The sequence below is a fragment of the Chryseobacterium mucoviscidosis genome (assembly GCF_002177115.1).
In the GTDB taxonomy this organism is placed as follows: Bacteria; Bacteroidota; Bacteroidia; order Flavobacteriales; family Weeksellaceae; genus Chryseobacterium; species Chryseobacterium mucoviscidosis.
This window is the reverse complement of record NZ_MVAG01000108.1, coordinates 115343-173013: the sequence shown is the minus strand read 5'-3', so window position 1 is coordinate 173013 and position 57671 is coordinate 115343. Positions and strand designations below refer to the sequence as shown.

Here is a 57671-nt window from a genome sequence, read left to right as displayed (position 1 = left end):
CAACATTCATAATTTCACCCGAAGCAGGGATTCTTACAAGATATACACTTCCTTTATCTTTTAGAAATGTAATCATATCTTCCAGTGCCTGAATTCTTTTTGCAGATATTTTCTGTGTTTTAGCAAGATCTTCTTTGTAAAATTTCAGCTTGGCTTCTGCTCTTTTTTGTACAGAATCTTTTTCCATGCTTACATTTACTTCAAGCCATCCATTTTTATGTAAAAAAGTATTGGATCTTCCCGATTCTTCTCTTTCGCTAAAAATTTTAAACCAGCTTCTTGGATAATTCTTTAAAAGATATTCGTAATTAGGCGACATATCATAACTGTACATATTTCCTAATGGAGAATTTTCTTTTTCCGGAAAATCTTTAGACTCATCAAATGATTTATTGACAGATAAATTCCAGGGATCAACAGTCAGTATAAAAACACCATTTTTTGTATTCGGTTTAATTTTTCTTTTTAGAGCTTCCAGATAAACTTTTCCGTAAGGTGACTGAACGACATTGATGGCGAAATTATCAAACTTTTTATGAAGCTTACCTTCTAAAATATCCGGCTGAACAGCCTGAGAACCTCTGGAATCTCCCAAAATAATATTTTCAGGCTTTTCTACTGCGAAATGCATATAATTATCGTCTGTATTTCCATCTGCGAAAGATCCGAGAACAGCCAAAACGACAGCACAACCTACCAGATAAAATGATAATTTGAATAAAAATTTTTTCATACTAAAACTGAAAATAAATAAATTCATTATTCCCGAAATTAGCATACCGGAAAATGATAAAAATAATCACTGCGTACATAGCTCTTCTCAGCCACGGATGAAATCTTTCAATTTCCAAACCGTGAAAGCGGCTTCTGTTGAGCCATTCAACAATAAGCATTATTCCAATAAGAGCCATTACTTTATATGGAAAATGAGTAGGAACTGAAAAAATCGTCTTATTAAAAATTTTCCCAATATAAGAAACAGCCTCAGAAACAGATGCCGCGCGGAAAAAAATCCATGCAAAACAGGTAAGAGAAAAGGTAATTAAAATCTGAAAAATCTCCCTGATAGAAGGTAAAAATTTATCCATGGCAACAACTTCAAGATTTTGCCTGTTTTTATCCATCAGTAAAAGAGGCATAAAATACAAAGCATTCAATCCGCCCCAGATGATAAATGTCCAGTTAGCTCCATGCCAGAAACCCGAGACTAAAAAAATGATAAAAGTATTGCGGATCTTCATTATCAGTCCGCCCTTGCTCCCTCCTAAAGGAATATAAAGATAATCTCTGAACCATGAAGAAAGAGAAATATGCCACCTTCTCCAGAATTCTGCAATATCTCTTGAAAAGTAAGGGAAAGCAAAATTCTTCAGAAGCTCTATTCCAAAAAGTCTTGAAACTCCAAGAGCAATATCAGAATACCCCGAAAAATCACCATAAATCTGAAAAGCAAAAAGTATGGCTCCCAAAACCAGATTACTGGCACTTTCGGTGTGATAATGTGCGAAAATTTCATTTACCAGAGGCGCACAATTGTCTGCAATAACCATTTTCTTAAAAAAGCCCCAGAGAATTTGCCGCATTCCGTCTGCAGCCTGTTCATAATTAAATGTCCTTTTTCTCTGAATCTGTGGCAAAAGGTGGGTTGCTCTTTCAATAGGTCCCGCTACCAATAAAGGGAAATAACTTACAAAAACAGCATAATCTATAAAATTCCGCTCCGCAGAAATCCTCTTTTTATAAATATCAATCACATAAGAAAGACCATGAAACGTATAAAAAGAAATTCCAACAGGAAGGACTATTTTTAACAGCCAGATATTGATGTGGAAACCAAAACTTCCAAAAAGTTCTGAAAAACTTTCTATAAAAAAATTATAATATTTGAAAAAACCTAAAAAGCCCAGATTTATAATAATACTGAGTGCTAACCAAAATGTGGATTCTTTTTTGCTTTTGCTTTTTTCGATCATAATACCGGAAACAAAATCCAGCCCGATAGAAAACATCAGCAGAAAAAGAAATCTCCAGTCCCAACAGGCATAGAAATAGAAGCTTGCTACCAGAACAAGTACATTCTGATGTTGGTACTTTTTATTAAAAACAAACCAATAAAGTATAAAAACGATTGGCAGAAAAATTAGAAAACCAATAGAATTAAATAGCATAGTATTCTTTTAAATTGAAGATTTTAAGAAAAACTTATGCAGAATATATTGATAAACAGCTATTATCAGGAACGAAAATAGGAAAAGGGAACAGCATTTCTGTCATAATTTATTCATTTATGTTTAACAAAAGTAAATATTTTTATCCGAATTTTATCTTCTTTAAATAATCTCTGCAGGGTTTTTCTATCAATTGATAAAAAATGCCTGAAATAATTATTAAAACAGGAATATAGATCCAAAAGATGATACTTCTATCATAGATTCTGAAATAATCCCACAAAAACGACCTTAAAATAAACAGAACAGGAATGTGAACAATATAGATGGCATAGCTGATTTCTCCCATATATTCCAAAGGCTTTATAGACATTATTCTGGTTAAAAAACCATTATTCAGAGAGATTAAAACAATCAGCGGAACAAAAAACACAGCCATTAATCCATCATGATAATATAGAGGAACGAAAAGAAGTGCCAATAATATTAAACTGAAAACCAGTATTATTGCCCAGTCATAGTTTCTTTGTCTAAAGTTTTTAACAAAAAATATTCCTGCGAGATTTCCGATTAGAAACTCATTAATATGCAGCAGCGGAAAGTATGAAATAAAATCATGACTTTTGGAATACCTTCCTTCATACAATCCGGAGAACATAAAATAGTTGCAAAAAACCTGAGTGACAATCCAGATTATAATGGCAATGATCCAAATCGATTTATTCTTTTTGGCATAAATATAATTGTATAGAAAAGGAAAGATCAGATAAAAGAAAAATTCTACTGAAATCGACCATCCCGGAAAATTCAAAATTAAAGCTTTACCGGGAAGCCAGCTCTGAACACCAGACAAATATGCAATAATCGGGAAAAAAGCAGTTTCCTGAGACCGAATCAACAAATAGAGAAGCAATCCAACTACATAAAGTGGATAAATTCTTGCGACCCTGTTGCGGTAAAAATCAATATAATTTATTTTTTCTTTGCTATGATAAGCAACGATCATTATAAATCCCGAAAGAATAAAAAAATAACTTACGCCGATATTCGCCTTAGCAAAAATCTCCGATATATATTTTATTTTATAAACGAAAGCGCCTTCACCATAATGAAAAATTACAATTGCTATTGCGGCTAAAAATCTTGTAAATGTAATCTGACTAATTTTCACGAATCAAAAATACATTTAAAAGTTTTTATTTAACAAAAACACCAATGTATTTTCCTTCGTATTCTACTACCGTAGTTTCAATACTATTTTTTTCGCAGAAATCCTGATAAGCAGAATTGTCTCCAATATCATCGCTAATAAAAACTCCGCCTTTTCTCAAATGCTTGTACAATTCGTTGTATGCCCAGAATCTCCCGTTATAACTCTTATCAGAATCATAATGTACAACGTCAAAAGATGCGTTGTCTGCAAAGATTTTCGGTAACGATTCTTTGTCTGCAAAACGGAATAATTTCCAGTGAGATTTCAGATTTTCAGGAACAATACATCCCACATACTGATCGCCGTCCTGCGCAAGATACGGCATATCTGAACTGTACAAAGTCCCGTTTATCTTCGTTAATGAAAGTAAAGCAGCCAGAGAAGACCAACCATAAGCAACACCTGTTTCAACGGTATTTTTAGCGTTGGTAAATTCGCATGAATAATAAATCAGTTCCAAAGCTCCTGCTCCACCCATTTTAATAGGGCAATCGTCCTGTCTTTTCTGAGAATCTTTTAAAACTTCAGCGAATTCAGCCTGAAAAGGCTCAATATCAATTCCGAAAAGTTGAAAAACCGCCTGTTTTTGAGAAATTGCTCGGGAAGCTGCCCAAGAATTGGTTTTTTCCTTTCCTTTGAATGCATTTCCCCGGTTTACGGTATTTTTTACAATCTTCCGTCCCAATTCAGGGTAAAGATCCGGTCTTTTAAGATAGGCTATAAACGTTTTGAGAACTCTGGATATTTCGCTCACTGTGTTAAATTTAAGCCACAAAAATAAAGATTTTTCTGTTATCTTTAGGATATAATTATCTTTGTAAAAATTTATTAACACAATAAGATGAAGTTTTCTGTTCTGATTGCCAATTACAACAATGGAAAATTCTTTAAAGAATGCTATGATTCTATTATAGCACAAGATTACAAAAACTGGGAAGCGATTATTCTGGATGACGCTTCTACAGACGATTCCGTGGAGGTAATTAAAAAATTAACCGGCAGTGATGAACGTTTTAAAATTTACAGAAATGAAGAAAACAGCGGTGTAGGAATCACAAAAAGCAAACTGATTGAACTGGCAGAAGGTGATATTTGCGGCTTTGTAGATCCTGATGACGCTATTACACCGAATGCGCTCTCTTCAAGCATAAAAATTTTTCAAAAGCAACGAAATGTTGTTCTTACTTACAGCAAATTTGCAAAATGTGATGAAAATCTGAAAATTCTGGAGGTTCCAAAAATCGCTCAGCAGGTTATTAATAACAGTCCGTTTTTTTTCAACTGCCCTGTAAATATTGTGCATTTCGTGTGTTTCAGAAAGGGCATTTATAATCAGACGGAAAAAATGAACACGGAAATGAAGATTGCTGAAGATCAGGATTTATATTTAAAAATGTATGAAAAAGGTAAGGTAAAATTTATTAACGAGGTAAATTATCTTTACAGGCTTCATTCCGGAGGTATTTCTCAAAATGACAACCGCCCCAAATCGAGGGAATATTTTGCCAAAGTCATTTTCAATACCATGAAACGCAGAAAATTATCTTCCATAAACGGAAAGACAATCCCGAAAGAGTACAACAGTTCTCAGGAAATCTACAGACTTTTAGAATATCAGAATTCCATTGCATTTAAAATTAAAAAGAAACTGATCATATTTGCCCAACAAATCTTTAGTTAATGACGAAAAATAATAAAATAAAAGTGCTTTTCAGGCATCGTTCTATGGAAATGGGCGGTGTGGAAAAAGTAGTTTTAAGTATGTTGAATCATCTTAACAAAGATACATTCGACATGACGATCTGTTTAAATATGAATCAGGGAGAGCTGAGAAACGAAATTCCCACTCATGTAAGAAAAATTTATCTCACAGAGGGGAGAGAAGATCTTTCAAAAAATCCGCTTATCCAAAAACTACAGTTAGCAAAAAGAAAATTAAGACTTCAGAATGCTTTGAGAAATCCTTCCATCGCTCAGAAAATTCTTAATGATGAATATGATGTAGAAATAGCTCCTACTTACGCTGCTTTTTCTGCGGTTCTCCATTCTGTTAATAAAAAATCAAAGAAAATAGGCTGGTTTCACTCCGATATTACTCTGCCGAAACTTCAGCCTTTGGTTCCTGAAATTTTAAAGCAGATTCCCCAATTTGACTATTTTATTTTCGGTTCCCAACAAACGAAAGATATTTTAATAGAAACGTATCCTGATCTTAAAATTCCCGAAAATCAGGTTATCTTAAATGCGATTCCTATTGATGAATTAAAACAGAAAGCTTTAGCTTTTAAACCTGAATTGCCAAACAAACCTGTTTTCGTTTCTGTTGCGAGACTTCACAGCCGAAAAGGTTTTCATAAACTCATGGAAGCGCACGCAAGATTACTGAAAGATGGTTTTGATCATCACATTATCATAATCGGCGACGGCGAGGAAATGAATAACCTGAAAAAACAATCGGAAGAACTTGGAGTAACGGAAAACTTCAAATTATTAGGATCTTCCATGAACCCTTATCCTTATGTAAAAAATGCAGATTTTTTCATTCTTCCTTCAGAATCTGAAAGCTGGCCTCTGATTATTGCCGACAGTCTTATTCTTCAAAAACCAATTATTTCAACCAACGTAGGAGGAATTCCTGAAATGATAGAACACGAAAAGACAGGCTACCTCATCAATTATGAAACGGATGAGATGTATGAAGCAATGAAGAAATTTCTTACAGAACCGGAATTAATTGCCGAAATCAAAAAAAACCTTATCAACATTGAAGAACAGTTTGATAATCAGAAGATTTTTAATGCTGTAGAAAATATCATTATTAATTTAGCAAAAAAAGAAAAATGATTTTCCTTTACCGTCTTATTCTGAAAATTCATACCACCTATCAAAAGATCATTCAGAAGATTTATATTAAAATTTCTGTTGCGAGAGGACTGAAGGTGGGGAAAGATGTAATTTTTGTTGAAGCTCCTGATTTTGGTTCAGAACCTTTTTTAATTGAAATCGGCGACAGAACAAAAATTACGGCGGGCTGCAAATTTATTAATCATGACGGCGCAATGTATGTCATCCGAAGTATGGAAAAATATCAGGATGCAAGAAATTTTGGAAGGATAAAGCTGGGGAAAAACTGTTTTGTAGGAAACAACTGTATTTTTCTTCCCGGATCTCAGATGGGAGACAATTGTATTTTGGGAGCCGGTTCCGTACTGAATTCAAGTATGCCCGACAATTCTGTTTATGCCGGAACTCCGGCAAAATTTATTTGTACGGTGGAACAATATGGAGATAAAGCACTGGAAAACAATGTAATGTACCCGAGAGAACTGGAGCCTGAAAGAGCAAAACTTGAAGCTTACATTAAAGAAAACATTCCTCATGTTTACAAACCCGTAAAGAAATAAATGTCTGAAAAAAAGAAAATTCTCATCCGTATAGGCTCTCTGCGCCATGGCGGAGCAGAAAAAGTTTTGGTGACTTTTTTGAAAAATCTGCCTTCCGATAAGTATGAGATTGATTTGCTGCTGAATCTGAATTCAGGAAAATATCTGCCTGAAGTTCCCGGCTGGATCAATATTCTGCATCTTCATCAAGGCGAAATGATTACGACCAACCGTCCTCATGAAATCCCCAGAAAAGCAGCGCGGGTAATCCATGAAAAGATCCTTAAAAAATTTCCGAATCTTCTTTATAAGGGAAAATTAAAGAATAAGCAGTACGACATAGAGTTTGCGGCCATTCATGGAATGCGGGATGAAATTTTAGGATCTCCTTTAAAAAGTTCAAAAAAAATCGTCTGGATTCACAATGATCTTTCACAGGTGAAAGGCTATACAAATGATGAGATCCGTAAGTTTTTTGGGTTTGACAAAATCATGGTGATTTCTGAAAAGATAGAGCAGCTTTTTCAAAGTCTGGCAAAAAATGAAACTGAAAAACAAAAAATTGTAAAGATCTACAATCCTTTAGACACCGAAGAGTTTCTTGCCAAAGCTGACCTTCCAGTTATAAACTATCAGTTTGATCAGAATGTTCCTATCTTTATTTCAGTCGGAACTGTTTTTCCACAAAAAGGGTTCGACAGGTTATTAAAAGTTCATCAAAAACTTTTGGATGAAGGTTTTCAGCACAAAGTTTTAATTGTTGGCGACGGGTATGATTTCGAAAACATTAAAAAACTAAAATCCGAGCTTGGCATTGATGAAACAGCAATAATGTTAGGATTTACAGACAATCCTTATCCTTATTTTAAAAATGCTGATTTTTATATTTTAAGTTCGAGGTATGAAGGTTTTCCAACTGTTCTTTTTGAAGCAATTACCCTGAAAAAGAAAATTATCTGTACAAAAGTTTCCGGAGCAAACGAAATGCTAAACAATGGAGAATTGGGTCTTCTCATTGAAAATTCCGAAGAAGGAATTTATGATGGAATGAAAAAAGCCTTAACCCAGCCTGAATTTTTCGACCAATACTCCGAAAAACTGAAGAACTATGAAATGCCTTTCAATCTTGAGAATTCGGTAAGCAAAATTGTTTCTATTCTGGATGAATTGTGACTGATTAAAAATTTAAACCTGTAGAATTATTACATTTGTGGTATGGCAGAAAACTATTCCATTCTTCAGAAAGACTTTTATAGAGAAAGCGGAAAATGGCTTTCTCCATTTCAGATCTGGATAAAATGCATCAATCCGAACCTTCATTTTATTTATGTTTTAAGAAAGTCTCAGCAATATCTAAAAACACCGTTGCTGAATATTTTCTGGAAACTGGTTTTAAGGCATTATCAGATTAAGTACGGCTTCCAAATCTATCCCGAAACAGAAATCGGAGAAGGATTTTATCTGGGACACTGGGGAGGTCTTGTGATTAATCCCAATGCTAAAATCGGAAAAAACTGTAATATTGCACAAGGCGTAACCATCGGACAGCAGAATCGCGGAAAAAATCAGGGATTTCCAGCCATTGGAGATGAAGTATGGATCGGAACCAATGCCGTTATCGTGGGAGGAATTACCATCGGAAACAATGTTCTTATTGCACCAAATGCTTATGTAAATTTTGATGTCCCTGAAAATTCTGTCGTGATGGGCAATCCGGCAAAAATTTATGAATCTGAAAACGCAACGGAAGGGTATATTAATAATAAGATCTGATAAATAAAAATATTTTAGCTATCGTCATCAAATTGTTTGTAATTTTAGCATAGAATTATTACAACCATATAAAAAACATAAAATAATGATCTCTTTTATGATTTTAAGCATATTTTAATATTAAACTTTGTTAAAAGTAATTGGAATGTGACCAAAAATTATATTTTTGCATCATTATCGATTTGGTCTATTGATTTTGAAATTAATTTAAACCAAATAAATAATTAATCCTTTAAAAAGCTCTTATGTCACAGTCGTACAAAGCTATTTTTGAAAACAACAGAAAATGGGTAGAGTCTAAAATCGCGGAAAACCCTGAGTTTTTTCATGATCTTGCCAAAACCCAGCATCCGGATTATCTTTACATCGGATGTTCAGACAGCCGCGCGACTGCAGAAGAACTGATGGGAGCCAAACCGGGAGAAGTTTTTGTCCACAGAAATATAGCCAATGTGGTGAATACTCTGGATATGAGTTCTACAGCCGTTATTCAGTATGCCGTGGAACACCTTAAAGTAAAAGACATCATTGTTTGCGGACATTATAACTGCGGAGGCGTAAAAGCAGCGATGACTTCTCAGGATTTAGGATTGCTGAATCCGTGGTTAAGAACCATCCGTGATGTATACAGATTGCATCAGGCTGAACTGGATTCTATTACAGACGAAGACAAACGCTACGACAGACTGGTAGAACTTAACGTACAGGAACAGTGCATTAACGTTATCAAAATGGCGTGTGTACAGGAAAGATATATTTTAGAGGAATATCCCGTAGTTCACGGTTGGGTTTTCGATCTGAGAACCGGAAAAATCATCGATCTGGAGATCGATTTTGAAAAAATATTAAAAGATATCCAGAAAATTTATAACCTTACCAGCTCAGACTGGGTAATGAGCAGAAAGACCAAATAATTTTTATATAAAGAATGTAAAATGAAACTCTGGAGTATTATTACATTACTGTTTTTTCTCAACTTTACGGCTTTACCGAGTATTGCCGCAGTTTTCGGTTGGGATCTTACAAGAACCAATGTAGTAATTAATGAAGAAGAGCCACATTCCCACCCCTCGACTTTTATCGTTTATGAAAAAACACTTCCTAAAACTCTGGATGTTTTCGATTATCTGAAGTTTTATGAACCCTCACTGGAAGACAGATCGTTTGTACTGATAGACGATTCTTTTCATCTGTCTCCATTGCTTACCATATTTTCTCCGCCTCCGGAAGCGTAATTTTTACCGTTAGATTTTTTTGATAGCTATTCTTTGTCATACCATTGATATTGAATAAACACGTGCTTTAAAAATTACATTTTCCAAACTTTACAACGGTCTGTTCATAAAAACAGATCACTATTCACAGCATTTTCATCATGAAAAAAACATCATTAATCGGAGGAATTAAGGAGAATTTCCCTTCAGGACTCGTGGTATTTTTAGTAGCGCTTCCTTTATGTTTAGGGATCGCATTGGCTTCTGGAGCTCCGCCTTTGTCCGGAATCATCGCCGGAATCGTCGGAGGTCTTGTTGTAGGATCCATCAGTAATTCGAATATTTCCGTTTCAGGTCCTGCAGCGGGATTAACGGCCATTGTTTTAACTGCCATTACAGATCTTGGCGCATTCGAACTTTTCCTTTGTGCCGGAATTATTGCAGGATTGCTACAATTGATTTTAGGATTTATAAGAGCGGGAAGTATTTCCAATTATTTTCCTAATAACGTTATCGAAGGAATGCTTGCTGCAATCGGGATCATCATTATCCTGAAACAGATTCCTCACGCTTTGGGATTTGATAAGGATTATGAAGGACATGAATCTATATTCGACAATGGTCTTAATTTCGGATATTTTACAGAATTATTCGGAGCGATTCAGCCGGGTGCGATCATTATTACCTTAATTTCGGTAGCAATCCTAATTACCTGGGACAAAGTTCCAGCTCTTAAAAGAATTAAAATGCTTCCGGGAGCTTTGGTTGCCGTTGTAACTGGAATCATCCTGAACCAGATCTTTAAAATGACAGGAAGTTCATTGGAAATCCAGACCCAGCATTTGGTTTCCTTACCGGTCCCCCAGTCTTTTGATGATTTTAAAAACCTTGTGACGATGCCGGATTTTAACGGATTCACCAATCCGAAAGTGTTGATTGCAGGAGCAACAATCGCTATTGTAGCCTCTATTGAAACCCTGCTTTGTATTGAAGCTTCCGACAGACTGGATGTACAGAGAAGAATTACCGATACCAATCTGGAATTGAAAGCTCAGGGAATCGGAAACTTAATCAGTTCATTCATCGGCGGACTTCCGATGACTTCTGTGGTGGTAAGAAGTTCGGCAAATGCCAATTCGGGAGCGACTTCAAAATTATCAACCATTATTCATGGAATTTTATTGCTGATCTGTGTATTATCGATTCCGGTAGTTTTAAATTTAATTCCATTGGCAACTTTGGCAGCAGTATTAATTATGGTGGGGTATAAACTGGCGAAACCTGCAACATTTAAACATTTCTGGCATTTAGGGAAGTTCCAGTTCATTCCTTTTATTGCAACGGTAGTGGCTGTTGTGGCAACCGATTTGTTAAAAGGTGTTGGAATAGGTCTTGCTATTTCAGTATTCTATATTCTTCAGGGAAATATGAAGAGAGCTTATTATTTAAGCCGTGAGAAGCTGGATGATGCAGATGAAATAAAAATGAAACTGGCGGAAGAAGTTTCTTTCCTGAATAAAGCGGCTATCAAAAAAACATTAAAAAACATTCAGCCAAATTCTAAAGTAATTATTGATGCGAGAGAAACATCTTATATTGCAACCGATGTTCTGGAAATGATTCAGGATTTTGCCAATATCCGTGCAAAAGAAGAAGACATTACGGTTGAATTGTTAGGATTTAAAACGTCTTACAGAGATTATGAAAGAGATGAAGAATCTCACATTTTAGTTACGCATAAAAGAGCAATGTAAGCTCAAAACAATAAATTTTATACCTTTAAAAATTCAATTTAATAAAAATTATATGAAAGCACATACATCCGAAACACAATCGACGATTACTCCTGAAAAAGCATTAAACTTTTTAAAGGAAGGAAACCAGAGATTTGTAAATAACTTAAAGGCTAACAGAGATCTTTTGGAGCAGGTAAACGCGACCCGTGAAGGACAATGGCCTTTTGCGGTAGTATTAAGCTGTATCGACAGCCGTACTTCTGCAGAGCTTATCTTCGATCAGGGATTGGGAGATATTTTCAGCATCAGAATTGCGGGAAATTTCGTTAATCAGGATATTTTAGGATCTATGGAATTCGGTTGTAACGTTGCCGGTTCAAAGCTTGTCGTAGTATTGGGGCACACAAAATGCGGTGCTTTAAAAGGCGGTCTTGATGCAGCAAAAATCGAAGGTTTGGGAATGGATAACCTTAACCACCTGATCAATCATTTCAACCCGATTATCAATGATATTATCGAAGAAGGAGAAGAGCGTTCTTCTGCGAATGCAGATCTTTTGGAAAGACTGAATCAGCACAACGTAATTAATGCGATTGATGATATCCGTAAGCAAAGTTCTACCCTTAGAAAACTTGAAGAAGAAGGAAAAATTAAGATCGTGGGAGCCAATTATGATGTAGAAACAGGCGTTGTAACCTGGTTAGCATAAGAAATGTTATAGTTTAGATAAATTGATTGAAAATTAGCTTTAAGAGTACAATCGCAAAGACCATCGGATTTCGGTGGTCTTTTGTTTTACTTAAAACAGTTTAGAAAAAACTCAAAGAAAATGATGACCAAAGTTTATAAAATCTTACTTTTGACCATTAAATTTTATTCTTTTCATGAAAATACGGATAAAAATATTCTGGGTGACTTGCATCTTGTTGTGCAGTACAGCTTTATATGCTCAAAAAACAGTTTCTGACACGTTAGCTTATGCTAAAAAATTTGAAACCAATAAACAAAAATATATTGGAAAACCTTTTTCTTTATTGCTGAAAGACATGACGCAGCTTCAGTTTAAGAAAGCAAAATCCGACATTAAAGAAGATCAGGAAAATGCGCTTCCGAGTACAATTTTCAGGTTTTCAAATAAAGAGGTAAATTCTCCGAATGAAGTAAGTTTTGTGATTAAATGGAAAGCAGACACAGCTCCTGTAACTCCGATAGAATTTTTTGAGCAGGAACATAATTATCATTTTACGCTTAATGAAAGAAACTTTTTCGAAAAGAAGATCATAAAAGATATTGTGGTGTACAAATAACAAAAAAACCTCCATTTCCGGAGGTTTTTGATATATTATTTTCGGAGAATTATTTTCCATTGAATGCAGACATCGTATTGTTAATCCCTGCGAATACAAATGAGAGACACGCTTTGGAGAATTTTTCAATTCTTTCCGGAAGTTTTTCGTTTTCTTCTTCATTCCAGGTTCCCAAAACATAATCTACCTGTCTTCCTTCCGAGAAATCGGCAGAAATTCCAAAACGCAGACGGGCATAATTCTGTGTCTGCAATACTTCATTGATGTTTTTTAAGCCGTTGTGTCCTGCATCTGAACCTTTTCCTTTCATTCTTAAAGTTCCAAAAGGCAGAGCCAGATCGTCTGTTACAATAAGAACATTTTCCAGAGGAATGTTTTCTTTCTGCATCCAGTAACGTACAGCATTTCCGGAAAGATTCATGTAAGTATCCGGTTTTAAGACTAGGACTCTTCTTCCCTTGTATTTCCCGTCTGCCATCCAGCCGAAATTGGTGGTATTGAAAGAAACTTCCATAGTTTCCGCTAATTTGTCTGCAACTTTAAAGCCTATATTGTGACGTGTATTTTCGTATTCTGCGCCTTTATTTCCAAGACCGACAATTAAATATTTCATTGAGAAATTTTTTGCAAAATTAAAGGATTTCAAATAAAAAAACCCAACCTTCATGAAGATTGAGTTTTTTATTATTTTAATTGTAAATTTTTACAAAGGTTTATAGATGTAATTTATTCCATATCCTTTCTGCATATAAGTCTGTGCATCGTAGTTGTAATTTGTGGAGAATACAACCGGTGTAGGAATTGGTGTGGTTAAATCTGTTACAGAATATCTCTGAGGGCTGTTCGGTGACAAAATCCAGCTTTTTACATCATTCGCTTCCGTTGATAATAGTCTTGAAATTTTGTACGCATTCGGAATTAAAGTAAACGGATTGATTTTCGTATCATAATTTGTAAACTCGTATCCCAGTTTGGTTGTTGCCGCACCCATAGTTCCTGTAGATCCCATTGGTCCGTAATTTCTCGTTACTTTGGAAACATTATCTCCTGTATATTCATATTTTGTTTTTGAATAAGAGGTATATACAAATGGAGTTCCTGAAGCTTCAGGTCCGTTTCTCATGATAATTGAATCTAGTTTTGCCGTTGCCGCAGCATACTTGAGGGTATAAAGTGTCTTTGTCTTTTTATAAAGCGTCTGTGGTCCCGGTACTAAAGGAGTATATGGAGCTGTAGTACTTCTTTTGAAGAAAGATCTGTTTTCTGAAATGGTTTCTATTCTTCCTGTACTTCCATAAGTAAACTGCTGTGTAAAGATAACACTGTCTTTATCTAAATCTCCGTTTCCGTCAAGATCTAAAAATCCTCTGAAATCGATTCTGCTTACCTTGTCTCCGCTCCATGCTAAATCTGTAGTAGAGTTCATACTGTCTGTTACCACTTTAGACAATTGAAGACCATTGTAATAATAGGTTGCTAAAGTATCTGAGTCTGTGATCTCTCTGTATAAAGCTCTCGGACCATTCAGTCCTGTATTGTCATTAATATCCACCAGAGGATTTCCGTCTTCATCCAATAAATCTTTACAAGAATGAATTGTAGAAATACCTACCAATAGTAAAACAAAATAAAAAAGTCGTTTCATTCCAATAGGGGATTATTTATTTTTTCACAAATATAATTTTTTTTTGAATAAAAATCACGTTTTTATTCATATTATCATAAAACTAGTAAAAGATAATTCTTCTTTATAACGGTTTATAGATATATTTAATTGTCTGACTCTGATCTGAAACCGGATAATTCTGTGAATCATACAGATACCCTTTAGGATAAGAAATGGCAGCTCCGGCAGGATTCTGTATCGTAACTTTCCCTACATTATTGGCAGACAGCATATAAGAGTTGAGCTGCGTCATAGTGGAAGATACCATAAAATATTCCTTCGGAAGCGTAGTATAAGGGTTTACTTTAACATCATAATTTTCATACAGATAAGAAGTGGTAGATGCCGTGGAAGCAGTAGGAGTTCCTCCGCTCATTAACATCGTGGTGTAATCTGCTTTTACGATATTGTTTGCCGAAAAGGTAAATTTAAGTTCTGTATAATGAGTATAGGAAGTACTTCCTGCCATTTTTTTCTTCTCAACAATTCTGTACAGCACTCCGTTTGCATCATAATATACCGTAAAATCGCTGTGGTTAGCTACTCCCATAACGGTCTGATCCATTGTAAATGCGGATAATTTTCCGCTTGTATACGTAAGTGCATATGTATTATCCGTAACGTGCGGAGTTACATTATCCTGAATTTTTATCTGAGAAATTGTTGTTCCCGAATAGGTTACGGTAGAAGTAAGCGTATTGCTGGACGCAGCATCTCTTACAAAAACCTGAGAAAGCGCTCCTCCTGTTGTAACATACTCTTCCAGATCTTTTGTCCCATTGTTTACTTTGGATAAAATTCTGGGACCTGTAATCGTAGTTCCGGATGTTGTATTCTTATTCTGATTCGGCGGATCTTCCGTTGTATTGTCACAAGAAACCACAAAACCAAGGGCAATTGCAGCAAAAGTAGACAGGATGTAATTTTTGGTCATATTATTAATTTTTAATGCTGTCAAATATAATTTATTTTCTCCTATTAAAGCCTTAAAATCATTAAATAAATATCACTTTAAAATAAAAAAATCTAAAAACTTTCGCTTTTAGATTCTAATTTATGAAAAATAATCTGTTTTTAGTAAGGCTGTAAAACAGACGTTGTTAAAACAGACTGAGACATATCGGAATTCAGAAAGTTGGTATTCACTGCCGTTCCTATTCCCAAAGTTCCACTGTTCAGGTTTCGTTTTGTACAGGCAACTTTTACTTTATAATTATTTTTCGGAGTTACATTCGTAAGTGTTGTGTTCATGTTATAAATTTTATAGGAACCGTCTGTCCCGATTAAAACATCGGTTCTTACTGCTTTTAAAAGATCATCCACAAAAATTCCGCACGCAAAACCTGAAGACGAGTTTGAATTATTGGTCTTTTGAGCAGTTGTCTGAAACGTAAAAACAACCTTATTAGTTGTATTGGTTACCGAATACGTATCCTGAGCTCCTGTAATTACTGTCCAATCTGAAGTAAGCGCAGAGTTTTCTGCATAAGGAGAAGTAGAACCGTTATTTCCACTGAAGGTTACTCCTGTCTGATCCGACACTGTATTCATGGAAAATAAAGACATACTTCCCTGTCCGTCTGCAATTTTCACACTCTTCCAGTCGTTAACTGCAAGATCCGAGTTATTATGAAAAATGGTTCCTGCTGTTCCGGCTGAACCTTTTACGGTATTTGTTCCGCCCATTCTCATTTCTTTATTGATGTTCAGATCCCCGTTGATATCAAGTAAACCTACAGGTGTTGTAGTCTTTATACCGACTTGGGCATAATATCCTAATGAGAATATAGAAAATATTACTAAAGCTATTTTTTTCATGATTTAGTTTAAGATTGAATTAAATACTTGCGGTATTTCGTAAACATCCACTTTAAGCGAGGATTGTGTGATAAAGCTGTCGATATTTGAAGACACATTAATACCGATACCTAAATTTGCCGTAGTATTGTACGATTTTAATCTGGAACATGCTACACTCACTGTATGCTGCCCTTTGGTAAGGTTCTGCACCATCCCGATCTGGTTATGCGTAATAAAAGTATTGGTAGCACTACTTGCCTTTATATTTCTCTGTCTTAGATTCACAAGCTTATCGTCTACAAAAATTCCGCATGCATAATCAATAGAAATATCGGTCGTCCCATTGGCAGGAAACGCAGCCTGAACCACTGTTTCAAACTGGAAGTAGGTTTTACTTTCTGTACTGTAAACAAAGAATGGCTGAGATAAAGATGCTATTTTTTTAAACTGATTTAAACTGCTGAAATCTGTATCTTTTACAAGGGTTGTAGATCTGCTTGTTCCATTGGAAGATTCTTCCGTACTGGAAAAAGTAATCCCTGTTTTATCTGAGAAAGAGTTATTGAAAATTAAATAAAATTTATTCGGTTCATATTCCGGAATACGAAGAGACTTCCAGATCGGAGGATTTCCTGCTCCCTGCGAAACAAGTATCTGATCGTTATTTCCCTGTGAAATACTGTTATCCGTAGGATTGAAAACAGATAATTTATCTCTTAAATTAACATCACCGTTTACATCAAGAGTAGATTTCGGAGTGGGTGTTTTTATACCTATTTGCGCAGAAGATAAAATTCCTGCGGAAATACAGAAAGCTAATAATATTTTTTTCATGGAGGGATTTAGTTGCTTTTATACGTTACATATTCAATAATATCCACCTTAAAATCAGATTCAAGATTAAATGCATTGGAAACTGAATTTGAATTCGAGATATTTTTTCCGATGGTAAACTGAGAATTGATATCTGAAGATTCAATTTTTCTGCAGGCAACCTCAATTTTCTGTGTACCTACAGGAACATTCTGCTCCGTATAATTCAGCGTGAATATATAGTCCTGAAAACCTCCTTTATCGGTATTGTTATTGGAAGTAATCTTATCCGGACGTACTGCAACCAGTTTATTGTTTCGGAATATACCACAGGCAAATGTAACACTTTGAGAAGTTGTTGCAGCGGGTGCTTTCATTTCAACTCCTGTCTGAAACTGGTAAGTAAGCCTGTTTTTTCCGTTTTTAATGATGAAGTTATTCTCAAGACCGGCAATCTTTACCCACGTACCGTTTGCAGTAGCAGCAATGTCGTTTCCAACAGAATTTTTATAAATTCCGTCTGCAGCAACACCGTTAGAAAGGGTACTGATACCCACCTGATCGGAAGATAAATACGAGTTGATGAGTTTATACTGACCTTCTTCCATAAAAGTAACATTTATGGATCGCCAGTTTGGGGGAAGACCTTCGCCCTGAGAAACCAGCACCTGTCCGTTCAAGCCGGGATTACCCAGCGTAGTAGCAGTACCTCCTACTCTCAATTCTTTTCTTAAGGTGGTTTTCCCGTTTACATCGAGAACAGCATTGGGGGTACTAATACCAATTCCCACCTGAGCGTATGCCTGAACAGAAAATAATAATCCGGCTACACAGCTATATAGAGTTTTTTTCATAATAAGGGACTGCAAAGATAAATAAAAAAACATACAGAAAGTAGAGTAGAAATACGTAAACTGATAGAAATTAACTAATTACGCCATAGCAGCAATTGACTAAAAAGTAGAATTATTACTACTAAAACTTATTATTCCATATCAATTTTTAATAATATTTCAAGTTAAATATCCCTTATTAATGAATTAAATAATTTACTTCTCTTCCGAATTATGATTTACATAAAAATCATATCTTTTTAATATTGAAATATTTACAAATTTTAAAAAGCATTTAAAATCTTAATAATTTATCTACAAAACGTGATAAATAGTAACTTTTTATAACATTTCAAGACTAAAATAAATTCGTTTTTATTATCCAATTTTTTCGATCAGAGCTAAAATTACAAACACGATAAAAATCATGTTACATGCCGTCTTTTTAATATTTTTTTAATGTTAAATTCCCTTAACATTAAAAAACATAAAGTATTGTTCTTCAGCTATCTTTAAAAATATGGGATAAAAAATGCCGCATTGTAGAACAACACGGCAAAATATATAAGATAATACAATGAACTATATTTCACTCTTCAGAATTGTTTTCAGAAGATCATTCACCTCATCTACATTCCTTACTTTATCCTTCCTCATCATCAACTGATTTCCTTCCTTACCTGTCTTTTCCTTAAGCTGTGCTTCTTTAGGATTTTTCGTTAAATAATTAATGATAGTCCTGAATTTATCCGTCTGATAAAACTTATCCTGAGGATTTCCCGGAAAATATCCTAAGAACACTCCGTTCTTCATGACGATCTTTTCGAAACCAATGTCTGAAGCGAGCCATTTTAAGCTTACACTTTTTAGTAAATTTACAGCTTCTTTCGGCAATTCTCCAAAACGGTCAATCAGTTCAGATTCAAATTTATTCAGATTTGCCTCATTATCTATCTCCGCAAGTTTCTGGTACAGCAACAATCTTTCTTCCGTATTTGAAATATACCAGTCCGGAAGCATCAGTTCCAGATCCGTATCAATATTAACGTCTTTTGTGGTTTTAAATAATTTGTTCCTTTCTTCTTCATTTTCGAAAAGATTTTCAAATTCCTGATCGTCTTTCAGCTCTTCCAAAGCCTCCTGCATCAGTTTTTGGTAAGTTTCAAACCCCATTTCATTAATAAACCCACTCTGTTCCGCTCCCAGTAAATCTCCTGCTCCACGAATTTCAAGATCTTTCATCGCAATCTGAAAACCGCTTCCCAGATCTGAAAACTGTTCAATGGCTTCCAGACGTTTTCTGGCATCGGAAGTCATCATATCATAAGGCGGCGTAATAAGATAACAGAATGCTTTTCTGTTGCTTCGCCCGACACGACCTCTCATCTGGTGAAGATCTGCCATCCCGAAACGCTGCGCATCATTAATAAAGATGGTATTCGCATTCGGAACATCTACTCCACTTTCCACAATGGTTGTAGAAACCAGAACATCATATTTCCCTTCCATGAAATCCAGAACGTTTTTCTCCAGTTGTTTTCCTTCCATCTGTCCGTGTCCCGTAATTACTCTCGCATCCGGAACCAGTCTTTGGATCAGTCCTGCAATATCTTTCAGGTTTTCAATCCTGTTGTTGATGAAATATACCTGTCCGTCACGCTGAAGCTCATAGGAAACTGCATCTCTAAGAATTTCTTCGTTAAATCCGATTAATTGCGTATCTACCGGCTGTCTGTTGGGCGGCGGCGTTTTAATAACGGATAAATCTCTCGCTGCCATCAAAGAAAACTGTAACGTTCTCGGAATCGGTGTTGCTGTTAATGTTAAAGTATCAACATCAGCTTTTAAAGTTTTAAGCTTATCTTTTACGGAAACTCCGAATTTGTGTTCTTCATCAATAATCAGCAATCCCAAATCTTTAAACTTTACAGAGCTGCTTGCCAACTGATGTGTACCTATAATAATGTCTACTTTTCCCTCTTTTAAAGCTGCAAGCGTTTCAGATTTCTGTTTTGCTGTTCTGAAACGGTTCACATACGCAACATTTACCGGAAAATCCTTAAGTCTTTCTTTAAAACTTCTGTAATGCTGAAAAGCCAGAATCGTGGTAGGAACCAAAACTGCGACCTGCTTTCCGTCGGTCGCCGCTTTAAATGCAGCACGAATTGCAACTTCCGTTTTACCGAAACCTACGTCTCCACAAACCAGACGATCCATCACCGTATCGGCTTCCATATCTTTCTTAACATCAATAGTGGCTTTTTCCTGATCCGGAGTATCTTCGTAAAGGAAACTTGCTTCAAGCTCATTCTGAAGATAAGAATCCGGAGTGTAGGCAAAACCTTTCGCAGATTTTCTTTGAGCGTATAATTTTATTAAATCAAAAGCCAATTGTTTTACCCTTGCTTTCGTTTTCTGTTTTAAAGATTTCCATGTTGGCGATCCTAGTTTGCTTAAAACAATTTCGCGACCTTCCGGACCGTTGTATTTTGAAATTTTATGAAGAGAATGAATGCTCACATATAATAAGTCTCCGTTTTTATACGTCAGTTTAAAACATTCCTGAATTTTCCCGTCGTTATTCACCTTTACCAGTCCCATGAATTTTCCGATTCCATGATCGATATGGGCAATGTAATCTCCGATTTTCAAAGACATTAAATCCTTCAATGTCAACTGTTCAGATTTGGCAAAGGTATTCTTCGCCTTATATCTTTGATAACGGTCGAAAATCTGGTGGTCGGTGTAGACCAGAATTTTATGATCATTATCCACAAAACCTTCATGAAGTTCAGATTTAAAACTTTTAAAAGGAAGTTTATGTTCCAGCTCTTCAAAAATCAGTTCCAATCTTTCCTTCTGCTTTTCTGTGGAAAAAGAAATCCATGTATCGAAGCCTTCATTCTGTTTGCCTTCAATATCTTCAATTAACAGTTCGAAATTTTTATTAAAAGCAGGTTGTGAAGTCTGGTCTATTTTCATCTCCGATAATTCAATAAGTCCTTCAATAGAAACACTTCCGAAATCAACGGTTTTAAATTTTTTATAATCAAACAGAAATTCCTGATCGGAAATAAACAATTCCTGCGGCGATCTGTGTGCAATGTCCTTGCTTAAGGTTTCATATTTTTCCAGAGATTTTTCATAAAATGATTTCAGTCTCTGCATTCCCACAATTCCATTTTTAGAAACCACGAAACTCTCTTTTGGCAACAATTGCAATAAAGAAACCCTGCTTCCTGTTACTGTAAAATTCATATTGGAAACCAACTGAAAATCGCTTACTTTATCAATGGAAAGCTGTGTTTCAATATCAAACGTTTTAATGCTTTCCACTTCATTCCCGAAAAATGTGATCCTGTATGGCTTTTCATTGGAGAACGAGAAAACATCTACAATTCCCCCTCTTACGGAAAATTCTCCCGGCTCTGAAACAAAATCCGCCTGCTGAAAATGGTAATGATTCAGCAGTTCATCCACAAAATCAAAATCCAACTGATCGCCTACTTTTATATGATGCGAAATCGCCTTAAAATCTTCCTTTTTTAAAACCTTTTCAGACAGCGCTCCTGCATACGCAACGATAACGCGCGGAGATTTTCCGGATGTGATCTTATTGATAACTTCCGTTCTCAGAACAAGATTGGCGTTCTGCGTCTTTTCCACCTGATACGGTTCCAGATGAGTCGCCGGAAAATAGAGTACTTTTTCTTTCCCTAAAAGATCTTCCATTTCCGAATTGGCATACAAAGCATCTTCTTTATCGTCCAAAATATAAAGAATGGTTTTCTTTTGGGTAAGAAATAATTCGGCTACAAAAATAGAAACCGAAGAACCCGCGCTTCCTTTTACAGAAATATGTTGATTATTTTCCAGTTGAATGAAAATCTCTTTTCCGAATTCTTTCTGAAGAAGCTCCGGAAGAAATTTTTCGCTGATGGTTTTTAATTGCATAGATAATTTGGTATAAACGCAAAAAGCGATTTCGGGAGTTTTCCGAAACCGTTTTGGCTATACAAAGATAAGGATAAATATTTTTCTTTTAAGAAGTTGGAAAGTATTTAAACACTTCAAAATTCTTAATTTTTTACTAAAATTTTAAATTAAAAGTTAAAAAAAATTTACTCCTACCACATGGCACTTTGTTTGGATAAACCCCTCTACAACCACTAAAGAAATATTATTATGAAAAAAGCAATCAGAATTTTAGGAGCATTCCTATTACTATTCTTTGTAGTCACGGCAGTATCATGCAGCGATGATGATGATCCGGCAAACAACGACTTCTTCGCAGGAACCTACAAAGGCAGCGTCGGTTATAACGACAGCGACAACAACATCAGTTCCAATGACGGAAGTGTATTTGTAACAAAAATTGCGAGCGGTACAAAATACAACTTTGCCTTCTCGAACGGAATCCCGGATCTTAACGGAGTAGAATTTAATCAACAGGGAGACAACACTTTGGTAATGGTAGGATCTACCGCAACCTCGTACATTAGAATAGACAACAACGATCTAAAAATCTTATACATAAAAGATGGAAAAACCTGGACAGCGAACTGTACCCGATAAACCAACTTTTCATACATATGTTAGAACCTGCTTTTTCTTCGGAGAAAGCAGGTTTTTTATTTCAGTGGAAATAAATTGGGATTATTGAAATCTAACTCAATATATTTATCTTTATTTTTGATGATAAGTTGTGTTGATTGTTCAGGCTTGATGATTGAATCTCCAACATTTATGTATTGATCCCAACTTTCAGAAATCATAATACTGTCTTTTTCATAAACAATGTAATGAATGCCGTGGTTATCATAGTTAACAAACTTCTTTGCAACAACAGATTTTATCTCTTTTTTCTCTATTTCTTCTTCATACGTTTCATCTTTGTACAAAGATTTATAAATGATTACAAATCCAATAGCAAAAATTACGGCCAAAGTGTTTTGCGCCTGCTTTTTCATTACATCAAATGTATCATTTAATCTTTTTTTAAGCTGTAATAAACTTTAGTTAAGTTTAAAAAAATAGATTTTTCAGTTGGAATTTTCTCTACCTTTGATTCAACAAAACAAACAAATTCTCTATGAAAAAATTTTTAACCGCAATGTCTATTGTTTTAGGACTTGGACTTGCTTCCGCTCAACAGACGGCTCCGGCTGCAACAAAAGCTCAAACGGTAAAAACAGTAAAGCCCGCTAAACCCGCTCCGGCAGCTACTGTAAAACCTGCAACAGCGCCAACCGCAGCAAAAATGAAAAAAGACGGAACTCCGGACAAAAGATATAAGGAAAACAAAAAACTGAAAAAGGACGGTACTCCTGATAAAAGGTACAAAGTAAACAAGTAAACTCAACATTATTAGTTGTTATTTTCATAATCAAATTTCGAAGAACCGATGCACACTCATTCATCGGTTTTTTTGTGTCTTATTTTCTGAAAATGATCGCCAGTTGTTCAGTTATTTATAAATTTGAACCATGGTAAACTTCCTAAAGAAATATGCAGCTTTGATCTGGGCGAAAAACCACGTCCGGAAAGCAGAAGAGTTCAAAAAAAATGCGGAGAACGATCAGGAAAAGCTTCTTTTAGCCTTAACGGAAACTGCGAAAAAAACGCTTTTCGGAAGAGAACACGATTTTGAAAACATCAAAACGGTAAAGGATTTTCAGGAACGTGTAAAAGTTTCGGATTATGAGGATCTTAAACCTTACATCGAAAGGGTGAAAAAAGGACAGGCAAATATTCTCTGGACCGATACTCCCGAATATTTTGCCAAAACTTCAGGAACCACTTCAGGATCAAAATACATCCCGATTTCAAAAGAAGGAATGCCTTTTCAGGTAAAAGGAGCTCAAAGTGCATTGTTTCATTATATAGCCCAAAAAAACAACGCCGATTTTGTACAGGGAAAAATGATCTTTTTACAGGGAAGTCCTGAACTGGAAGAAGTGTACGGAATAAAAACCGGAAGACTTTCCGGAATTGTAGCCCATCATATTCCTGATTATTTGCAGAAAAACAGACTTCCAAGCTGGGAAACCAACATCATAGAAGACTGGGAAACCAAAGTGGATAAAATCGTAGAGGAAACGGAAAAAGAAAATATGACGCTGATCTCCGGAATTCCACCCTGGCTGATTATGTATTTTGAAAAGCTGATTGAAAAACACGGCAAAAAAATAAAACAGATTTTCCCTAATCTTCAGTTGATTGTTACGGGTGGCGTTAATTACGAACCCTACCGCGACAAAATGGAAGAACTTTTAGGAGGAAAAGTGGATATTGTTCAGACTTTTCCTGCTTCCGAAGGTTTTTTTGCATTTCAGGATGACCATACGAAGGAAGGCTTATTGCTTTTAACCAATCATGGAGTTTTCTATGAATTTATTCCTCTGGAAGAATACGGGCGCGTCGACTCCGATCAGCATACTATAAAAAGACTGACGTTAAAAGATGTTGAACTGAATAAAGATTATGCTTTAATTTTAACAACAAATTCTGGACTTTGGGCATATTCCATTGGAGATGTCGTGAGATTTATCGATAAAAATCCGCACAGAATTCTCGTGAGCGGAAGAACGAAACACTTCACCTCAGCTTTTGGAGAACACGTAATTGCTTTTGAAGTGGAAGAAGCCATGAAAGCAACTTTAGAAAAATATCCTGCACAGATTACAGAGTTTCATCTTGCACCACAGGTAAATCCTACTGAAGGACTTCCCTATCATGAGTGGTTTATTGAATTTGAAAAAGAACCGGAGAATTTAAACCTGTTTAAAAATGAGCTTGACGAACAGCTCAGAAAGCGCAATACCTATTATGATGATTTAATTTCGGGAAATATTCTGCAGAAACTTCACCTCACAGCTCTGAAGAAGAATGCTTTCCACGAATATGCAAAGTCTCAGGGAAAACTGGGCGGACAAAACAAAACGCCAAGACTTGCGAATGACAGAAAAATCGCCGATTTATTAGAAATTTATAAACTTTAGGCACATTTTTTTGATTCCGGAAACGTATATTCGAAAAAAATTATAAATTTGGAAAACTAAAAAATAATAATGAAAGCATCTGTACTTTTAAAATCATCTTTATTGACGTCGTTATTTGTAATTTCATCTTGTGCAACCACAAAATATAGTATGGATACTGCTAAAAATGATTATTCTAATCTGGAGGCAGGAAAAGTGTATACTGTAATGATGAGAGATGGTTCCAAAAATCAAAAAATGTTATTCCGTAACGTGGAAGGAGATAATCTTATCGGAACGAAAGGAAAGAAAGACAGTACAGTAGTAACCATTCCTAAAGCTAATGTTGCAGCCGTGAGAGACAGCAGAAAAGCAAGAATTACAACCGGAGCCACCATTATCGGAGCTGCGGGAGTTGCCGCTTTGGTGTTCAGTGCTTCAAGAGCAGACTAAAATAGATTTTATCTTTTAAGTCTCATTTAATTTTTCATTTAAAAAATGACGATAACAATAGCCTCAAGTTAATATTTGAGGCTATTTTTGTCGGATGATTTCATTTACCCCGCTACAGACATTGAAAAATGTCGAATTCAGAAACCTTCTTACCGGAAGATTTTTTATCGTTTTGGCTTTCAGAATGCTCGCTACTTTACTCGGATGGTGGGTGTATCAATTAACAAAAGATCCTTTTTCAATTGGTTTAATCGGACTTTCGGAAGTAATTCCCGCGGTAAGCTGCGCTTTGTATGCCGGTCACGTTATTGATATGAATGAAAAAAAACGCCTGCTCCTGATCTGCAACTACGTTTATATTTTTTTAATAAGCCTTTTGCTGATTCCTGCTTTTTTCAATGTTAAAATGCATTTTTCGGGACATGAAATCACGTACTTCATTTATGGAGTTATTTTTTTTACAGGTATTGCAAGAGCCTTTATCGGTCCGATTATTCCGGTGATGATTCCTAAAATCGTAAAAAAAGAAAATCTTCCGAATGCCGTTACTTTAAATCAGGCAACATTTCTCATCTCTTCGGTTTGCGGACATGCGGTCGGAGGTTTTCTGATCGGTTATTTTGGTGTAAAGTGGACGCTTGTTGTTATCATTTCGTTAATCTTTTTGGCTTCATTATTCTTTTTTCAGTTAAAAAAACAACATTCCGAATACAAAAAAGAGAATATTAACGTTATGGATAGTATGCGGGAAGGAATTTCTTACATTTTTAAAACAAAAGAAATTCTCGGAGCGCTGTGTTTGGATATGTTTGCCGTTCTTTTCGGAGGTGCTGTTGCCATGATTCCGGTTTATGCAACAGATATTCTGAAGGTAGGAGCGGAAGGATTCGGGTTACTGAATGCCGCATCTGATATTGGATCAATGTGCATCATCACCATTTTATCGGTTATTCCGTTAAGAAAAAATCAGGGTAAGATTTTACTTGGTGTGGTTACAGGTTTTGGGCTTTGTATTATCGGCTTCGGGCTTTCAAACTTATATTGGCTTTCATTCCTTTTCCTTGTGATGAGCGGAATGCTGGATGGGATTTCGGTAGTGATCAGAGGAACGATTGTTCAGCTAAAAACGCCGGACAACATCAGAGGAAGGGTACTGAGCGTAAATTCCATCTTCATTATGTCGAGCAACGAAATGGGACAGTTTGAGAGCGGATTATCTGCAAAATTACTGGGAGTTGTACGTTCAGTAGTTTTCGGAGGAACCATGACGGTGCTTATTGCACTTATTGTGGGGGCGACTAATCCAAAATTGAGAAAAATGCAATATTAGGGCAATATACACGTTTTTATTAAATAAATCTTAAAAACTTCAAATTAAAGTTAATAATTTTTTATATTTGTCTATAAAATATTTTCTATTATGGTAAAAAAACTATCTATTCTCCTTTCTATGGTGGTGGCTTCTTACAGCTTTGCACAAACCTCCGCTGAGAAAGGACTGGAGACTCAGATTGCAAAATTGGAGTCTGCCAAAAAATCCGAAGACTTTCAGCAGTCTAAGGATTATTTCATGAAATATGTAAATACCCTTTCCAGAGGAACAGAAACAAAAAAAGAAGACTGGAGAGCCTATTATTACACTGCTTTATCATTGGTAAGAGCGGAAATCAGTGCTAAAAGACAAGGTACTGCTCAAAATATTGAAGAAACTTCAGGATTGGCAGAAAAATATCTTGCAGGCGTATTTGTAAAAAATCCTAATAATGCGGAAGCCAATATTCTTTTAGCTCAGATATATTTACTTAAATCATCAACTAATCCGGCGGACAGTGCTGCCAATTTATCAAAAGCTAATGAATATCTTGCAAAAGCAGCTTCTGATGATAAAAACAATCCCAGAATTGATATTATAAAAGGTGAGATTGCCTTGAATTCTGATAAAGAAACGGCAAAAACGTATTTCAATTCAGCATTGGCTAAATTTAAAACGTATAGTAAGAAATCCAGTCTGGATCCAAATTGGGGAAGAGATGATGTTAACTACTATCTTTCTACCCTTAAATAATCTGTCATAATCAAGATAAATTCGACTATTATGAAAAAAATCTACCTTATATTACTGTTAATCTTTTCACAATTCTTCTTTGCACAATCAGACTGTGCTTCTGCAATAAGAGTATGTGGAAACTCAGATATTTCTTATTTTCCTACGGGTCCCGGAAGTGTGGATGATCAGGTAAATGCCAACGGAAGCTGTTTAAGTGCAAACGAGCACTATTCGGTTTGGTATGAGTTTACCGTTGCAACAGCCGGAACGTTAACATTTACGATTTCTCCACAGGCTCCTTATACTGCGGATTATGATTTTGCTGTATACGGACCAAATAAAACCTGCGGTACAAAAGGTGCTCCTATTCGTTGTAATTATGCAGGTGCACAGGCTTTTCCTAACCAGACCGGATTACAGACAGGTCTTACTGCAAATTCAGGAGCATGGAGTCCTGCGCTGAATGTTCTTCCGGGAGAAACCTATTATCTTATTGTGGATAACTGGTCCGGAGCAAACGCTGCAATGGCATTTTCATTAACCTGGGGAGGAACGGCAACGTTAACTTCACCATTCAACGATCCTGCGATTCAGCCTAACCCGTTCAATCCTATCGGAATTCCGGGAGCAACTGCTTCAGATCCTAGAATCATCGAAGTTTGCGACATTTCGGCTCCTTACAATTTCCAGACAAACAGTGCCAATATTGTTAATGGCAACCCTAACTTCTATGTAAAATATTACAGAACATCCAATGATGCTTTAGCGGATACCAATGCTATTACTTCTCCAATTGTTATAAATACAACCAGTACCTATTATTATACAATTCGTTATCTGGATCCAACGAATCCTAATAACCCAACGAATAAATGTTTCAACGTAAATGCATTTAAATTTAAGGATGTTACCTTTAAAGCAACTAATGCCAGTTTAACGGCGTGTAACAACAATAATAACGGGGTTGCCGTGTATAATCTTACCTCAACAACCTTATACACACCTAACCCGAATTATACTTACGTTATAAAGTATTATCCAACACTTGCAGACGCTAATAACGGAACCAATGAAATTTTGAATCCGGCAGCTTACACATCGTCTACAGGAGATGTATATGCAAAAATTACAACCAACTTAGGATGTTCTGATATTGCAAAAATCACTTTAAACTTCTTCCCTGTTGTTGTGGTAACAGATGCAACGTTAAGATCTTGTTATCTTGACACTAATCCTGCAATGGCAACTTTTGATCTTACTTTGGCTCCTGTAACTACTCAGGCAGGAACAAAAACATATTATCCGTCGCTTACGGATGCTATCAACGGAACGAATGCGATCCTAAATCCTAGTACCTATACTGCTCCGAACGGTGTAGCATACATTAAAGTAACCAACGGAAACGGATGCTATGCAGTAGCAAAAGTAACTTTAATTGTTCTTCCGCCGGTTTATTCAAGCGTACTTGAAGATAAGATTATCTGTATGGAAGATAAGACAACTTTAGATGCAGGACCTGGATTTACCGCGTACAAATGGAGTACAGGAGCTACAACACAGGCAATCAACAATGTAACCGTAGGAACTTACTGGGTTGAGCTTAAAACAGGAAACTGCGTTACAAAACAGACTGTAAAAGTTTATCCTTCCGAACAGCCGGTAATTTCCAGCATCGATATTACAAACAATACAATAACTGTAAACGTAATCGGAGGAACTGCTCCTTACAAATATTCTTTAGACGGAATTAAATGGCAGGATTCAAACGTTTTTGAAAATGTTGCCAGAGGAGACAATACCGTTTATGTGAAAGATGGTTACGACTGTGATCCTCTTACGGTAACTGTGGTTGTTCCAAACCTAATCAATGTGATTACTCCAAACGGAGACGGTGTAAATGATGTGATCGACTACTCTGCTTTAGCAGGAAAACAAGGTCTTGTTCTAAGCATTTTCGACAGATACGGAGTAAAAGTTGGCCAGGCTGATAAATCCAACGGATACAAATGGGACGGAACTACCAATGGTAAAAAAATACCTACCGGAACTTATTGGTATACCGTAGAATGGAAAGAGAATGACAAGAAAAATACACCATTCAAATTCTCAGGATGGGTGATGGTTAAAAACAGAGAATAAACACCATAAATTAAATAAAAAACCGCTTGGAAAAAGCGGTTTTTTTCACATCATAAAGTCTAATATATTTTTAAAATCTTTCTAATGAAGAAATTATTACTGCTGACTATTTTATTTTTGTCGCAAATGGTTTTCTCGCAATCAGATTGTATTTCGGCAATTCCGGTTTGTGGAAATTCAGACATTTCTTATAATCCAAGTAGTTCAGGAACCGTTCAGGAAGCTACTTCAGGAAGCTGTCTTGCAGATGAGCACTATTCTGTATGGTATGTATTTACAGCAGCAACCACAGGAACAATAGAATTCACCATTACCCCAAATACCGTTCCGGGAGTAACGCATTATGACTATGATTTTGCGGTTTACGGCCCCAACATCAATTGTGCGACATGGGATTTTGGAAATGCTATTAAATGTAACTTTTCCGGAACCAGTGGTCCCACAGGTCTAAGTTCAACAATAACAGGAAGCCAGTGGGAAACTCCGCTGAATGTAACTGCCGGAGAAACTTATTATCTTTTAATTGATAACTATATTCCGAGTAATCCGTATGGATTTTCTTTAACGTGGGGAGGAACTGCATCTTTAACTTCTGCATTCAACAATCCTGCTTTAACGCCAAATCCGTTCATTACGCCGGGAACACCTGCTGCAAACCCTGCAGATCCTAATGAAATTTTAAAATGTGCTTTACCAACCATGTTTGATTTCAGCACATTGTCTACAGGAATTATCAATGGTAATCCAAACTTCACGGTAACTTATCATTTAACAAGTAATGATGCTATTACAGGAACGGCACCTATTACAACGCCGATCATGGTAAATGCTACCACAATTTATTATTACAGACTTAAATATGTAGATCCAAATAACCCGACGAACCCTATAAACGGATGTTTCCAGGTTGGAAAATTCAAATTCAGATCAGGTAATATTGTTGTAAATAATGCTACGATTACTTCTTGTAATTATGATAATACAGGAATCGGTTATTTCGATTTAAATTCCGCAAACGTATACGGACCGACCAATGTTGTGAAAAAATACTATCCTACAATGGCAGATCTTACGGCAGGAACCAATGAAATAACAACTCCGTCTTCTTATGCATCTCAGGCTCCTAAAACTGTCTTTGTAAAAATTACAACCAATGAAGGATGTACTGCAAATGCAGAAATAACTTTGCAGTTCTTACCAGCACTTGCTGTAGTTCCGGCTACTGTAAAAGCTTGTAACAACAACAATGCAGGAACAGGTATTTTCGATCTTACGGCTCCTGATGTTTATCCTACCTCTACAAACGTTACAAAAAAATACTACCCTACTTTAGCAGATCTTAATGCAGGAACCAATGAAATTACAAATCCTGCAGCCTACACTTCTGCAGCTCCGAAAACAGTATATGTAAGAGTGAGAAATCCTCAGGGATGCACAGGTTACAACCAGATTAGTTTACAGTTTAATCCGGTAGTAACGGTAAATGATGCTTCCATTGAAGAATGCTACATTGAATCTAATGTAACGACTGCTTCATTTAATTTAACTGTACCAAGTGTAACGACACAGACAGGACACACCAAGAGATATTACAAAACTCAGGCAGATGCTATTGCAGGAATTAATGAAATTTTAAATCCTACAACATATATTTCAACAACAGCCGTAGTTTATGTAAAAGTAATCAGCATAGAAAACTGTTATGCCATTGCAAAAATCAACCTGAAAGTTTTACCTCCTGTTAAATCATCTGTTCTTAAAGACAAGATCATCTGTATTGAAGATAAAACAACGTTAGACGCAGGACCTGGTTTTGATGCCTATGAATGGAGCACCGGAGCAACCACTCAGTCGATATCCAATGTTTCTGCAGGAATCTACACGGTAAAACTGAAAACAGGAAAATGCTGGACATTACAGCAGGTGAAGGTTACCGCTTCAGTACAGCCTGTAATTACAAGTATAGACATCAACAATGATTCATTTACAATTAATGCAACAGGAGGAAAAGCGCCTTATAAATATTCTATCGACGGAGTAAACTGGCAGGATTCCAATGTTTTCACAGGTCTTCCGAGAGGTGAAAATAAAGCGTACGTAAAAGATGCTTATAACTGTAGCCCGATCAGTGTTCAGGTAACGGTTCCGAATCTTCTGAATGCCATTACGCCAAACGGAGATAACAAAAACGATTATATCGATTATTCTGCTTTAGCATATAAAAAAGATTTGGTTTTCACGGTTTTCGACCGATACGGAAACATGATTTATAAAGCAGACAAGATCAGAAATTACACATGGGACGGAACTTCCGGTGGCAAGAAAATCGTTACGGGAACGTATTGGTACACGATAACGTGGACAGAAAATGATAAGGATAATACACAAACGAAATACAGCGGTTGGATATTGGTAAAAAATATCCAGTAATCATTTAATCTGATTTTCAAAATATTAAATCACCTCATTTTTGGGGTGATTTTTTTATTCTCTCTGCAAAGCCTTTCTGAATAACGGTTTCAAAAGTTATCCACAATTTTTTGTTAGTTACTCCGTTTCATTTGCTTTTCAAAAAAACTATCTTTGCACTATTATGGCGCAGAAAGAAACATTATCTTCTTTGACGAACGGAAATTTTGCAAAAGAACTCTCCATTGCAGACGGGAAAATGCCTCCCAATGCATTGGATTTTGAACGATTGGTGATTGGTACTTTTTTAATTGATAAAAAAGGGCTCGATCATTCCATTGATTTGCTTACCCCTGAAGTTTTCTACGATCCGAGACATCAGGTTATATTTTCTACCATTTTAAAATTATACGAAGGCAACCAGCCTGTCGATTTAATGACGATTATTCAGGAGCTTAAAAAAGAAGGAAAATTAAGTTCTGCCGGCGGAGACAGCTACATCATCGATCTTACGATGGGAGTAAGCTCTTCTGCCCACATTGAATACCACGTCCGTGTTATTCTTGAAAAATATATTCTTCGAAGCTTAATTAATGTTTCGGCAAACGTAATTGATGCTTCCTATAAAGAATCTACAGACGTTTTTGAACTTCTGGATAAAGCCGAACAGTCTTTTTTCGAGATCACAAACGGAACCATTAAAAAAGGATTCGATACTGCCAATTCACTGGTAAAACAGGCAATCGATACTATTAAATCTTTAAAAGACAAAGAAGGACTTTCCGGAGTTCCTTCCGGATTCCGCGATGTGGATAAAGAAACCGGAGGATGGCAAAACTCCGATCTTATTATTATTGCAGCACGTCCTGCGATGGGAAAAACAGCATTCCTTCTATCGATGGCAAGAAATATTGCAGTGGGACACAAAATTCCTATGGCTTTATTTTCGCTTGAGATGGCATCGGTACAGCTTATCACAAGGATGATTGCTTCCGAAACAAGAATTTCATCAGAAAAACTCCGAAAAGGAACGCTTGATGATGAAGAGTGGGAAAGACTGTTCTCTAATGTTTCTGAACTGGAAAACGCACCATTATATATTGACGAAACACCATCACTTTCCATTTTCGATTTCCGTGCAAAATGCCGAAGACTTGTCATGCAGCATGGCGTAAGGCTCATCATGGTCGATTATCTTCAGCTGATGACTGCCGGAAGCGGAGGAAAAGGAGGCGGAAACCGTGAACAGGAAATTTCCATGATTTCACGATCTTTAAAAGCGATCGCCAAAGAACTGAACGTTCCGGTAATTGCACTTTCGCAGCTTTCGCGAAGTGTAGAAACACGTCCGGGAAAAAGACCTCAGCTTTCCGATCTAAGGGAATCCGGAGCAATTGAACAGGATGCGGATATTGTATCTTTCATTTTCCGACCGGAATATTATAAAATTACGGTTTGGGACAACGATGAAGAAGGACAGGAAACCTCAACAGAAAATCAGGCGGAGCTGATTATTGCAAAGCACAGAAATGGTGCAACTGCCGATGTGCGTTTATCTTTCTTAAAACATTTTGCGAAATTCGGCGATATTGAGGCTGCTTTTGACGGAGGAATGAGCGGAGGATATCCATCGAGCTTCGGAAAGCCCGAACCAAGCGGTTTTGATAAAATTAAAACAACAATTCAGCCGGGTGCGGCATTTGATCTTCCCGACAGTTCAAAACTTTCAGGATCTTCAATGAATGATTTTGATGACGACGACGATTTTCCTTTTTAAATTCAGGACTAAGAATAAGGTTAAGAATTAAAAATGAAAATTGAAATATACACCGACGGAGCGTGCAGCGGAAATCCCGGAAAAGGCGGGTATGGAATTCTCATGCGTGTCCCTGAAAAAAATTATCAGAAAACATTTTCCAAAGGCTTCCGGAAAACCACCAACAACAGGATGGAACTTCTAGCTGTAATTACGGCTTTGGAAAAACTGAAATCTCCTGACAACGAAATTCATATTTACACAGACAGTAAATATGTTTCGGATGCCATAAACCAGAACTGGTTATCCGGATGGATCAAAAGAGGGTGGAAAAATGTAAAAAATCCCGATCTGTGGCAAAAATTTGTGGCACTTTATAATATACACAAGCCTAAAATGCACTGGATAAAAGGCCATGCAGGACATTTTGAAAACGAATTATGCGACAAACTTGCCGTAACCGCTGCTGCCTCTGAAAATTTAGAGATCGATTCCTTCTTCGAAAATCTCGAAAATAACACTTTGTTTTAATCTAAAATTACAAGATTCGGAAAAACACTTTTCAGTATTCTTTCATTTTTATTATCATTTATTACAAAATAAATACTAAATAAGGTAAATTTAATATTAAATACATATTATTTAATCAGGATTTAATATATTTACACGTCTAATTTTAAGTATACTAATAAATGAATAAAAATTTACTCCTGTATTTATCCCTCTTCTTATTTTGCTTCTACGGAAAAATTTCGTCGCAAACCTATCAGCTTACCGGAAATCCCGTAAACACGACAGGCTGGAATATCGTTCCTGCCGCTGTTGTAAATACAGACTTCATCCAGCTTACCGCAGACCAGATCAGTCAGGTAGGAGGCATTAAATTAGACTCTCCCATCAATCTAAAATACTGCGATAAATGGAGAGTGGAATTTGATTTCAGAATCGACGGAAACGGAACAACGGCTTACGGAAGAGGAGACGGTATTGCTTTTTGGTATCTGGCAAATCCACCCGCTTCTTACACCTCTGGCGGAGGATTGGGAATTCCTGCAAACTCTACCGGATTAATGGTAGGTTTTGACATCTTTAATAATACCACAGAAGCACAGATGAGCAAGGTTCATATTTTATATGGAACCAATAACACAACAGGATCAAACATCGAATACAACAACACTGCCGGAAGTACATTTCACTCTCCGGATCTTAATCCTACCCAGCCTTTTGTAGGAACTACTTTCAGACACGTTGAAGTAAACGGACAGGTAAATCCTGCGGCTCCTGCAAGCTGGATCATCACCCTGAAAATCGACGGAACTACTATTGTAAGCCAGTCTTTTGCTCCTTCCGGAGCGGCTGCCACCATGACGACCGGTTATTTCGGATTTTCTGCTTCTACAGGAGGAGCAAGCGCAAGACAATCTATTAAAAATGTAAAAGTTTATATTGATAAAGTAGCCCTTAACCAAACTTTGGTTACGGATACTTTCTGTCCGAATCCTGCAACAGGACAAGGAACAGTGAATTTAACGTCTTATCAGGGCCAATTTGTAACCAATCCTGCCAATTATACGTTCTCATACAGTGTAGGTGGAACTCCGATTACGAATCCTACCAACTATCAGTTCAGTGCAAATACTTCAGTTTCTGTTTTAATTAAAGACAATACAGGATTGCTTTGTGATAATCCGGACGGAAAAATTCAGTTAAATCTTTCTCCATTCACAGCAACCCCTGCAACGCTTACGGAATGTAATAACAACAATACAGGAACAGCAACCTACAATCTTACGCTTGCCAATGTAAATGAACCGACGGGTTCTACCAAGAAGTATTATAAAAATATGGCAGATCTGAACGCCGGAACCAATGAAATTACGAATCCTACCACTTATACTTCTGCCGCAGGAACCGTATATGTAAAAGTAACGACTCCGCTTGGCTGTCAGGGTTCCGCTGCAATCACTTTGGCGTTTTATCCACAGATTGCCACTACAGACGTCACTTTAGAATCTTGTTTTATTGATAATGCACCGACAACAGGTTTATTTAATCTTACACAGGCAAACGTAACTTCCGCTACAGGCGTTACCAAAAGATATTTTAAAACACAGGCAGATGCATTAGCCGGAACAAATGAGATCCTGAATCCCACAGCTTACGTAAGCACATCATCCGTAGTGTATGTAAGAATTACGAATGTAACGAATTGCTGGACGCTTGCAAAAATTACATTAAAAGTTTTAGCACCGATTTATTCTTCTGTACTTAAAGACAAAATCATCTGTATCGATGCCAAAACAACTTTAGACGCAGGAACCGGATTCGACAGTTACTTATGGAGCACCGGAGCAACGACGCAGTCTATTGCGAATGTAACGCCGGGAATCTACTGGGTACAGCTTAAATCAGGAAGATGCACAACACAGCAGACTGTAAGGGTAAATCCTTCGCAGCAGCCTGTAATTTCTACAATTGATATAAAAAACAACACGATTACCGTGAATGTGAAAGGAGGAAAAACACCGTACCAATACTCTTTAGACGGGATTAACTGGCAAGATTCTAATGTCTTTACAGGTCTTGCAAGAGGTGAAGTTGTAGTGTATGTAAAAGATGCCTACAATTGTACTCCAATTCAAGTTCAGATTACAGTTCCGAATCTCCTGAATGCCATTACTCCGAATGGAGATAATAAAAATGATTACATTGATTATTCCGCATTAGCATATAAAAAGAATTTGGTGTTCACGGTATATGACAGATATGGAAATAAAATGTACGAAGCAGACAAAATCCGAAACTACAAATGGGACGGAACTACGGGTGGCAAAAAAGTAATGACAGGAACATATTGGTACACCATCACCTGGAATGAAAATGACAAAAACAGCACTCAGACCTCCTACAATGGCTGGGTTCTGGTAAAAAATATAGAATAACACTTTTTAAAGATCATTCGAAAAACGGATGATCTTTTTTTATGCCTTATTTAGAAGAAATATTTTATTTTAAACTAATTTAATTCGCATTCAATTCTTAAATTTGAATTATGAATTATTTAGAGGCTTTAAGCAGAAGATACTCTGTAAAAAAATTTAATCACGAAATTATTCCTCAGGAAACCCTGCATAATATTCTTGAATCCGGAAAATTATCGGCAAGTTCTCTTGGTCTTCAGCCTTACGAAATTCTTATCGTGGAAAGTGAGGAGATGAAGCAGAAATTAATTCCTGCATTCTACAATCCGTCACAGATTTCCACCTGTTCTCATCTCATTGTTATTGTTTCCAAAAAAATCGTGGACGACAATTACATCAATGGTTATTTCCGGCACATTTCCAAAGTAAGAGAAACACCGCTAGAAAAACTGGATCTTTTTAAAAACAGCATCAATCAGCATATTAATCAAAAAACACAGGATGAAATTTTCAACTGGGCAGAAAAGCAATCTTACATCGTTCTGGCAAATCTCATGTATGCAGCAGCGATAGAAAATATAGACACCTGCCCCATGGAAGGCTTCCGACAGGAACTTATAGAAGAAATTCTGGAGATAAATCCTGATACCGAAAAAGTAAGTGTAACCCTCGCTTTGGGATACCGTTCGGAGGAAGATCATTTCCAGCACATGAAAAAAGTAAGAAAACCAAACGAAAAATTGTTTAAATTTATTTAACCATTTAGACAATTGTCTTAAACTAAGGATATGATAAAAGCGGATGTACTGGTAATCGGTTCCGGAATTTCGGGACTCTCCTATGCCATAAAAATTTCTGAGCAGCTTCCTGATGCCAAAATAATCATCGTAACAAAATCGGACGAAGATGAAAGCAATACCAAATATGCACAAGGCGGTCTTGCGGTGGTTACAGATTCTAAAAATGATAACTTCGAAAAACATATTGCCGATACGATGCGTGCCGGAGACGGTGAAAACAAACGCGATGTCGTAGAAATGGTGGTTACCGAAGCACCTGCAAGATTCAACGAAATTGTAGAATGGGGGGCTAATTTTGACAAAAAAAACGGAGAATTTGCTTTAGGAAGAGAGGGAGGACATACCGAAAACCGAATAGTACATCATAAAGATATTACAGGTTTTGAAATCGAAAGGGCACTTTTGCAAACCGCCAAAAGCAGTCCGAATATTGAGATTCTCGATCATCATTACGTGATTGATATCATTACGCAGCATCACGTTCCGGGAAAAGAACTAAATGAAGGAGATATCCATTGCTACGGAGCCTATATTCTTGATGAAAAATCCAAAACCATTAAAAAAATCACCTCAAAAATAACCCTTGTTGCAACCGGAGGAGCTGGACACGTTTACAAAAACACCACCAATCCGACGATTGCAACAGGAGACGGAATCGCTTTTGTGGCAAGAGCAAAAGGAAAAGTTTCCAATATGCAGTACTATCAGTTTCACCCGACCGCTTTGTACAGCAAACTCGATGGAATGTTGTTTTTAATTTCGGAAGCCGTTCGTGGTGACGGAGCCAAATTAAGAACCAAAAGAGGCGAGAAATTCATGCATAAATATGATGAACGTGAAGAACTCGCTTCCCGTGATATCGTTGCTAGAGCCATCGATGCGGAAATGAAAATTACCGGAGACGAATTTGTAGGTCTGGATTGCCGTGAAATGGATCATGAAAAATTTCTTGAACATTTCCCGAATATTTATAAAAAATGCAAAGACGAAGGAATTGATCCTTTCAGCCAGCTTATTCCCGTTGTTCCCGCCTGTCATTATCTGATGGGGGGAATTGAAGTTGACCGTGACGGACAGTCCTCTATCCGAAATCTTTTTGCGGTGGGAGAATGTACCAATTCCGGACTTCACGGAGCGAACAGACTGGCTTCCAATTCATTACTGGAAGGGTTGGTTTTCGGACATAATGCCGCAATGAAAACCGTTGCACTTTTAAATGAAAATAATTTCAACTTCGATGATCTGAAAGCTGTTCCGGAGTGGAATGAAGAAGGCATGAAAATAATGGACGAAATGGTGATCGTTTCTTACCTGAGAAAACAGCTTCAGGAAATGATGAGCGATCTTGTAGGAATTGTACGCAGCAACCGCCGTCTGAATATGGCTTTGCAAAAACATCAGGAAATCGCTGCCGCAGTGAACGAAATTTACCACTACTCTATTCTTTCGCCACAGTTGTCGGAACTAAGAAATTTAACTACCGTTGCCCACCTCATCATTACGCAGTCTATGGAAATGACAGAGAATAAAGGTGCATTTTATAATAAAGATCTGGCTTAAGAGTAGCAAATACAGAGTATGGAAATCTTCAGTCTGAGAATTTTAACCATCATGAATCTTTTAAACTTTTTAAGAGTCATGTTGATTCTTATCGTTCTCATCGTACTTGGTTTTCTTATTTTTGGAAGCAAGCATCATGATGAAATCTATTTTCTAGGCTGGATGTTCGTTTTAGCGGCTGTATCTTTTGGGGTTCGATTCTTTAATTATATAAAGAAAAATATCATTTCAAGAGCAAAATATCCTCTTCCATTAAATCTATTGTGCAATATACTTACAATTGGAAAACCTTATTATTTCGGAAAAGATCAATTCGATCTGGATGAAATTATAAATGATAACAAACTTCCTCAGACATTTTATTATATCAACAATCATCAACATCCGATTTTAGAATTTAAAAGAGATAAACTTCTTTTTCATGGGACAGAATATCAGTGGAAAAATCTGAACTGGAAATATTTTCTGTACATAGAAAATCCTGATGCTTACAAACCGCAAGGAAAATATTTAATAGAATTTACAGCAACCAATCAAGACAATATCCGAATAAAAAATAAAATTGAATTCGAAAAAATAAAAGCTGACGAAAATGAAGTAATTTTGCTTTTTGTGATTCACGATTTGTTATTCGGAACCAAAGCATCTTATTATTACTAAAATTAAAAATATGAAAAGACCGGCATACGTTACAGATAAAGTTTTAAAACAGTTTATTAAAAACGCTCTTGAAGAAGACATTCAGGATGGCGATCATTCTACGCTTTCCACCATTCCGAAAGATCTGGAGCAAAGTGCAAAACTACTGGTAAAACAGGATTGCATTCTTGCAGGAGTAGAACTCGCTGAAATTATTTTTAAAACTTTTGATAAAAACTTAAAAGTTGAAACTTTTGTAAAGGATGGAAATGCAGTAAAATTTGGGGATATTGCTTTTATCGTAACCGGAAGCGCAAGATCAATCCTTTCAACGGAAAGACTGATATTAAACTGCATGCAGCGAATGAGCGGAATTGCAACATTAACGCATGACTGGGATTCCAGACTTATCGGCACAAAAACAAAACTTCTGGACACCAGAAAAACAACTCCCAATTTCAGGGTATGCGAAAAATGGGCGGTTGCCATTGGCGGCGGAACTAATCACCGATACGGTCTTTATGACATGATTATGCTGAAAGACAACCATATTGATTATAACGGAAGCATTACGAATGCCGTAAAAATGGCAAAAGATTATATCAAAAAGAACAAGAAAAAGCTCAAAATAGAAGTTGAAACCAGAAATCTGGATGAAGTTCAGGAAGCTATTAATGCAAAGGTAGACAGAATCATGCTCGACAACATGGATATAAAAACTATGAAGAAAGCAGTAAAGCTAATTAACGGTTCCTGTGAAAGTGAAGCTTCGGGCGGAATTACCCGTGACCAACTTAAAGAAATCGCATCTACAGGCGTTACTTACATCTCTGCAGGGGCACTTACCCACTCAGCAGAAAATATGGATTTAAGCCTCAAAGCCGTGAAATAGCATTGGATTTTTATTAAAAATGATGCCGATTTGTTAAAAATTCAATAATGTGATTTTTTTCATGCGAAATCTCAATTATTATTCAATGCATTGTAAATCAATATTTTAAACCTTATTAAGAACCTTTAAAAATTAACATACAGTTAATATTAGTTAAAATAAATTTCCTCAATTTTGCAGAAAATTAAATCTAACTATTACTAACGATTATGAAATTAATCAACAAATCAATGCTAACTGCGATAATTACATTATCCACAGCTAGCGTTTATTATGCTCAACAGGTTAAGGACACTGTAAAAGATACAAGGTCTAAAGACATTGACGAGGTAGTGTTAATTGGAGTTGCTGATATCGCAAAAGATAGAAAAACTCCTGTAGCAGTTTCAACAATCAAAGAAGCGCAAATCGTTGAAAGATTAGGAAATCAGGAATTCCCTGAAATCTTAAATACAACCCCATCTGTATATGCTACAAAAGCTGGTGGAGGTTTTGGAGACTCAAAATTGAACATCCGTGGTTTTAGCCAAAATAACATTGCTGTAATGGTAAATGGTATGCCGGTAAATGACATGGAAAATGGTGCTGTATACTGGTCTAACTGGGCAGGACTTTCTGATGTTACTTCTGCAATGCAGGTGCAAAGAGGTTTAGGTTCTTCTAAACTTGCAATTGCGTCTGTAGGAGGTACAGTAAATATTTTAACGAGAGCAGCAGATAAAAAACAGGGAGGTATTGTTTCTCTTGGTTTAGGTAACAATGATTATCTTAAAACTCTTTTCGCATATAATACAGGAAAATCTGCAAAAGGATGGTCTTCATCTTTTTTAATGAGCAGAACAGCAGGTTCTATGTATGCAGATGGAACCAAATTTGAGGCATACAACTACTATTTTGCTTTAGGATATAATAAACCAGGAAGTAAACATGATTTCCAGTTTACAATTACTGGTGCTCCACAGTGGCACAACCAAAGATCTTTCGCAATTTCTATAGCAAATTATATCAACTTTAATCCAGATAAAGACGGAACTCCTAACAGAAGATACAATTCAGATTGGGGATATCTTAATGGAGAGGAATATTCAGCTAGAGTAAATTATTATCATAAACCAATTATGTCTTTGAACTGGGATTGGAATATAAGTCAAAAATCAAAGCTTAATACAGTACTTTATGCTTCTTTTGGTAGAGGAGGAGGAACCAATACTACAGGATCAGCAAATGGTAAAAGCTTATCAACATTCAGAGATCCTGTAACAGGACTTTATAATTTTGATGCTGTTTATGCTGCAAACCAAGCGTCTACTCCAGATAAAGGTGTGTTAATAAGAAATGCATCCATTAATTCTCATAACTGGTTTGGTGTAATTTCTAGTTTCAATCATACATTAAATGAAAATATGAAATTTACTGCGGGTATTGATGCAAGATATTACTATGGATATCATTATCAAGTAGTATCTGATTTATTGGGAGCATCAGGATATCTTGATAAAAATAACAAAAATAATCCCGTAAATCTTGTTACCGCTACTTCTCCGGCAAAACCTTCTTGGAATCCTTTTGGAGGAAAAATCAACGCCATCAACGAAAGAATTGGTTACAATAATGATGGTGAAGTACTTTGGTATGGAGCTTTCGGACAGTTTGAATATACCAATGATAAGATTTCTGCTTTCGTACAAGGTTCCGTTTCAAATCAAGGTTTTCAAAGAATCGATAATTTCATTATCGACGGAGTTACAAAATCTAAGCTTGGAGAAACAATGAATACCAAAACTGGTTTCAAAAATCTATTTGGATTCAATGTAAAAGGAGGTCTAAATTATAATATTAATGAACATCACAATATTTTTGGTAATGTTGGATATTATGAAAGACAACCTTTCTTTAATGCAGTATACAGAAGTAATGAAAACATTGTTGCCAAAGATCTACGAAACGAAAAAATATTTGGTGCAGAACTAGGATACGGATTCCGCTCTTCTAATTTTAATGCTAATGTTAACTTATACAGAACTACTTGGAATGACAGATACCTTAGAAGATCCAGCTTAAGAGACGTTGCTACTAACAAAACTTTTTATGCTGAAATTAATAATCTGAACGAAGTGCATATGGGAGTTGAGGTAGATGCAAGTTATAACCTAAATAAGATTCTAACCATAAACGGAATGTTTTCAGCAGGTGATTGGTATTACAAAGGAAATGCAACCGCTACTTTGTTTGAGGACAATTCCAACTTACCATTTAATTTCCCTGGTACCACAAGTAATGAAACGCAACTTTATTTAGATGGAGCAAAAGTGGGTGAAGCAGCTCAAATGACAGCAGCTTTAGGTGTTACTGTAATGCCTGTTAAAAATCTGAAATTTGATGCAACTTGGAGAAGTACAAATGATCTTTACGCAAGTTTGGATACATATAACTTCAGCGTTAGATCAAATGCAGATAAAGGAACTTTAAAATTACCTAACTACAATCTGTTTGATTTAGGTCTTTCTTACAGAATCAATCTGAATAATAAACAACAGTATTTCACAATCAGAGGTAATGTATATAATCTGTTTGATACTACTTACATCGCAGACTCAAATACTAGCAATCATGTAAAACAGTTATCTGATTTTACTACAACTACTTCCGGAGGAGTAACAACGACTGCACAACAGAAATATGATGCTTACATTAACAATCCAGCTAACTTCTATAAAGGGTTAGATACAAGTAATCAGGTATTCTTTGGATTCGGAAGAACATGGGCAGCAACCCTTTCTTTCAACTTCTAATAAATACATAAATTAGATTTTATAAATATCAATCCCGGCTTTTCGCCGGGATTTTTGCTATATTTGTGTCTGAAAAACAGAAAAAAATAAATATGGACTTTTACAACATTTTACTTAATGCTCACAAAGGATTCGGATATCTGGAAATTCTTTTGGTGACGCTGTTTGTTATTGCACTTTTAGCAACCATGTTCGGATTCAGTGGAAAAGTAAATAATTTCCTTAAGAAGACTACTCTTTTCACAATGATCTTTTTCCATGTTCAGTTCTTATTGGGGTTGGTAATGCTGATTATTAATTTCTCGAATGGTTTAAATATGGGTGAAGTGATGAAAAACTCAGCATTAAGATTTCAGTATGTAGAACATCCGTTTTCTATGCTGATCGCCGCTGTTTTAATGACGATCGTTAACAAAAAAGTAAAAACAAACCCTACGATTTCTTTAGGAGTCGTAATTATGGGATTAATTGCCGTAGGTTTATTTGCATTCGCGTTCCCATGGGCGAGAGTCTTCGGGGCATAAATATATTAACAAAATAATTTTTAATTAAATCAATGAAAGTAGCTGTAGTAGGTTCAACAGGAATGGTTGGACAAGTTATGCTTAAAGTTCTCGAAGAGAGAAACTTCCCTATCACCGAACTAATTCCGGTAGCATCCGAAAAATCTGTTGGTAATAAGGTGAAGTATAAACAGGAAGAATTTACGATTGTAAGCATGAAAGACGCTATAGCTGCCAAACCGGATATTGCTATTTTTTCTGCCGGAGGCGGAACTTCTCTTGAATTCGCTCCTATTTTTGCAGAAGCAGGGACAACAGTAATCGACAATTCTTCAGCATGGAGAATGGATCCTGATAAAAAACTGGTGGTTCCGGAAATCAATGCAGATGTATTGACGAAAGAAGACAAAATTATTGCAAATCCGAACTGTTCCACTATTCAGTTAGTAATGGTTTTAGGACCTCTGAACAAAAAATACGATTTAAAAAGAGTCATTGTTTCCACCTACCAATCCGTAACAGGAACCGGTAAAGCTGCTGTAGATCAGTTAAACGGAGAAATCAGCGGAGACGATTCTATTGCAAAAGTATATCCTTATCAGATCTTCAAAAATGCATTGCCGCACTGTGATGTTTTTGCAGACGACGATTACACGAAAGAAGAGATTAAATTAATGAAAGAACCTAAGAAAATTTTAGGGGACGATACTTTTAATTTAACCGCAACCGCAGTAAGAGTTCCAGTTCAGGGAGGACATTCTGAAAGTGTAAACATCGAGTTTGAAAATGAGTTTGATCTTGACGAAGTAAGAAAAATCTTATCTGAAACTCCCGGAGTTGTGGTGGTAGATAACGTGAAAAACAACGAATATCCGATGCCGCTGTACTCGGAAGGAAAAGACGAAGTCTTCGTAGGAAGGATAAGAAGAGACCTTTCGCAGCCCAAAACTCTGAATCTCTGGATCGTGGCAGACAATCTGCGAAAAGGAGCCGCAACGAACGCGGTACAGATTGCAGAATACCTTGTAGAAAATAACTTAGTATAAACTAACAAACATAAAAAGAGTCTCAGAATTGAGATTCTTTTTTTTATCAAACCTATGAACGTTCAGAAGAATAAAAGTAAAGATAAATTAGCCTTTCAGAAACTTATAGCCGCTTTCGGAGTTATTCTCTTTATCGGAAAAATTATCGCCTGGAAACTGACGAATTCCGACGCTGTATTTTCTGATGCCATGGAAAGTATTGTAAATGTCATCAGTGCCTTTATGGGGCTTTATTCACTATATCTTGCGGCAAAACCAAGAGACGACGATCATCCATACGGACACGGAAAAGTAGAATTCGTAACCTCAGGAATCGAAGGTGCTTTAATTGCCATTGCGGGAATTATGATTATATACGAAGGCATTAACAGCTTAATTATAGGAAAGGTTTTAAGTAAATTAGATATTGGAATCTGGATTATTGCCACCACTGCCGCTATCAACTATTTATTAGGCTATATTTCCATTAAAAAAGGAAAGACCGAAAATTCTATCGTTCTTATTTCATCCGGAAAACATCTGCAATCCGACACTATAACAACACTTGGTGTTGTTGTGAGTTTAATTGTGGTATATTTTACCAGAATTTACTGGCTGGATTCCGTTGTTGCCTTAGGTTTCGGTATATATATTATCGTAGTGGGATACAAAATAGTCCGCAAATCCTTAAGTGGAATTATGGACGAGCAGGATCCCGATCTTCTGGAACAAATCATACAGGTTTTAGAAGAAAACCGAAAAACGGAATGGATTGATGTTCACAACATGAAAATCCAGCAATTCGGAGCACATCTTCATATCGATGCACATATTACTTTGCCTTGGTATTACAGCCTTCGTGATGCACACAATGAAATGGAAAAAATGATCATCCTTTTGGCAAAAAACACAAAAAGAACGGTGGAATTTAATTTCCATATGGATGACTGTAAACCCTTCTCCTGTTCCGTTTGTCAGATATCAAATTGCCCTGTCCGCGAAAAAGATTTTGTAAAAAGAGTGGTTTGGACTCCGGAAAATGTGACTTCTGTGGATAAGCATTCCATTGAAGACAATTAAAATATAACTTCTAAAAATTTTATTGACTGATTTGCTTCCTGTAATAAAACATCGGGATAATCAGAAGTAAAATCAATGGCTGAATGACAAACCTTCTCATGTAAAAAGAAAAAAGATACCCGATTTCAAACCTGTCATAAATACTGTATAAATAAATCGGAAAAGTAATAGCAAAAATAATCGTAATTAAAATAGCTCCCTGAATTGTCCATTGTCTGTTTTTGAACCAGAAATGAATCACTACACATGAAAATAAGAGATTCAGAATGAACCGGAAAAGATATCCGGAAATTAATTTTCCCCATTCAAAAGAGGGAAAAGGGATATTCTTATTGGCTTCATGGAAATAATTGAGAAAAGGATCATAAAAAATTCTGTCTTCAAGTATTCTTACACTTACAAGACCTAAAACTCCCAATATGACTAAAACCCAGTTAAGATTTTTCATGTTTTAAAGCAAAAAATTTAATCCAGATTAGCCAAAGTAACACGACTGTCCCATATATAACCGCCGGAAAAATATAATCATGTACTATTTTGCCGTATTCCCCGTGATTGAGAATCACAATATTCAACCCAATTATTCTTAAAACATTAATAATGTATAGCAAAGCCAGTCCCAGAACTACAAAAACAAAGGTCTTTTTTCCTTTGTAAAAGGCAAAAACAAATGCTACAAAAAGAATCATCACAGAAACGGCATTGCAGCCTTCCACCATTCTTGTAGGATATTTGTTCCGGACATAAAAATACACCTGTTCGCCTTTAACATCATCATACAGTTGTGTTGAAAACCCCATAAAGTTCTGGATATCCCTCACCTGCTCTGCAATCATTCTCGAAAAGGGATCAAGACCTTCTTTCTGAAAACTGTTCAGAAAAAACTGATACGCAAAAAGCAGCACCAGATAAATGATGATGAAGCGCAGCAGAATGCCCAAAACAGGTTTAAAATCCTTTAGCATAATGCAAATATAGAAATTAGCCTGTAAATTATTATATTTGTGACATCTATGATTTCCGAATACGCCCAATTTTTTTTTGAAAATTATACTGGAAAACAATCTTCTGAGTTGATCTCTTTAGCTCAAAGTGGTTCCGCGAGAGTAAATTTTATTGTGAAAACTGATAAAAAGTTTATCATTACCTACAACGAAAATATAGCGGAAAATGAAAGTTTTCTGTATTATTCGAAAATATTTTCAGATTTAAAGCTTAATACGCCTAAAATTTTTGCCGTTTCGGATGACCGTAAAATGTATATTCAGGAGTTTTTAGGAGACCATACCCTTTCTGAAATCATTTCGAAGGAAGGTTTATCTGAACATGTAAAATCTTTGGTAAAGCAAACCCTGCAAAAACTGTATCAGTTACAGATTTCAACGCAGAATAAAATAGATTTCACCAAAACGTTCGAATATGAAAGCTATGATGAACTTCCGGTAATGCACGATCTGTATTATTTTAAAAATTTCGTGGCGGATGTTCTGGAGCTGGAATATCACAAATCTACCCTTCTGAAAGAATTTAAAAAAATTGTTGCCCTGATCGAAAATCTGGAACCGAAAGGATTAATGATCCGCGATTTTCAGGCAAGAAACATCATGGTGAATGAAAGGAATGAAGTATCCTTCATCGACTATCAATCGGCAATGAAAGGTCCGTTGATGTATGATGTCATTTCTTTTCTGTTTCAGGCAAAAGCAAACTTTCTGGAAGATTTCAAAAATGAGATGTTGCATTTGTATATAAATCAATTTGAAAATCAGGAAATTAAAGACAAACTAGATTTTTCGGTAAAACCAATTCAACTAATGCGGTTTCTTCAGGTTTTGGGAGCTTACGGTTTTCGGGGATTAATTCAGAGAAAACCGCATTTTATTTCAAGCTTAGAAAAAGGAATAGAAAACATTACAGCGTTTGCGCAAAACTGGGAAAATATGAACGATTACCCTGAACTTGAAAAAGTGATTAAACAATTAAATTCAGATAAAACAAAATTGAAAATTGAAGAAATATTAAAACATTAAGATTTATATTTAAGAAGTTAAGCATAGTTAAGTGTTATGACGAAAAAAGAAATTACACAATTATCTTATGAAATTACCGGTTTTGCTATAAAAGTTCACAAAACACTTGGACCCGGTTTGCTTGAAAGTATTTATGAAGAATGTTTAAAAATTGAACTCTTTAACAATGGATATGATGTAAAACAACAACTTTATACAACCATTAATTATGAAGGTGTTGATATTAAAACAAAACTGGTTGTTGATCTGCTCGTAAATGATGCTGTTATCGTAGAATTAAAAGCGATCGAAGAAATTTTGCCTATCCATGAAGCTCAATTATTAACATACATGAAAGTTTTGAAAAAGCCTCAAGGTCTGTTAATCAATTTCTTCACCGATAATATAACCAAATCTTTAAAACCTTTTATTAATGAATATTTTAAAGAGCTTCCAAACTAAATTTTGATTTATCAAAAATCTTAAATAAACTTAACTTCTTAAATATAAATCTTAACGGTTTAAGAATAAATAATTATAAAATTAAAAAAATGCTACACATCGACATACACAGTTTTTCGTACAAAAAAGGAGGAATTCCGAAAGATGAAACAGGAAACGGAGGAGGTTTTACATTTGACTGCCGTGGAATTTTAAATCCGGGAAGAGTGGAAGAATATAAAACCCAGACCGGAAACGACATCGGCGTTCAGGAATATCTGGAAACCAAAACCGAAATGCCTAAATTTCTGGAATTAATCAAGAATCTTGTTTCCATTAATATTGATAATTATCTGGAAAGGGGATTTGAAAATCTCCAGATCAACTTTGGCTGTACAGGAGGACAGCACAGATCGGTATATTCTGCGATAAAAATTGCTCGTTTTATTGAAGAAAAATATGGTGAAAAAGTTGAAATCTGCCTTCATCATGACGAACAGCATCAACTGAATCATAAGTAATGAGTAATGTGCAATAAGTAATATTTTTAAATTCGTTAATATTCTATTATTTATTGTTTTTAATTTAACCAAGATTATTTTATTACCAATTACTCATTACCCATAAAAAATGAAGGCACTTATTTTCGCAGCCGGAAAAGGAACCCGACTGAAACCATTCACCGACCATCATCCGAAAGCTTTGGCAAAGGTGAATGAAGTTCCGCTTCTGGAAAGAAATATTAAATATTTAAAAAATTTCGGAATAAACGATTTTGTCATAAACATTCATCATTTTGGAAATCAAATAGTTGATTTTTTAAAGCAGAACGATAATTTCGGATGTAAAATAGAAATCTCAGACGAAAGCGAAGAGCTTCTGGAAACCGGAGGCGGCTTGGTTTTTGCTAGAAAATTTCTCGATCATGGAGAAGATTTCCTGATCATGAATGCCGATATTCTTACCAACATTAATATTACAGAATTTGTAGAATATCATAAAAAGATAAAAGATTTTGCTACATTAGCTGTATCGGACAGAGAAAGCTCCAGAAAACTGCTTTTCAATGATGATCTGGTTTTAAGGGGCTGGCTGAATGTACAGACCGGAGAACAGAGACTTGCAGAATTCAACAAAGGATTCAAAGCTTTGGCTTTCAGTGGGGTACATTGCATCAATCCGCTTATCTTTGAAAAAATAAAAAGAACAGGCAAATTTTCTGTTATGGAAGAATATCTGGATCTTATGCAGACCGAGCATATCCATGGTTTCCTTCACGACAGTATTCTGATCGATGTCGGAAGACCGGAATCTGTAACGGAAGCCGAAAAACACTTTAAATAATTGTACAATGGGAATTGAAGGAACGAGGGATGAAAGTTTGGTAAATCCTGAATTTGATAGTAACGAAACAAGATTACAAAACAGTCTGCGACAAAAAACCTGGGACGAAACCATTACAAAAGACAGTTGGATGGTTTTTAAGGTAATGGCGGAATTTGTAGATGGCTATGAAAAACTGGCTAAAATTGGCCCGTGTGTTTCTATTTTCGGATCTGCAAGACTGAAGCCGCAAAGCAAATACTACAAAATGGCGGTGGAAATTGCTGAGAAAATTACAAAATTAGGCTTCGGAATCATTACCGGAGGAGGTCCCGGAATTATGGAAGCCGGAAATAAAGGTGCTTTCAATGCACAGGGAAAATCCATCGGTTTGAATATTGATCTGCCTTTTGAGCAGCATTTCAATCCTTACATCAATAAATCGTATTCGATGAATTTTGATTACTTTTTTGTAAGAAAAGTAATGTTTGTAAAATATTCGCAGGGATTTGTAGTTATGCCGGGAGGATTTGGTACATTAGATGAACTTACGGAAGCTTTAACGCTGATTCAAACCAACAAAATAGGAAGATTCCCGATTGTTTTGGTAGGGTCGGAATTTTGGAGCGGATTATTAGACTGGTTTAAAACTACGTTGCTTAAAGAAAAGATGATCCACGAAGAAGATCTGGAACTTTACCGTGTGGTAGACACCGCAGACGAAGCGGTAGCGCACATCAAAGCTTTTTATGATAAATACTCTGTAAACGTTAACTTTTAATTGGCACATTATTTGTGACTTAAAATTAACAATCATGATTGTAAATCTATTATCCAAGATGAAAAAAATTTTATATATATCAGGAATTTTAACATTTTTTGTGTTAATGAGTTTCACGTATGTAGACTTTTTCTCTTCAATGACTAAAGTGGATTATATTGATGGAAGCAAAACATTGAAGTTCACCACAAAAATGAATACAAATCATATTTCTGATGCGATAAAGATCAACCCGAATACGGCAGGATTTGAAGCAGAGGTTAAAAAGTATGTAAACAATAATTTTGATGTGTATGTCAATGGCTCACCCAAAACAATTACATTTACGGGAAGTCAGGTAAGCGGAGAAACAGTATGGGTATATTTTGAGACAGGAGGCGTTTCAGATATCAGTACCTTGAAAATAAAGAATACGATTCTCTTAAGCGCCTTTCCGAAGCAGATTAACCTTGTTAATATTGCATACAAAGGAAGCCAGAAAACAATGAATTTTCAGCGCGGAAAAGAGGTAAACGAAGTTTCTTTTTAAAAACAATGAAATTAACAACGATACCACTGCTTTTGCGGTGGTTTTTTGTTTGAGCTGAATCTTCTCTTTAAAACCTAAGAAAACACAAAAGCCGAAAGAAAACTTCCGGCTTTTATATTATTTATAATTACAATAATCTTAAGGCGTTTTGAAAACTTTTACGTTATCAATTTCCACTGCACTTGCAACTGTTGTTGATGGGTTTGTATACTTAAATGCAATTCTGATATTTTGATTTAAGTAAGGCGTAAGGTCAATCAATCCGGAACCTACAAAACCTCCAAATGAAGCAATATCTGTATCTATAACAGCATTAAGAGGTGTCCAGTTTAATGTATTAGGATTACCTCCCGCGTAAGTATCTGTAGTAATTAAAACCTGTAATGGATTTCCAGGAAATCTTACGTCTGTTTCAAAATAAAGTTTAGCTGCTGTAGCTCCTGATAAAGAAAGAGATTTTGAAATCAACCAGTCTTCATTAACTCCTCCTAATCCACTTATGTAAGCAGAAGGCGCAGGGTTACCAAAGTTTGTAGTTCCCCAAACCTGTGTACCGGAAACATTGAAGGCTGTCCATGCATTAGCTGTCAAGTTTGCAAAAGGTTCATTCAGCACTAACGTTGCAGGCGTTAATCTAGGATTTTTAAATTCAATATCACTGATTCCTCTTATCACATTTTGGAATGAGCTATTATATTTACTTACTACAAATGTAATATCTCCGCTTGTATTTGGAATTGCATAAGTAGGCTTAAAGAATCCGTCAGTTCTAACGGTTGCCTGAGTTCCATAAATATCAATGATATGTCTATCTGTATCTACTGCAGTACCCGACGCATCGGTATTCATTAAATTTAAACCAACTTCAGCATCAACAAACTGAACATTCTTTACTTTAGCAAGCGTATTGATATATTTATCATTTTTAATATCTGCAAGAGTAAGTTCACGAGGAGTGATTGTAGCAATATCCAACCCTGTTCCGTTACAAACACCTGCAATATATCTGCTGATAATAGACTCCGGAATTCTTCCGATAGCAAAATCTGGATCTTTAACTCCTAAAGTAATAACCCCAGCAGATTTTCCGATAACCATACCGTTTGCTCTGATTCTGATGTGTGCTCCTACAGGGAAATCTGCATAGTTTAGAGACTTATTAATCCCTAATACCAAACCTACTGTAGGATTTTGAGGTTTGTCCTGAAAAACAAGAGTTTTATAGAAGTTTCCGTTTGCATCTGATGAAACTACATATCCATCAAAAATTACCTCTGGATGAGTTGCATCCTGCGCAGGAACAGTATATACTCCTGAAGATGGGGATAATGCCACAAAATCTGCCATCGTCATGGTAGGTGCAGCAAATTTATTGTTACATGTGATTTCTGGTGCATCCCATTTATCGTCGTGGATGCAAGAAAGCTGAGTAGCTCCTAACACAGCTACACCTAAGCTAATTTTTAAGAAGTTTTTTATATTCATTTTTTTATATTTCTAAGATTAAATTTATTAGAATCTCACTTGCAAGTTTACAAAGTAAGAACGTCCTTGTGTATACCAGTATTTAGGTGCAAAGTTTGGATATCTGCTGTTATAATCGTTTTCGAAATCAACATTACCATTCGCACTTCTTATTTGCTCGAAACCTCCTGTAATATATTTTCTGTTATCAAGAATATTATTTACTGAACCAGAAATCAATACATAATACTTACCGATAATCCATGATTTTCCAACATTGGCATTCACGAAGAATGATGAAGGAAGTTTTACCTGTTGCATATAACGCTCAATTTTCGGATCATCAAGATTCACGAAAGGAGTACTGCTGTTATTGTTTTGAATAAAATCGTTCGTTCTAAGAATTGCAGATGGATCAAGATTGTTGTCATCAAGATAATTCCAGCTCGCTCCAAACCACCAATACTTAGGAGAATTGTATCTGAATCCTGCAGAAAATGCTTTCTGAGCTGTTCCTCCAACTTTAAAATCTTTTATATATGCAGTTCCTAAATTAGCATAAGGTGCAGCCATTACATCAGAAGATATATAAACATTAGGATTGTTGGTATATTTATACTCTCCCCAACTTGCAACTCCCTGTAATGAAAGAGTCGGAAGTACTTTTACATCTACACCAAGTTCAGCACCCATGTTTCTTTTGTTCACATTAGACATAGTCTGTGTTACAAACGCACTGGCTGTTTTATCTTCAGATCCTGTATCTGCCTCGGACACATTAAGAACTAAACCGTCTGCAAAAAATCTCTGAACATTGGTATCATTTTGTGTATTAACAATATAACCTGTTGCTCTTAATTTTAAGAAAGGCGTAGAAATAACATAGCTTAAATCATTTGCACTGATTACTGCATTCTTAATATTTGGAACTGTATAATTATTCGCTCTAGGATTGATAAAAATATCTTCTAAGAATGGAGCCTGTGAAAAATATGCACCATTGTATACAAAGAAATTCCTACCGTTAAGTCTATAAATAATTTGTCCTTTTAAACCATAATTCCAATAATTATAATCTTTACTTTCTCCAAAAGAATTGTTTTGATAAAGATAATTTTTAAAAAGACCCTCTCTATTTGATGTTGAGTATCCGAAAAGACCACTAACAAATACATCAAACTGTCCTGTAGATAATTTAAGTCCCGGATTTACTTTTACTTCTTGTCTTCTAAGAATATAATCATAATTGATCTTATCGCCAACATGTTTTGCCAATTGTGTATCATTCATATCAAACAGACCTGAAGAACCTGCTTTGTTGGAATCTGCATATGGATCGACATTTAGTGCATAATCTGCCCCTAACAAATCATTAACCTCTCTATAATATTCCGACTTAAAGTTTTGATAAGAAACATTTAACAAAAATCTTGTCTTATCATTAAAGTTATAGGTATAATGTGTAGCAGCATTAAAAATCTTATCGTCGCTTACATCATTTACTAAAAAATACTTAGCTCTTTTCCCTGTAAGTCCAAATCGTGTAGACATCTCAGCCTGATCTACAACATCATTTGCAAGATTGGCAGCATATAAAGAACTCCAGTTAATCTGAGTTACATCTTGATTATTATTGATCCAGTTTTCATTCGCAGCCTGATATCCTTGCAATAATAAATCATAATTAGCAGCGGGAGTATTATTATGATATTGGCTGTAAATAATACTGTTTAAGTAATAACTCGGTAATTTTTTATAATACGTTGGAGAAGGGTTTTGTGCATTCTGCCAATCTAATCTTGACCCTTTATCTTTTCCAAACTGGTAAGAAACACTCGTCCACAAATTAGATTTTTTGTTGATTTTTAAAAAATCCTGAATCTGGAAGATTGGCTGAAAACCTTTTCTAACTCTTTCACTTCTTTTTTCGCCATCTTGCCATCCCCAATATGAGTTATAATGTACTCCTCTGTAATCAAAAACTTCCTGAGTACTCGGACTTGCTGTTGACCTTCTGTAAGGAGAAGCAAAAGCATTAAATGTAATCGTATGATTATCGTTAATTCTCTTCTCAATACCTAAATAAGTTCCGTAAGCATCATAAAACGTTCCTTCCTGAATACCTTCTTCAGCCCATCTTTTAGCTCCCATCACAGTGAACGCCCAGCCTTTTTTACTCATTCCGGAAGTGTACCTCAAAGAAACTCTCTGACGATAATTTCTGTTAGTAATGGAATAAGTTGCCTGAAATCCTTTTCTATACTCACTCGCTTTAGTATTTTTGTAAATAATTCCGCTTGCCCCACCAAATGCATATTCTGAAGGTGAGTGGTTAGAGAAAATTTCAGGATATCTCACGATTTCATTAAGGCCTCCCCAATTAGAAAAGTCTACATTTCCGTTATCAGATTTTACCATGGAAACTCCATTCATCATATTTTCGGAAGTTCTTCCGTCAATACCTCTTGGTCTGAACCAATATGCTCCCAAATCAAAACTGGCAATTCTGTTAAATACATCCTGAGAAGATTGTAATAAACCAACCGTAGAAGCTTGTCCGCTACTTCCGTCTTCATCATCACTTCCACTATTGTCAATGATTGCTAAACCTTGATCCGCGCTTGTAAGTGCAGAATATAGGGTAATTGTCCCTAAATCCTTTTTCTTCTCACTGTCCATTACATCAAACTCCATTACTTTGGTTTCGTAATTCGGTTTTGTAATCACAATTTGGTAATGCCCCGGCTTCAGGTCTACAAACTGGAAGTATCCGATTTTGTCAGCCGTTACATCATTGTCATTCCCTTTAAGATCTACTTCTGCCCTTTCAACGGGCTTTCCTTCAGCATCTTTTAAATAGGCAGAAACCGTAGTCTGTGCAAAATAGTATGATGCTGGAAGTAAAGTAAATAAAGAGACTAATGATAGTTTTTTAATCATGAGTATATTTATTTTTTAAATACTTTTCTTGTTAATTCTCAACAGTTTAAAAGTTGGGGACGCAAATTTAGTCAAAATTTAGAATTTACAACTTTTTTTACGTTATTTTTTCTTAACATTGCAAGCTTTTAAGAATCATTATAAATAAAAACGTAAATACCACATTTTAAATTTACAAATATTTAAAATAGCGGGAAATTAAAAAAAAGTAAATTTGCAGATTAAATAATATTAATAATAACTCTAAGAGAATGAAGAAATTTTTGAGTTTTTTTGCCATCGTTTTATCAATAATGGCATTTTCACAACAGCAGGGAAAACTGAGAAAGGTGGCGACTGTAGGTTTTTTGAATGTGGAAAACCTTTGGGACACCATTCAGTCAGCAGATTATATCGACGGGACTAAAGATATTAAAAATCCGGCTTTCCACAGAAGCATTCCATTGGATTCCGTTAAGTTTTTAGAAGCTGAAAAACACGACGGACCATGGAGCGATGGCGCTTTAATCGGTAAAAAAGTAGTAAGATACCAAGGCGGCTCGGAAGAATTTACTCCAAAAAGTGCTAAAAACTACAACACGAAAGTGTATAAGGCGAAACTTGCCAACGAAGCCAAAGTAATTTCTGAAATGGGAGCACAATACACTAAAACGGCTCCTGCTGTGGTAGGTTTAATTGAGGTGGAAAACAGACAGGTTATTCAGGATCTTATTAATGAACCGGCACTGAAAAAATATGATTACGGAATCATTCATTACAATTCTTATGATTACAGAGGAATTGATGTGGCTTTGATTTACCAGAAGAGAAGATTTACTCCAACCAATTCTTTAAAAAAGGAACTTAAAGTTTTCGGTGACGAAGGAAAAAGAGAATATACAAGAGATATTTTGGTGGTTACAGGCTTCCTTGATAATGAAAAGGTGGCATTCTTCATGAATCACTGGCCTTCAAGAAGAGGGGGCGAAGCGGTTTCTCTTCCTAAAAGAAATGCAGCAGCAGCTTTACTGAAACAACAAATGGACAGTGTAAGAGCAGCAGATCCTTCAACAAAATTATTTGCAATGGGAGATTTTAATGATGATCCTGTAAGTGCAAGTTTAAAAAATCATCTGAAAGCACAGCCAAGCCCGAAAGATTTAAGTGATGCCAATCCTTATCTTAACTTAATGTACCCTTTGTATAAAAAAGGAGTTGCTTCATTAGCGTATCAGGATGCACCAAACTTATTTGACCAGATTATTGTTTCTAAAAATTTAGTTTCAGATCAGGTAACAAAAGATTATTCGGTTTATAAGGCTGAAATTTTTGCTCCTGCTTACTTAGTGAATAAAGAAGGAAATTACAAAGGCTACCCTTTCCGATCATGGAACGGCGACCAGTTTACCGGCGGTTACAGCGACCACTTTCCGGCATTTGTAGTTCTCCAGAAAGAACCATAAAAATACAAGGCACTCAGATTGAGTGTCTTTTTTTTGTAACTTTATGAGATGAAAAATTTAGTTTTACTATTAATACTTTCTTTATTTTCAGTCTATTGTTCTGCGCAAAGCAATCCTAAGAATGAAAAAGAAAAGTCGGAAATTAAACCATCAAAGAATGATGATGGAGAATGGGATCTTACGGTAATCGATACTCAGTTTGATTATTTTCTGAATGCCATTGCCAAGCCACTCAGCCAGTATTCTGAATCTTATCTGAAGAACAGAAATACTTTTCTGGTCACTGAATGGAATTCCTACTATAGTTCCGGAAGATACAGAAATGTGATAGAATCATCCATTGACTATGATCCGAAAGAAAAATACGGTATTAAATTCGAATACAAACTGTATCAGGTTTTTGCGTATGTAAACTGGAAATACGGTTTAAAAATGAACGGACTTTCGGGAAGTGATACCACAAGATACTAAAAAAGGTTCAGAGCATTCTGAACCTTTTTTATGAAATAGTTGAATAATTATTTGTTGAATAATTCTTCTACTTTATCCCAGTTTACTACTTCGAAGAATGCTGAAACATAATCAGGTCTTCTGTTTTGGTAGTTTAAATAATAAGCGTGCTCCCAAACGTCAAGTCCTAAAACAGGAGTTCCTTTTACGTCTGCAACCGGCATTAACGGGTTATCCTGATTCGGAGTTGAAGAAACAGTAACAGAACCGTCAGCATTTTTTACCAACCAAGCCCATCCTGAACCGAATCTTGTTTTAGCAGCATCAGAAAAATCTGTCTTGAATTTTTCAAAACCTCCGTAAGCTTCGATAGCAGCTTTTACATTT

General features: G+C 35.9%; 54 protein-coding genes (2 of these 54 running past the window's edge). 37 read left to right on the top strand and 17 right to left on the bottom strand.

The genetic code is table 11. The features are described 5' to 3' along the window. The 4 genes from B0E34_RS08715 to B0E34_RS08700 all read right to left on the bottom strand — a co-directional run. Positions 1-733, bottom strand: the 5' portion of a protein-coding gene (locus B0E34_RS08715; protein WP_228423040.1) for an SGNH/GDSL hydrolase family protein. Its footprint begins 197 nt before the window's first position; 733 of the gene's 930 nt are visible here — the first part of the coding sequence; its start codon is at positions 731-733; the stop codon falls past the left edge of the window. 1 nt (position 734) lies between these two features. After that, the gene (locus B0E34_RS08710) at positions 735-2168 is read right to left on the bottom strand and encodes an MBOAT family O-acyltransferase (RefSeq protein WP_087708735.1); all 1434 of its coding nucleotides are present in this window, start codon (positions 2166-2168) and stop codon (positions 735-737) included. Between the two features lie 142 nt (positions 2169-2310). Beyond that, positions 2311-3339 carry an acyltransferase family protein gene (locus tag B0E34_RS08705; protein WP_087708733.1) on the bottom strand — a complete coding sequence of 343 codons (1029 nt, stop codon included), beginning with the start codon at positions 3337-3339 and terminating at the stop codon, positions 2311-2313. A 25-nt stretch (positions 3340-3364) separates the two neighbouring features. Then, positions 3365-4135, bottom strand: a complete 771-nt coding sequence (locus tag B0E34_RS08700; protein ID WP_087708798.1) for a class I SAM-dependent methyltransferase — start codon at positions 4133-4135, stop codon at positions 3365-3367. A gap of 87 nt (positions 4136-4222) precedes the next feature. On the opposite strand from B0E34_RS08700, the gene B0E34_RS08695 reads away from it, so the two are divergent. The 10 genes from B0E34_RS08695 to B0E34_RS08650 all read left to right on the top strand — a co-directional run bounded on the left by B0E34_RS08695 (position 4223) and on the right by B0E34_RS08650 (position 12794). Further along, positions 4223-5062, top strand: coding sequence for a glycosyltransferase family 2 protein (locus B0E34_RS08695; RefSeq protein ID WP_087708731.1), 840 nt, complete (start codon positions 4223-4225; stop codon positions 5060-5062). Then, complete coding sequence (locus tag B0E34_RS08690; RefSeq protein ID WP_087708729.1) at positions 5062-6225, top strand: glycosyltransferase; 1164 nt, start codon at positions 5062-5064, stop codon at positions 6223-6225. The genes B0E34_RS08695 and B0E34_RS08690 overlap by 1 nt, the downstream gene beginning before the upstream one ends. Further along, the gene (locus B0E34_RS08685) at positions 6222-6785 is read left to right on the top strand and encodes an acyltransferase (protein ID WP_087708728.1); all 564 of its coding nucleotides are present in this window, start codon (positions 6222-6224) and stop codon (positions 6783-6785) included. The genes B0E34_RS08690 and B0E34_RS08685 overlap by 4 nt, the downstream gene beginning before the upstream one ends. Beyond that, a complete protein-coding gene (locus tag B0E34_RS08680; RefSeq protein ID WP_087708726.1) occupies positions 6786-7937 on the top strand; it encodes a glycosyltransferase in 1152 nt (383 codons plus the stop codon). A 42-nt stretch (positions 7938-7979) separates the two neighbouring features. Then, the gene (locus tag B0E34_RS08675; protein WP_087708724.1) at positions 7980-8537 is read left to right on the top strand and encodes a serine acetyltransferase; all 558 of its coding nucleotides are present in this window, start codon (positions 7980-7982) and stop codon (positions 8535-8537) included. Positions 8538-8782: 245 nt separating this feature from the next. Beyond that, positions 8783-9451: a carbonic anhydrase gene (locus B0E34_RS08670; protein WP_076391693.1), complete on the top strand. Its 669-nt coding sequence runs from the start codon at positions 8783-8785 to the stop codon at positions 9449-9451. A 21-nt stretch (positions 9452-9472) separates the two neighbouring features. Continuing rightward, positions 9473-9772, top strand: a complete 300-nt coding sequence (locus B0E34_RS08665; RefSeq protein WP_087708722.1) for a hypothetical protein — start codon at positions 9473-9475, stop codon at positions 9770-9772. 140 nt (positions 9773-9912) lie between these two features. Next, a complete protein-coding gene (locus tag B0E34_RS08660; protein ID WP_087708720.1) occupies positions 9913-11505 on the top strand; it encodes a SulP family inorganic anion transporter in 1593 nt (530 codons plus the stop codon). A 52-nt stretch (positions 11506-11557) separates the two neighbouring features. Next, a complete protein-coding gene (locus B0E34_RS08655) occupies positions 11558-12196 on the top strand; it encodes a carbonic anhydrase family protein (RefSeq protein WP_076391687.1) in 639 nt (212 codons plus the stop codon). Positions 12197-12371: 175 nt separating this feature from the next. After that, a complete protein-coding gene (locus B0E34_RS08650) occupies positions 12372-12794 on the top strand; it encodes a hypothetical protein (RefSeq protein ID WP_123956581.1) in 423 nt (140 codons plus the stop codon). A 49-nt stretch (positions 12795-12843) separates the two neighbouring features. On the opposite strand, the gene pth is transcribed toward B0E34_RS08650, so the two are convergent. From pth to mfd, 7 genes are all read right to left on the bottom strand, one after another. After that, complete coding sequence (gene pth / locus B0E34_RS08645; protein WP_087708796.1) at positions 12844-13407, bottom strand: aminoacyl-tRNA hydrolase; 564 nt, start codon at positions 13405-13407, stop codon at positions 12844-12846. Between the two features lie 90 nt (positions 13408-13497). Further along, a complete protein-coding gene (locus tag B0E34_RS08640; RefSeq protein ID WP_087708716.1) occupies positions 13498-14439 on the bottom strand; it encodes a hypothetical protein in 942 nt (313 codons plus the stop codon). Positions 14440-14542: 103 nt separating this feature from the next. Next, positions 14543-15394 carry a hypothetical protein gene (locus B0E34_RS08635; protein WP_087708715.1) on the bottom strand — a complete coding sequence of 284 codons (852 nt, stop codon included), beginning with the start codon at positions 15392-15394 and terminating at the stop codon, positions 14543-14545. A 140-nt stretch (positions 15395-15534) separates the two neighbouring features. Next, positions 15535-16278, bottom strand: coding sequence for a hypothetical protein (locus B0E34_RS08630; protein ID WP_087708713.1), 744 nt, complete (start codon positions 16276-16278; stop codon positions 15535-15537). A 3-nt stretch (positions 16279-16281) separates the two neighbouring features. Further along, positions 16282-17094: a hypothetical protein gene (locus B0E34_RS08625; protein ID WP_087708711.1), complete on the bottom strand. Its 813-nt coding sequence runs from the start codon at positions 17092-17094 to the stop codon at positions 16282-16284. Between the two features lie 8 nt (positions 17095-17102). Then, positions 17103-17927 carry a hypothetical protein gene (locus tag B0E34_RS08620; protein WP_087708709.1) on the bottom strand — a complete coding sequence of 275 codons (825 nt, stop codon included), beginning with the start codon at positions 17925-17927 and terminating at the stop codon, positions 17103-17105. A gap of 561 nt (positions 17928-18488) precedes the next feature. After that, positions 18489-21860: a transcription-repair coupling factor gene (gene mfd, locus B0E34_RS08615; RefSeq protein WP_087708707.1), complete on the bottom strand. Its 3372-nt coding sequence runs from the start codon at positions 21858-21860 to the stop codon at positions 18489-18491. 231 nt (positions 21861-22091) lie between these two features. Here mfd and B0E34_RS08610 point away from each other — a divergent pair, with 231 nt between their 5' ends. After that, entirely contained in the window at positions 22092-22481 is a 390-nt protein-coding gene (locus B0E34_RS08610) for a hypothetical protein (RefSeq protein WP_087708705.1), read from the top strand. Between the two features lie 56 nt (positions 22482-22537). Here the strand turns inward: B0E34_RS08610 and B0E34_RS08605 are convergent, their stop codons facing one another. Then, on the bottom strand, positions 22538-22876 hold the full coding sequence (locus B0E34_RS08605; protein ID WP_087708703.1) for a hypothetical protein: 339 nt from the start codon (positions 22874-22876) through the stop codon (positions 22538-22540). 122 nt (positions 22877-22998) lie between these two features. On the opposite strand from B0E34_RS08605, the gene B0E34_RS08600 reads away from it, so the two are divergent. The 18 genes from B0E34_RS08600 to B0E34_RS08515 all read left to right on the top strand — a co-directional run bounded on the left by B0E34_RS08600 (position 22999) and on the right by B0E34_RS08515 (position 45905). Then, positions 22999-23262 (top strand): hypothetical protein, encoded by a 264-nt coding sequence (locus B0E34_RS08600; RefSeq protein WP_087708701.1) that lies wholly within the window; start codon positions 22999-23001, stop codon positions 23260-23262. 130 nt (positions 23263-23392) lie between these two features. Next, positions 23393-24907 (top strand): GH3 auxin-responsive promoter family protein, encoded by a 1515-nt coding sequence (locus tag B0E34_RS08595; protein WP_087708699.1) that lies wholly within the window; start codon positions 23393-23395, stop codon positions 24905-24907. A gap of 69 nt (positions 24908-24976) precedes the next feature. Further along, positions 24977-25339 (top strand): hypothetical protein, encoded by a 363-nt coding sequence (locus tag B0E34_RS08590; RefSeq protein WP_087708697.1) that lies wholly within the window; start codon positions 24977-24979, stop codon positions 25337-25339. Between the two features lie 94 nt (positions 25340-25433). Then, on the top strand, positions 25434-26669 hold the full coding sequence (locus tag B0E34_RS08585) for an MFS transporter (protein ID WP_087708695.1): 1236 nt from the start codon (positions 25434-25436) through the stop codon (positions 26667-26669). Between the two features lie 90 nt (positions 26670-26759). Next, the gene (locus B0E34_RS08580) at positions 26760-27404 is read left to right on the top strand and encodes a tetratricopeptide repeat protein (protein ID WP_087708693.1); all 645 of its coding nucleotides are present in this window, start codon (positions 26760-26762) and stop codon (positions 27402-27404) included. A 30-nt stretch (positions 27405-27434) separates the two neighbouring features. Further along, the gene (locus B0E34_RS08575) at positions 27435-29525 is read left to right on the top strand and encodes an FIDD domain-containing protein (RefSeq protein ID WP_087708691.1); all 2091 of its coding nucleotides are present in this window, start codon (positions 27435-27437) and stop codon (positions 29523-29525) included. Positions 29526-29609: 84 nt separating this feature from the next. Continuing rightward, positions 29610-31955, top strand: a complete 2346-nt coding sequence (locus B0E34_RS08570; RefSeq protein ID WP_228423039.1) for an FIDD domain-containing protein — start codon at positions 29610-29612, stop codon at positions 31953-31955. Positions 31956-32118: 163 nt separating this feature from the next. Further along, the gene (gene dnaB, locus B0E34_RS08565) at positions 32119-33711 is read left to right on the top strand and encodes a replicative DNA helicase (RefSeq protein ID WP_087708689.1); all 1593 of its coding nucleotides are present in this window, start codon (positions 32119-32121) and stop codon (positions 33709-33711) included. Between the two features lie 33 nt (positions 33712-33744). Continuing rightward, on the top strand, positions 33745-34221 hold the full coding sequence (gene rnhA / locus B0E34_RS08560) for a ribonuclease HI (RefSeq protein ID WP_087708688.1): 477 nt from the start codon (positions 33745-33747) through the stop codon (positions 34219-34221). Positions 34222-34382: 161 nt separating this feature from the next. Then, positions 34383-36635, top strand: a complete 2253-nt coding sequence (locus B0E34_RS08555) for an FIDD domain-containing protein (RefSeq protein ID WP_087708686.1) — start codon at positions 34383-34385, stop codon at positions 36633-36635. Positions 36636-36745: 110 nt separating this feature from the next. Then, positions 36746-37372: an NAD(P)H-dependent oxidoreductase gene (locus B0E34_RS08550; RefSeq protein ID WP_087708684.1), complete on the top strand. Its 627-nt coding sequence runs from the start codon at positions 36746-36748 to the stop codon at positions 37370-37372. A gap of 30 nt (positions 37373-37402) precedes the next feature. After that, positions 37403-38974, top strand: coding sequence for an L-aspartate oxidase (nadB, locus tag B0E34_RS08545; RefSeq protein ID WP_087708682.1), 1572 nt, complete (start codon positions 37403-37405; stop codon positions 38972-38974). A gap of 18 nt (positions 38975-38992) precedes the next feature. After that, complete coding sequence (locus B0E34_RS08540) at positions 38993-39634, top strand: hypothetical protein (protein WP_087708680.1); 642 nt, start codon at positions 38993-38995, stop codon at positions 39632-39634. A gap of 10 nt (positions 39635-39644) precedes the next feature. Continuing rightward, on the top strand, positions 39645-40505 hold the full coding sequence (gene nadC / locus B0E34_RS08535; RefSeq protein ID WP_087708678.1) for a carboxylating nicotinate-nucleotide diphosphorylase: 861 nt from the start codon (positions 39645-39647) through the stop codon (positions 40503-40505). Between the two features lie 209 nt (positions 40506-40714). Further along, positions 40715-43297 (top strand): TonB-dependent receptor, encoded by a 2583-nt coding sequence (locus B0E34_RS08530; protein WP_087708676.1) that lies wholly within the window; start codon positions 40715-40717, stop codon positions 43295-43297. Positions 43298-43389: 92 nt separating this feature from the next. After that, positions 43390-43821 (top strand): hypothetical protein, encoded by a 432-nt coding sequence (locus B0E34_RS08525; protein WP_087708792.1) that lies wholly within the window; start codon positions 43390-43392, stop codon positions 43819-43821. A gap of 32 nt (positions 43822-43853) precedes the next feature. Continuing rightward, the gene (locus B0E34_RS08520; protein WP_087708675.1) at positions 43854-44846 is read left to right on the top strand and encodes an aspartate-semialdehyde dehydrogenase; all 993 of its coding nucleotides are present in this window, start codon (positions 43854-43856) and stop codon (positions 44844-44846) included. A 54-nt stretch (positions 44847-44900) separates the two neighbouring features. Next, complete coding sequence (locus B0E34_RS08515; protein WP_087708673.1) at positions 44901-45905, top strand: cation diffusion facilitator family transporter; 1005 nt, start codon at positions 44901-44903, stop codon at positions 45903-45905. Between the two features lie 19 nt (positions 45906-45924). Here B0E34_RS08515 and B0E34_RS08510 read toward each other — a convergent pair whose 3' ends face one another. Together B0E34_RS08510 and xrtF are read right to left on the bottom strand one after the other, a co-directional pair. Beyond that, positions 45925-46353, bottom strand: coding sequence for an exosortase F system-associated membrane protein (locus B0E34_RS08510; RefSeq protein WP_087708671.1), 429 nt, complete (start codon positions 46351-46353; stop codon positions 45925-45927). Continuing rightward, a complete protein-coding gene (gene xrtF / locus B0E34_RS08505; RefSeq protein ID WP_087708669.1) occupies positions 46340-46870 on the bottom strand; it encodes an exosortase family protein XrtF in 531 nt (176 codons plus the stop codon). Before xrtF ends, B0E34_RS08510 begins: the two co-directional genes overlap by 14 nt. 48 nt (positions 46871-46918) lie before the next feature. On the opposite strand from xrtF, the gene B0E34_RS08500 reads away from it, so the two are divergent. The 6 genes from B0E34_RS08500 (at position 46919) to B0E34_RS08475 (ending at position 50988) form a co-directional block, all read left to right on the top strand. Continuing rightward, positions 46919-47935 (top strand): aminoglycoside phosphotransferase family protein, encoded by a 1017-nt coding sequence (locus B0E34_RS08500; RefSeq protein ID WP_087708667.1) that lies wholly within the window; start codon positions 46919-46921, stop codon positions 47933-47935. A gap of 36 nt (positions 47936-47971) precedes the next feature. Then, entirely contained in the window at positions 47972-48376 is a 405-nt protein-coding gene (locus B0E34_RS08495) for a GxxExxY protein (RefSeq protein WP_087708665.1), read from the top strand. An 89-nt stretch (positions 48377-48465) separates the two neighbouring features. Continuing rightward, positions 48466-48876, top strand: coding sequence for a RapZ C-terminal domain-containing protein (locus B0E34_RS08490; protein ID WP_087708664.1), 411 nt, complete (start codon positions 48466-48468; stop codon positions 48874-48876). Positions 48877-48985: 109 nt separating this feature from the next. Further along, positions 48986-49699, top strand: coding sequence for a nucleotidyltransferase family protein (locus B0E34_RS08485; protein WP_087708662.1), 714 nt, complete (start codon positions 48986-48988; stop codon positions 49697-49699). Positions 49700-49706: 7 nt separating this feature from the next. Beyond that, positions 49707-50459 (top strand): LOG family protein, encoded by a 753-nt coding sequence (locus tag B0E34_RS08480; RefSeq protein ID WP_087708660.1) that lies wholly within the window; start codon positions 49707-49709, stop codon positions 50457-50459. Between the two features lie 58 nt (positions 50460-50517). Next, a complete protein-coding gene (locus B0E34_RS08475; RefSeq protein ID WP_228423038.1) occupies positions 50518-50988 on the top strand; it encodes a DUF6702 family protein in 471 nt (156 codons plus the stop codon). A 138-nt stretch (positions 50989-51126) separates the two neighbouring features. Here the strand turns inward: B0E34_RS08475 and B0E34_RS08470 are convergent, their stop codons facing one another. Both B0E34_RS08470 and B0E34_RS08465 read right to left on the bottom strand, forming a co-directional pair. Continuing rightward, the gene (locus B0E34_RS08470) at positions 51127-52473 is read right to left on the bottom strand and encodes a M949_1556 family lipoprotein (RefSeq protein ID WP_087708656.1); all 1347 of its coding nucleotides are present in this window, start codon (positions 52471-52473) and stop codon (positions 51127-51129) included. A 27-nt stretch (positions 52474-52500) separates the two neighbouring features. Continuing rightward, positions 52501-55392 (bottom strand): carboxypeptidase-like regulatory domain-containing protein, encoded by a 2892-nt coding sequence (locus tag B0E34_RS08465; protein WP_087708654.1) that lies wholly within the window; start codon positions 55390-55392, stop codon positions 52501-52503. Between the two features lie 251 nt (positions 55393-55643). Between B0E34_RS08465 and B0E34_RS08460 the strand changes: the two genes are divergently transcribed. Together B0E34_RS08460 and B0E34_RS08455 are read left to right on the top strand one after the other, a co-directional pair. Next, the gene (locus B0E34_RS08460; RefSeq protein ID WP_087708652.1) at positions 55644-56834 is read left to right on the top strand and encodes an endonuclease/exonuclease/phosphatase family protein; all 1191 of its coding nucleotides are present in this window, start codon (positions 55644-55646) and stop codon (positions 56832-56834) included. A 48-nt stretch (positions 56835-56882) separates the two neighbouring features. After that, on the top strand, positions 56883-57305 hold the full coding sequence (locus tag B0E34_RS08455; protein WP_087708650.1) for a DUF6146 family protein: 423 nt from the start codon (positions 56883-56885) through the stop codon (positions 57303-57305). Between the two features lie 47 nt (positions 57306-57352). On the opposite strand, the gene B0E34_RS08450 is transcribed toward B0E34_RS08455, so the two are convergent. Next, a protein-coding gene (locus tag B0E34_RS08450) for a superoxide dismutase (RefSeq protein WP_087708648.1) crosses the window boundary here: on the bottom strand, positions 57353-57671 show its 3' portion. Its footprint extends 278 nt past the window's final position; 319 of the gene's 597 nt are visible here — the last part of the coding sequence; its start codon lies beyond the right edge, outside the window; the stop codon is at positions 57353-57355.

What these genes read in the sequence shown, in the direction of transcription:
- B0E34_RS08710 (WP_087708735.1), bottom strand. Translation starts at nt 2,168, where the DNA reads ATGCTATTTAATTCTATTGGTTTTCTAATTTTTCTGCCAATCGTTTTT.
- B0E34_RS08695 (WP_087708731.1), top strand. Translation starts at nt 4,223, where the DNA reads ATGAAGTTTTCTGTTCTGATTGCCAATTACAACAATGGAAAATTCTTT.
- B0E34_RS08690 (WP_087708729.1), top strand. Translation starts at nt 5,062, where the DNA reads ATGACGAAAAATAATAAAATAAAAGTGCTTTTCAGGCATCGTTCTATG.
- B0E34_RS08685 (WP_087708728.1), top strand. Translation starts at nt 6,222, where the DNA reads ATGATTTTCCTTTACCGTCTTATTCTGAAAATTCATACCACCTATCAA.
- B0E34_RS08680 (WP_087708726.1), top strand. Translation starts at nt 6,786, where the DNA reads ATGTCTGAAAAAAAGAAAATTCTCATCCGTATAGGCTCTCTGCGCCAT.
- B0E34_RS08675 (WP_087708724.1), top strand. Translation starts at nt 7,980, where the DNA reads ATGGCAGAAAACTATTCCATTCTTCAGAAAGACTTTTATAGAGAAAGC.
- B0E34_RS08670 (WP_076391693.1), top strand. Translation starts at nt 8,783, where the DNA reads ATGTCACAGTCGTACAAAGCTATTTTTGAAAACAACAGAAAATGGGTA.
- B0E34_RS08665 (WP_087708722.1), top strand. Translation starts at nt 9,473, where the DNA reads ATGAAACTCTGGAGTATTATTACATTACTGTTTTTTCTCAACTTTACG.
- B0E34_RS08660 (WP_087708720.1), top strand. Translation starts at nt 9,913, where the DNA reads ATGAAAAAAACATCATTAATCGGAGGAATTAAGGAGAATTTCCCTTCA.
- B0E34_RS08655 (WP_076391687.1), top strand. Translation starts at nt 11,558, where the DNA reads ATGAAAGCACATACATCCGAAACACAATCGACGATTACTCCTGAAAAA.
- B0E34_RS08650 (WP_123956581.1), top strand. Translation starts at nt 12,372, where the DNA reads ATGAAAATACGGATAAAAATATTCTGGGTGACTTGCATCTTGTTGTGC.
- pth (WP_087708796.1), bottom strand. Translation starts at nt 13,407, where the DNA reads ATGAAATATTTAATTGTCGGTCTTGGAAATAAAGGCGCAGAATACGAA.
- B0E34_RS08640 (WP_087708716.1), bottom strand. Translation starts at nt 14,439, where the DNA reads ATGAAACGACTTTTTTATTTTGTTTTACTATTGGTAGGTATTTCTACA.
- B0E34_RS08635 (WP_087708715.1), bottom strand. Translation starts at nt 15,394, where the DNA reads ATGACCAAAAATTACATCCTGTCTACTTTTGCTGCAATTGCCCTTGGT.
- B0E34_RS08630 (WP_087708713.1), bottom strand. Translation starts at nt 16,278, where the DNA reads ATGAAAAAAATAGCTTTAGTAATATTTTCTATATTCTCATTAGGATAT.
- B0E34_RS08625 (WP_087708711.1), bottom strand. Translation starts at nt 17,094, where the DNA reads ATGAAAAAAATATTATTAGCTTTCTGTATTTCCGCAGGAATTTTATCT.
- B0E34_RS08620 (WP_087708709.1), bottom strand. Translation starts at nt 17,927, where the DNA reads ATGAAAAAAACTCTATATAGCTGTGTAGCCGGATTATTATTTTCTGTT.
- mfd (WP_087708707.1), bottom strand. Translation starts at nt 21,860, where the DNA reads ATGCAATTAAAAACCATCAGCGAAAAATTTCTTCCGGAGCTTCTTCAG.
- B0E34_RS08610 (WP_087708705.1), top strand. Translation starts at nt 22,092, where the DNA reads ATGAAAAAAGCAATCAGAATTTTAGGAGCATTCCTATTACTATTCTTT.
- B0E34_RS08605 (WP_087708703.1), bottom strand. Translation starts at nt 22,876, where the DNA reads ATGAAAAAGCAGGCGCAAAACACTTTGGCCGTAATTTTTGCTATTGGA.
- B0E34_RS08600 (WP_087708701.1), top strand. Translation starts at nt 22,999, where the DNA reads ATGAAAAAATTTTTAACCGCAATGTCTATTGTTTTAGGACTTGGACTT.
- B0E34_RS08595 (WP_087708699.1), top strand. Translation starts at nt 23,393, where the DNA reads ATGGTAAACTTCCTAAAGAAATATGCAGCTTTGATCTGGGCGAAAAAC.
- B0E34_RS08590 (WP_087708697.1), top strand. Translation starts at nt 24,977, where the DNA reads ATGAAAGCATCTGTACTTTTAAAATCATCTTTATTGACGTCGTTATTT.
- B0E34_RS08585 (WP_087708695.1), top strand. Translation starts at nt 25,434, where the DNA reads ATGATTTCATTTACCCCGCTACAGACATTGAAAAATGTCGAATTCAGA.
- B0E34_RS08580 (WP_087708693.1), top strand. Translation starts at nt 26,760, where the DNA reads ATGGTAAAAAAACTATCTATTCTCCTTTCTATGGTGGTGGCTTCTTAC.
- B0E34_RS08575 (WP_087708691.1), top strand. Translation starts at nt 27,435, where the DNA reads ATGAAAAAAATCTACCTTATATTACTGTTAATCTTTTCACAATTCTTC.
- B0E34_RS08570 (WP_228423039.1), top strand. Translation starts at nt 29,610, where the DNA reads ATGAAGAAATTATTACTGCTGACTATTTTATTTTTGTCGCAAATGGTT.
- dnaB (WP_087708689.1), top strand. Translation starts at nt 32,119, where the DNA reads ATGGCGCAGAAAGAAACATTATCTTCTTTGACGAACGGAAATTTTGCA.
- rnhA (WP_087708688.1), top strand. Translation starts at nt 33,745, where the DNA reads ATGAAAATTGAAATATACACCGACGGAGCGTGCAGCGGAAATCCCGGA.
- B0E34_RS08555 (WP_087708686.1), top strand. Translation starts at nt 34,383, where the DNA reads ATGAATAAAAATTTACTCCTGTATTTATCCCTCTTCTTATTTTGCTTC.
- B0E34_RS08550 (WP_087708684.1), top strand. Translation starts at nt 36,746, where the DNA reads ATGAATTATTTAGAGGCTTTAAGCAGAAGATACTCTGTAAAAAAATTT.
- nadB (WP_087708682.1), top strand. Translation starts at nt 37,403, where the DNA reads ATGATAAAAGCGGATGTACTGGTAATCGGTTCCGGAATTTCGGGACTC.
- B0E34_RS08540 (WP_087708680.1), top strand. Translation starts at nt 38,993, where the DNA reads ATGGAAATCTTCAGTCTGAGAATTTTAACCATCATGAATCTTTTAAAC.
- nadC (WP_087708678.1), top strand. Translation starts at nt 39,645, where the DNA reads ATGAAAAGACCGGCATACGTTACAGATAAAGTTTTAAAACAGTTTATT.
- B0E34_RS08530 (WP_087708676.1), top strand. Translation starts at nt 40,715, where the DNA reads ATGAAATTAATCAACAAATCAATGCTAACTGCGATAATTACATTATCC.
- B0E34_RS08525 (WP_087708792.1), top strand. Translation starts at nt 43,390, where the DNA reads ATGGACTTTTACAACATTTTACTTAATGCTCACAAAGGATTCGGATAT.
- B0E34_RS08520 (WP_087708675.1), top strand. Translation starts at nt 43,854, where the DNA reads ATGAAAGTAGCTGTAGTAGGTTCAACAGGAATGGTTGGACAAGTTATG.
- B0E34_RS08515 (WP_087708673.1), top strand. Translation starts at nt 44,901, where the DNA reads ATGAACGTTCAGAAGAATAAAAGTAAAGATAAATTAGCCTTTCAGAAA.
- B0E34_RS08510 (WP_087708671.1), bottom strand. Translation starts at nt 46,353, where the DNA reads ATGAAAAATCTTAACTGGGTTTTAGTCATATTGGGAGTTTTAGGTCTT.
- xrtF (WP_087708669.1), bottom strand. Translation starts at nt 46,870, where the DNA reads ATGCTAAAGGATTTTAAACCTGTTTTGGGCATTCTGCTGCGCTTCATC.
- B0E34_RS08500 (WP_087708667.1), top strand. Translation starts at nt 46,919, where the DNA reads ATGATTTCCGAATACGCCCAATTTTTTTTTGAAAATTATACTGGAAAA.
- B0E34_RS08495 (WP_087708665.1), top strand. Translation starts at nt 47,972, where the DNA reads ATGACGAAAAAAGAAATTACACAATTATCTTATGAAATTACCGGTTTT.
- B0E34_RS08490 (WP_087708664.1), top strand. Translation starts at nt 48,466, where the DNA reads ATGCTACACATCGACATACACAGTTTTTCGTACAAAAAAGGAGGAATT.
- B0E34_RS08485 (WP_087708662.1), top strand. Translation starts at nt 48,986, where the DNA reads ATGAAGGCACTTATTTTCGCAGCCGGAAAAGGAACCCGACTGAAACCA.
- B0E34_RS08480 (WP_087708660.1), top strand. Translation starts at nt 49,707, where the DNA reads ATGGGAATTGAAGGAACGAGGGATGAAAGTTTGGTAAATCCTGAATTT.
- B0E34_RS08475 (WP_228423038.1), top strand. Translation starts at nt 50,518, where the DNA reads ATGAAAAAAATTTTATATATATCAGGAATTTTAACATTTTTTGTGTTA.
- B0E34_RS08470 (WP_087708656.1), bottom strand. Translation starts at nt 52,473, where the DNA reads ATGAATATAAAAAACTTCTTAAAAATTAGCTTAGGTGTAGCTGTGTTA.
- B0E34_RS08465 (WP_087708654.1), bottom strand. Translation starts at nt 55,392, where the DNA reads ATGATTAAAAAACTATCATTAGTCTCTTTATTTACTTTACTTCCAGCA.
- B0E34_RS08460 (WP_087708652.1), top strand. Translation starts at nt 55,644, where the DNA reads ATGAAGAAATTTTTGAGTTTTTTTGCCATCGTTTTATCAATAATGGCA.
- B0E34_RS08455 (WP_087708650.1), top strand. Translation starts at nt 56,883, where the DNA reads ATGAAAAATTTAGTTTTACTATTAATACTTTCTTTATTTTCAGTCTAT.